This window comes from Myxococcales bacterium (assembly GCA_016712525.1).
Taxonomy (GTDB): domain Bacteria; phylum Myxococcota_A; class Polyangia; order Polyangiales; family Polyangiaceae; genus JAAFHV01.
The window spans coordinates 685,733-742,975 of record JADJQX010000007.1 but is presented as its reverse complement, the minus strand read 5'-3'; the positions used below and the strand labels follow the sequence as shown (position 1 = coordinate 742,975).

Here is a 57,243-nt window from a genome sequence, read left to right as displayed (position 1 = left end):
GGGCTCCCTCCTCGATTGCGCCGATATCCTCGACTTTCCCGGCGGAAGGGCGCTGAAGGGCATCAACGGCTTCGGGCCCGACGAGCTCAACACGGGCCGCCTCGAGCACGCGATCGAGGTGTACAAACGTGGGAAGCTCACCTTCCTCTTCGAGCAGTACGCGCACGACCGCGAGATCACGGCGCTCGTGCTCTGCTCGCCCGGCCCCACGAAGCCCGAGGCCATCCAGCTCCAGAGCCAGGTCGAGCGTTGGCTCGAGATTCGATACGGCGCGCCCACGCCCACGTCCGCGACGGAGATCGAGTCCCCGAGCCTCTTCTTGGCGCTCACCAAGTTCGACATGTCGCTCGGCGCGCTCCGGAGCGACAACGCCAAGGACCGCTGGGACTCACGCGTGCAGGAGGCCTGCATGGACTTCTGGTCCCGCGGGCAGTCGTCGTGGGTGCACGCCTTCGGCCAAAAGGGCCGCGCGTTCGACAACCTCTATTGGATCCGGAACCCGTACGCGGATCAGATGCTGACGCTGAAACCCGGAGATCCCGACTACGAGGTGGTGAAGGACGGCTACTTCGCCTCGCGGGCGGTCTCGAGGTTCATCCGCGACCCGGAGGAGAAGTGGAACGCGGTCGAGGGCTCCGACCCGCAGAGCGGGATGCCGAAGAGCGGCGTACCCTTGCTCGCCGCCCGCATGCGCCAGAAGCTCACCGACGACGTGAAGAAGCGCGAGCTCCTCGAGGAGGCCGAGAGCCTGAAGAACGAGCTCCGAAGCGTGCTCGTGTCGCTCACCCCCTCCCGCGACGAGGAAGAGGCACGCGCGCGCCTACGCGAAGAGGCCAAGGTGCTCGTCGCGGCCATCGAGCGCGAGATGGGCAAACGCTGCAGCGGCGCGGTGTTCGGCGAGCTCTTGGCCCTCTTGACGGTGCCCATCGGCGACCTGGAGCGCGAGGTGCGTGCGGTCGTCTCCGAGGTCTCCGCCATGAGCATCAAGGCGAGCGACAAGGTCAAGAAGGTGCTCGTCCACGTCCTCAAGTTCTGGCAAAGGCGCGCGAGCGAGAGCCTCCGAACGACCCGCCTCGAGCTCCCCCAGGCGCAGCTCGAGACGTTCCTCCGCCAAGTGTTCACGTCGAGGCTGCTCCTTCCCATCCTCGGGACGGCCATTTTTCCCTATTTTTCTCGCACGCAGGTCGACACCGCGCTGGTCGCGGCGATCGTCGAGGTGAAGGTCTGCGACTTCTTGCTCACCCTCGGGGTCGAGCGCCCGCGGACGACGCCGGAGCTCCCGGTGAAGCTCTCGTTCGCGGAAGAGGCGACCCGAGAGACCGCCGAGACGATCGACTGGGGCGACGTCGACTTCGACGACGCGCCCAAGACCGAGCGCGCCGGGAGCGTCGCGATCGTCTTCGCCGGCCGAAAGTATTTCGACACCTGGGCCACCGGTCTGGGCGAGTTCTACCTCCGCTCGGGCGGGGCGAAGAGCAGCACCGACGTCGACGGCGCCGATACGGCGGCCCTCGTACGCATCCTGAAGACCGTGGAAGGCACGAATGTCCACGAAGCCGGACGCTGAGGTCGAGACCGGCACGAGCGACGAGGACGAGGACGAGCTCCTCGACCTCTCGCGCGCCACGGTGGAGGCGCTCTCGTCCGCGGGCGACGTCGAAGGCCTCGTCGCGCTCGCCCGAGCCGCGCGCGCGGGCTCCCACGGACGAACGAAGGACATGAAGGTGGCGTTCGAGGCGTACCGCGCGGCGGGCGACGCCGGGCACGCGGAGTCCGACTTCGCCGCAGCGCTCTTCTGCATGACCGGCACCGGCACCACGAAAGACCTCAAAGAGGCCGCGTCACGCCTCCGACGCGCGGCCGACGCGGGGCACGTCGATGCCAAGGTAACTCTCGGTAACTTCTACGATTTGGGTCTCCACTTCGCCAAAGACGGGGAGAAGGCCGACGTGTGGTACCGGAGCGCGGCGAGGGCCGCGAAGATCGAGCACTCGATGGGCTCGACCGAGGCGACACGGGCCCTCGCCGCGCTCGGTTCGACCCGCCACACCGAGCTCCTCGCGGCGGTACCGAGCGCCGATCCGGACGAGCTCACCGCGGCGAGGAAACGCGCGCGCCTGCGCGGAGGGAGCCTGCAAAGCCCACAGGAGGCCGCTGCGCCGCGAAGCCCGACACAGGGCGCCGCGAAGCCCGAGGACACGTCCGCACCGCTCGGAGCGCCGCGGCCCGCGAGCGAGGACGACGCCACGAAGGCGAAGCTCGCGACCCTCGAGAAGGACGCGAAGCTCCCGTCCAAGGTCACGGCGCGCGCAGGCGCAGGCGCCTTCCTCTACGCCTTGCTCTTCACCGCGACGGCGTTCGGCGCGGCGTTCGCAGCCGAAGCGGGGGCCCGCGAGCTCGTCGCCCACGGCAAGCCCATCCCCGTCGTGGGCGCCCGTATCGAGCTCGTGTTCCCCATTCTCTTCGGGGCGATCTCGCTGCTCCCGCAGCTCCTCGTGTACAAGGCCGTGACGGTCGTGCGCAGCGCGGTCGTTGCGGCGCTCGGCTTCGGCGCCGGCTGGGTGCTCTACGGGACCGGCAAGCTCGCCATCGGCGATGCTCGGCTCTCCCAAGCCATCGCGTTCGCCGGCGCGGCCTTCCTCACGAGCCTGCTCCTTCAGGGGCTCCTGGGCGGAGCCAAAGGTGGCGATCCGATCGTGTCGAAGGTGCCTCGGCGCCAGGGGAAGTAGCCGCCCGAAGGCTCACTTCGAGCTGCTTCCGCCGGAGCCGAGGGAGTCGCTCTTGACGTCGTCCGAGGGGAAGCCACCCTTGGGCGAGGCCCCCTTCTTCCCGAAGGGCGCCGACGGCTTCTGCACGTTGCTCGGCCCGAACGAGCCCGAGGGGGCCGGGGGGGGCGGCGTCGGGACGGCCGTCGGATCTCCCTTCGCCTTGGTCGGCGGCGCCATCTTGGAGGTCGGCACGGGCTCCGGCACGGGCGGCGGCGCGAGCTTGTCCTCCGCGGCCTTCCGCGCACGCTGAACGGCCTCGGAGAGATCGCCCTTCGGGTCGAGCCCCTTCGCCTCGTCGAGCAGGTCGAGGCACGGCCGCAGCTCTCCTGCGTCGCACTTCTCGAACGCCTCGCGGCGCTTCTGCTCGGCCACTTCCTGCGGGAGCGGCGCGCGCACGCTCGGCGCGGGGGGCACGTCTTTGGCGATGTCGTCCTTCTTGCGCCCCAGCGCGTAGAGGGCGAGCAACGCGGCGACGATCCCGAGCGCCACGAGCGCGGCCGTCTGCCCCGACCATCGCTCGCGGAAGTACTCGCGGAGGCGGCTCACCCGCTTCCTCACGCGCGGCGCGGGGACGTTCGACTCCTCGGCGATGGTCTCGAGCGTCTCTCCGTCCGCCTCGCGAAGCATCCATTGCAGCGTCTCTTCGGCGTTCTCGCCGGCCGGGAGCTCCCGCTTCGCCCAACGGAGGAGGTCGAGCTCGTCGTAGGCGGGCTTTTCGCGGTCGTCGGCCACGTCGGGGAGCTCGTCGGCCATGCGTCGACGGCGCCGAAAGTGGTCGACCACCTTGTGCCGCGCCACCCCCCACACCCACCGACGGAGGCCGTCCGGGTCGTCGGCGCTCTTGCCGGACGCGAACGCCTCCGCGATGGCCGACTGGACGATGTCCTCGGCGTCGCTCTCGGGGACACGCCTTCGGACCATGCGCGCGAGGGCCTCCCGAAACCGCGAGTCCTCGAGGGGATGACGGGAGCGGTCTTTCGAGGCGGCATCCATGGGGCTCGGGGAGAGCATCGCACGCATTCGCATCGGTGGGTCGTCGCGCGTACGCCGGAGAGTGTGACCACACGTGTGTCGATTTCTCTATTCCTCAGTACTTTCGGGAACATAGATACCCCTCTTGAGGCGCACGTAGCCCGCCCCGGCCGCCCCGAGCGGCAGCACCCCGACCACCCGAAACCGGGTCCGGACGAGCTCGGAGCCGAGCAGCCGAGCCTCGACCCCCCGAACCCCGGGCAGCGTCTCGACCCTCGCCCCTTCGGGCGGGGACGCCGCGAGCGACGTCGTGTAGACGAGCAGCTCGTCGACGTCCCGATCGAGGAGCACTCGAGGAGCAACCGCCTTCGACGTGTGCCCGCCGCGGAGGGCCGCGATCTCCGGGTCCGTGAGGCCAGCGAGGTCGACGATGGGCGCCTCGGTGGCCGCGGACACCCAGCCGATGTCGAGCGCCGCGATCGCCTTCGTGGCACGCAGCGCCGGACGTGCCGCCTCGACCAGCGCGAGGCGGTCGTGCATGACCTGGCGGCCGGTCGGACCGCGGGCGACGAACATGGCGACGCCGAGGGCCGCGGCGAAGAGGATGCGGAGCGCACCGCCGCGGGAAGAGCCTCCGAGCTCGGCCGCGGCGACGAGCGCGACAGGGACGATCGGGACGAAGAGGCGAGCGTACGGCATCCAGTCCCCACCGACCGCGACGATCACGACGAGGTGGACGAAGACCGCGATACCCGACGCCGCGGCGAGCCGTCGTTCTTTCGAGGTCGATCCTAGCCCGCGGACGATCGCGACGGGAGCGAGCACGGCGAGCGGACCGACCGACACCACGAGCCCCGCGCCGAGGTACACGAGACCGTGCGTAGCGTCGCTCGGCTTGGCGGAGACCGAGAGGGGAACGAAGCTCCCGAACACGAGGGCCCGGGCCGCGGCACACAACACGAACGGGGTGGCCGCGAGGAGCATCGCGACGGCATCCTCGTAACGACGCCCCGGCGCCGCTCGAAAGCCGAGCGCGGCCAAGACGAGCACGAACGGCAAAAGCTCGGGTCGGAGGGAGGCCGCGAGCCCCAAGAGCGCCGCGGACGGGAGCCGTGTGGACCGCGTGGCGCCCAACGTCACGAGCAGCGTGGCGAGCGCCGTCTCCATGCCGCTCACGGTGTGCGCGGCCAAAGGGAGCGACGCCGCGAGGCCGACGAGCGCGAGCGCCTTGGTGCTCCGAGAGCCTCCACCCCGGCCGATCGCAGCCCCCGCGGCCGCACCGCCGAGCGCGCCGCAGGCGAGGCCGAGCGCCTTGGCACGTACGAGCACGTCCCACGCGGGCACGTGCCGAGCGAGCGCCGCGAGGACGAAGGGCCACGGGAGCGGCGTGACCCCGTCGGTCGCAGGGCCACGTGCGTCGAACCGGTAGGCGCCGAGGTCGGCGAGGTGCCGCGCGTAGCGCACGGAGATGAGCGCGTCGTCGACCGTGAAACCCCACATGACCGACGCGGCAAAGGCCACGAAAATGCCGCCAAAAACCGCAAAAACGGCCGTGTGGCGGGCCGCTATCAGCGCGCCCGCGGCTTGTCCAATCCTCGTCATCCTGCGCCGAAAACTACGTCCATCGATGCCCCTCTTCCTACCATGGGCCCCGTCGTTCCCCCCCGCTACCTGCGCCCTCTCGTGGAGAGCCGAACCGAGCATGAAAAGCTTCGAGATCTTCGTCGACACGACCCCAAGGTCCCCCGCCATGGTCGGGATCGAGCCCGAGCCCTCGCGCGACGCCGCGAAGAGGCGCTCCGAGGCGCGCGTTCCGCCGCGTGAGGTGCTCGACATCTTCATCCAAGGGACGAACGTCACGGCGACCGTCGACGAACGCCACGCGACGTGTGTGCTCCGCGACCTGGGCTCCGCGCTCGCGACCCTCCTCGGCGGCCCGCGCGGCAAGGCCATCGTCCGATTCTACGACGAGTCGTGGGAGCTCGCCGTCGAGCGGTTCGGGAAGACGGCGCTCCTCTCGGTGTACCGTGCCGGGAGCGAGCCGAAGGTGCTGGTGCACGAGCGTCCCGTCGTGTTCGACGAGGTGAGGCAGAGCGTCGTCGAGGCGCTCGCGAGGTCCGCCTCGAGCCCCACCGCGCAGCCGTCGCGGCGCGCCGAGCTCGCGACGGTGAGCACGCTCCTCGAGGGCGCCGAGGACCGTGGCGCTGGGGTCGAGATCGCCCTTCCGCGAACGGAGAACGTCGTCGTCGAGCTCGACAAGGACGCGCCGATCTCCTTCTCCGCCGAGTTCTTCCTGCGCGCCCAGGACCGCGACGCGGCTCCTCGGGGTGGCGGACGGGGCGACGGTTCGAGCACGAGCGAGTCGCGTGTCGAGCGCGCCGACCTCCACGCTCTCCTCTTCCGCGGACGCATGCGCGCCGAGATTCGAGGGCGCGCGGTCGAGCTCGGGGACGCCGCGCCCTTCCTCGTGGCGGAGCGCCTGCTCGAGCTCGCGAAGGGGGCCCTTTCGGCCCGCGAACGCGGTCAGGACTTCCACGTGCGTTCGGCCGCCGGCGGCCTCCTCCTCGGCGTGCGCGTCGAGGGAGCCGTCACCGAGAACGAGAACGTCGCGCTCGTCATGGGCTCGTCGAAGCTCGAGCGCGCGGGAGAACGTGCACTCTACACATTTCCGTCGCTCGGCCTCGTCGACGTCGTCGAGGCGACGCTCGCGTTCGGTCGCTCGCTCGTCCGCGCCCTCCTGCGCCGCGATCGCTCCCAGGGCGAGAATTTGCGGCTCTCCGCGTTCCGCAGGCAGCTGCGCGAGACCGAAGAGACTCTCCACGAGGCGAAGAAGGCCGACTCCTTCGTGAACCCTTCGCCCGAGTCGTACCGTGCCTTCGCCGTCGGCGCCCTCACGACGCGCCCCGAGCCGCAGCCCCCTTCGAGGCTCCGCTACACGCCCAAGTGGCGGGCGGTGGTCCCCGGCATCGACCTCCGCGCGACCTTCTTGTGCGGAGACCGCATGATCGTCGCGTCGGCGCTGGAGATGGCGTGCCTCGACCGCGCCACGGGAGAAATCCTCTGGAAGACGGCCGCGGGCCGCGCGACCTCCGTCGTCACCCCGGCGGGCATCGCGCGCGTCGCCCCCGACGGTGAGGTCAGCGTCCACGATTTCGGCAACGGCGAGGTCTCCCTTCGCACGTGGGTCGCGCCGCGCACCTCGGGGCCGCAAGCGGGCTGCGTCGTCAGCGCCCCGGGGCTCCCGCGGCTCCTCGTCGTGACCGAGGGCGAGCGGCACCTCGTCGCGCTCGATCTCCTCTCGGGCGAGCCGCGTTGGCGCTACGCCTGGGGCAAGAACGCCGGCACCCTCCGCCTGAAGCGCTCGGGGAAGCTCCTCTACGTCGCGACCGGGGACACGGCGCTGACGGCGCTCGACGTCGCGACGGGCGCGGTCGTGTGGCGGCGGAGAGACCGCCTGCGCTTCCGGACCGCCCCCACGATCGACACCCACGATCTCTACGCGGTGTCGGGCGCCGCCCATGGCGCGGGCGTCCTGTCGATCGTGTGTCCGTTCTCGGGCGAGGTCCGCGCGCAGCGCACGCTGAGCGGCGCGGTGACGGTCGAGGGCGGTCCGCTCGTGACGAACACGAGCGTCGTCCTCGCCCTCCGCGAACGCGACGGGCTCCGCTTGCTCGGGCTCGATCGCCAAACCGCCGAGGTGATGTTCGACACCCGGACCGCGGTCGCCCCGGTGGGGACCTCCTGGCTCGCGGTGGACGATCTCCTCGTCGGCAACACCCCAGAAGGAGAGCTCCTCGGCGTCGCCGGCGACACGGGGGAGGTGCGCTACCGCCACGCGCTCGGTCGCACCCACGAGTCGGACACCCCTCGCCGCCTCGAGCCCGTGCTCCGCTCGGGCGCCCTCTTCGTCCCCCACGTCGACGTGCACGTGTTCCGGCCGCAAGACGGGCACAAGCTCGGGGTCGTGGGCCCCTGCGACGCCATTCCGGACCTCCTCCGCGTGGACGAGAAGTGCGACGTCTACGTGGCCGAAGAGAGCGGGCACCTCGCCGCGTTCTCCGCGGGCGCTCGGCTCTCCCTCGTGCGGTGAGAGCCTAAAACCTCATCGAAAATCCCTAGTATCCTCCAACGGTTACGCAAGATGCGCACCTTAGGGTGAATGGTGGGTGACCGCGTCCGTCCCATGGTCGCATGGTTCGTCGCTCGCCCACCCTCCTCGCTCCCTTGATGCTCGTCGCGACGGCGGGGCTCGTCGCCTGCACGAGCCTACGCGAGGGCTCGCTCTCCGACGATCCGGGCCCCTCGCCCAGCGCATCGACGACGACCGGCTCCCCCACCCCATCGCCTTCTCCCTCGCTCCCCATCTCGCCCGAGGGCGGCAACGCCGTCACCACGCCGGGGCCGACCTACGGGGCGGGACCGTTCGGAGCCCTCCCGAACGGCTACTGCTGCGCGGACGCGAAAGACTGCCGCTCGCGGCGCTGCGAGAGCGGCATGTGCATCGACACCTGCGGCGACGACGACGGCTGCCTCGACACGGCCGGAGAGTTCTCCTGCCAAGGCCCGCCCCGCGAGAAGGTCTGCGTGCCCAAGGGAGCCCTCACGTGCGTCCCCGCGGCCGACTTTCGCCGCGGCGACAAGAAGCTCGGCGCGTGCTGCACGGCCACGCACGACGCGCGCGCCGGCCTCGAGTGCGAGGGTGGCCGGTGCGACGCGTTCGGCCCCCCCTCGAACCCGTACATTTGCGGCCAGGCCTGCGAGCGCCCGTCGGACTGCCCGGGCGCGTTCGCGTGCATGCCCGGGCCCTACGGGTTCCGGATCTGCATCCCCGAATCGACCGAGGCGTACACGTGCAAGTAGCCGCGAGGCCTATCGGGTCGGCTCGGTGTACGTGATGGCGATCACCGTCACCTCGACGGGCCCCTTCGGCCGCACGACCGTGGTGCTGTCCCCCACGGTCTTCCCGAGCAGCGCCTTGGCGACGGGGGAGGCGACGCTGATGTGGCGCTTCGCGAGGTCGATCTCGTCGGCGCCGACGATCCTGTAGGTCGCCTCGATCCCGTCCTCGTCCTCGATGGTCACCCAAGCGCCGAAGTACACCTTGCCCGCTTGCTCCGGGCTCGGCTCGACGATCTTCAAAATGTCGAGTCGTTTCGAGAGGAAACGGATCCTTCGGTCGATCTCGCGGAGCCGCTTCTTCCCGTAGATGTACTCGGCGTTCTCGGACCTGTCCCCCTGCGCCGCCGCCGCCTGGACGTCCGCCGTGACCTTGGGGCGCTCCCCGTGCCAGAGCGCCTCGAGCTCGGCGCGGAGGCGCTCGTAACCGGCGCGCGTGACGTACTGAGGCCCCTTCGGGCGAGCCTCCTCCGCCTCGAGCTCATCGTCGTCGTCGCCGTCGCTCTCTTTCGTGAACGCCTTCGACACGGCTACTTCACTTCGTGCATGAGCTTCTTCAGCGGCTGCATGAAGAGGAGCACCAGCACGATGCCTCCGATGCTCGTCCCCACGAAGATCGTGAAGTAGGCCGACGGAGCGATCTGCCCCCACGACTCGCCGATCGAGCCACCCACGTACTGGGCCACCGAGCTCGAGAGGAGCCACACGCCCATGAAGAGCGACGCGAAGCGCGCGGGGGCGAGCTTCGTCACCATCGAGAGCCCCACGGGCGAGAGGCAGAGCTCCCCGAGCGTGGCGAAGAGGTAGCTCAAGAAGAGCCACGTCCCCGACACGCGGGCCTTCCGGCTCGCCTTCTCGAGCTCACGGAGCGCCTTCTTCCATTCGGGCTCGAGCGCGGCCTCGAGGATCGCCGTCTTGGCTTGAGCCTCGAGCCCGACGGTCGCGTGGAGGGCGAGCTTCGGCTTCTGGCCCTCGGGCGACGTGAGGGTGAGGGTGAGCTTCTCGCCCTTCCAGGTCGTCGTCGCGCCCGTCGTGACCGGAGCGGCGAGCCCGAGCTCCTTCAGGTCGGAGGCCTCGGTCGTGAACACGAAGCGCTCGACCTCGAGCTCCTTGTCGACGGGCGCCGAAGCGGTCGCCTTGTCCGAGGCGTCGCCGAAGGCCTTGAGCCCCTCGAGGACCTTCGGGTCCGACGTCTTCTCGATGACGTCACGCGCAGCAAAGTCGGGCATGACCCCGCGCATCGTCAGCTCGTGCTTCGACGCGTCGTACCCGAGCCGGCCAGCGGCCATCGTCGACAGATCGATCGCGGGAGCCTTCGCGAGCGGAACCCTCGACTCCGTCGCGCTCTCGGACGCCGAACCGACGACCATGACGACGAACGAGACCACCATCATCACCATCGCGAAGAACATCTTGCCCGGCGTCGACGGCTCTTTTCCCCGCTTCGCGAGCGCGCTCCACATGAGCGCGAAGAGCGGCGCCAAGACGAAGATCATGAGCGCGTTCGCCGACTGCCACCAGCCGGCCGGGTACTCCCACCCGCCGAGCACGCGGTCGGTGTGGTCGACCGCCCAGAGGTTCAGCGCGTTTCCCGCCTGCTCGAAGGCCATCCAAAAGAGCACCGGGAAGAGGAACATGATGAAGATCGAGACGCTCTTGTCCTTCTGAGCGCCACGCAGCCTCATGAGGAGGAGGCCCATCGCGATGAAGATCGCGCCGAAAGCGATGGGCATGATGAGCACGATCGGCTTCGCTTCGCCGCGTAGCACCTTGAGCACGTACACCGTGACGATCGTCGGCCCCGCGCCAAGCATGACGAACGGGTAGATCTTGCCGACGAGCGCCGCGATGCCCGTGGCCCCCGGTTTTTCGGCGTCGCCCTGCTCGGGCTCTTCCTTCGCGCTCTCTCGGTAGCCGGTCTCACCCTCCTTGGGCTCGGCCTCTTTCGCCTTCTTGTCCCTGGCGGTGCCGGTCGTGTTGCCCACCGCCTCGACGTCCGCGACGACCCGCTTCTGCCCGAACGCGAACACGAGCAACCCGACGAGCATGCCGATGCCGGCCGCGCCGAACCCGTAGTGGAAGCCGACCTTCTCTTGGAGCAGCGGGCACACGATGCTCGACAAAAAGGCGCCGATGTTGATGCCCATGTAGAAGATCGTGAACGCGCGATCGCGGCGCTCGTCGTCGGGCGTGTACATCTTGCCGACCATCGTCGAGATGTTCGGCTTGAAGAAGCCGTTGCCGAAGATGAGGAACCCGAGCGCGAGGAAAAAGAGCGTGTGCGACGGGAACGCCATCAAGAAGTGGCCGATCGCCATGAGCACGGCGCCGATGAGCACCGCGTTGCGGAGACCGAGGAACCGGTCGGCGACGAGCCCTCCCGCGAGCGGCGCGAGGTACACGAGGCTCGTGTACCACTTGTACACACCCGAGGCCTCTTTGGGCTGGTAGCCGAAGGCCGCCGAGACCATGTAGGGCACGAGCAACGCGCGCATGCCGTAGTAGCTGAAGCGCTCCCACATCTCGGTGAAGAAGAGGATGTAGAGGCCGCGCGGATGCCCCGCCGTCTTGGTCGCCATGGGCGCGAGAGACGAATCGTTTAGGGCCGTGATGTCAAGGCGCTTTCCGCCAATGTTGGCCGAAGGCCGCGCGTGTCACGGCGTGGGGGGCACGGCCTCGACGAGGGCGGCGGCCCCTTGCGCGGGCGCCTTCCCGAAGACGAGCTTCGACTCGGACAGGCCGAGCTTCGCGCGGGTGGCCTCGACGAACGCTTGGGATGGCTTCTCGCCGCCGCGCAAGCTCACGCGCAGGGCGCAGCCCTCGAACGCGAAGGCCGTTGCCTCGAGCTTCTTCTGGAAGGTCGCCTCGTCGAACCCCTTCTCGGCCTCGCGGCGCACGACGATCGGGGCCTTCTTGGCGCGCGCGCACTCGAGGCGCTCTTGGGCCGGAGGTGTGGACTTCGCGAGCTCCGCGACGATCTTCGGCTCGACGATGTCCCACGTGGGAGGAGTCGCGACGAGCCCTGCTTCGCCGAAGACCTCGACCACGGTGGACGCGAGGGCGGAGAGCGGACCGCGGCGCCCCTCCTTCGCCGGAAGCCCGAAGTACCGAGACTCGTCGCCGAGCGACACCTTGGAGAGGCGCCCGAGATGGTCGACCACGGTGGGAAGGTCGGCGCCCCCCTCGGAGGCGGCGGAGAACACGACCCCCTCCTTGCCCACCACCCGCCGCGCGGCGAGCCCTGCGTCGGCGTAGACGCGCTGGAGCGCGAGGAGCCACCCGTCGGCGAACGCGCGCGCCGCGGGCTCCTTCGTCGAGAGGAAGCCTCGCGTCGCCACGGCCACGTACGGCACGAGCCCAGGAGCCTCGACCGTCGACAAGAGCGCTTCGCCGTCGACTCGCTCGAAGAACGTATTCGCCAAATACGCAGGACTCTTTGGTTTTTCGTCACTCTCGACGACACGCACCTTGCCGTGGGCGACGCCGACGGCCTCGAGGCCGAAGAGCGCGACGAACGCCCGCGATGCGCGACGATCTCCCGGGGGAAGCACGAGGGTCACGTCGGCGCCGGCCGGGGGAACCCGTGGTGTCCCCGCGAGCGGGACGACGCGCTCGGTGCCTTGGGAGAAACCGACGACGAGGAACGCCTGGGGCTCGAGCGCGCGGAGGCGCTCGGAGGACGCCACGAGGTCCGGGAGCGAGAGGATCACCACGTCGGCCCCGTCGGCGTCGGCGCCCCCGTGAATGAGGCGAGCCTCGAGCTTCTGCGGCGTCGTCACCGTGGTGAGCTCGAGCTCGAGCGACGGGCGCGTATCTCCCCCCGCGTCCCGCGCGCCGTCCGTTGCCTCTTTGAACACGGTGGCCGGCGCGGCGAGCACGTTCCCGAGCGTCGTGACACGCAGCGGTCGGTCGAGCACCCTCAGCGCCGCCGGCGGGGGAGCCGCGTCGCCCGCATCGCTCGCGACGGCCACGACGGACGCGTCGACGACGGGGCCGCTCGCATCCGACGAAGGAGCCGCGTCGGCCGCCGCGTCGGCTTTGCCTTCGTCCTGGATCACGACGAGCGGTGCCTCGTGCCCAGGCTTCGATCGAGCGATCGTGAGGGCCACGAGGCCGATGAGCGAGCCACCGAGGAGGAGCGGGACGGCGCGACGCATCACGGGGTGCCTTTCGGGGCGGCAGCGTCCGCCGACGAGCCGCTCGACGGGGCGGCGGGCGGGACGAGCGAGCGCTCTTCACGGAACGTCGGGGTGACGCCTCCGAGATAGTAAGCGACCTTCGCGAAGGTGACCGAACCGGCCCGGGTCTGGCGATCGCCCTCGGCCACGAGGAGCTTCGGGAACGCGCCGACGAACACCCACGCGAGCACCATCCAGAACGCCGCGGTCACGTCGAGCACGACGCCGAGCTTGTCGCTCGGGCCCTTCATTTTCGCGAGGATTTTGTCGGCGACGAACAACGGGACGCCCACGACCACGACGAGGGCGACGACGGCGCGGAGCGCGAGGATGTCGGTCACGACGCCCATGGCCGCCGACAGGCCGAGCACCGACAGCAAGAGGCCCGACGCGAGGGTCACGACGCGCACCCACCCGACGAGCTTGGCCACGCCGTCGCCCTTCTTCGGGGCAGCGAGGGGCGGCTTCGGCGCGTTCGGCTTCTTCGCGGGGGCTTTTTCGTCGGCCACGCCGCGAATAAAGCGACATTGTCGGAAAGTTGCCACCTCTTTCGGCCGGGCCCGTACGCTCTCGAGCATGTCCGAGGGGCCAGGCGGCACGCCCTCCGAGGGAACGACCGACGACGCCGAGCTCGCGAAGCTCGGATACGGGCAGGAGCTGCTCCGCGCCATGGGCGGTTTCTCCACGTTCGCCCTGTCGTTTTCGATCATCAGCATCCTCACGGGGATCCTGACGACCTTCGGTGACGCCTTGGGTCCCGGCGGTCCGCGGGGGCTCGGGCTCGGATGGCCGCTCGCCTCGGTCGGCACGTTGATCGTGGCCCTCGCGCTCGCCGAGCTCTCGAGCGCGTTCCCGACGGCCGGCGCGCTCTACCACTGGGCCTCGCTCCTCGGGGGGCCGTTCCCGGGCTTCCTCACGGCGCAGATGAACCTCGTGGGGCAGTTCGCGATCGTCGCGGCCATCGACCTCGGCTTCGCGCGTGAGCTCGGCGCGCTCCTCGGGCTCCCTCCCCTGCCCCTCTTCGTCGCCACGCTCGCCCTCCACGCGGCGATCAACGTCGCTTCGACGCGCGCGGTCGCCAAGCTGAACGACCTCTCGGCCGTGGTCCACATCGCGGGCGCGGTCCTGATCGTCGGCGCGCTCTTCGCCTTCGCCGAGCTGCGGCCGGTCTCGTTCCTCCTTGAGGGCGGCACGAACCGAGACGACGGAAACGAGCCCACAGGCTTCGCCAACGCGCTCATCCTGAGCTTCTTCACATTCACCGGCTACGACGCGTCCGCCCACGTCGCCGAGGAGACGCACGACCCCGCGCGCCGCTCCCCGCTCGGGATCCTGTCCGCCGTGATCGTGAGCGCCGTCTTCGGCTACCTCTTGGCCGCGACCCTCACGCTCTCCATCCGGGATCTGCCCGGCGCGCGCGCCGACGATCACGCCGCCCTCTTCGTGCTGCGGGGCGCGCTCGGGCCTTCCGGAGGGGCGCTCGGGATGGGGGTCGCCCTCGTCGCCATGTGGTTCTGCGGGCTCTCGAGCCTCACGAGCGCGTCGCGCACCCTCTACGCCTTCGCGAGGGACGGCGGAGTACCATTTTCATCATTCATTTCGAAGGTTTCCGCACGAATGACGCCCATCGGGGCGATCGTGACCTCGGCAGGCGTCTCCCTCCTGTTCGTGCTCGTCTCGTCCGCGCTTCATACCCGCGTGTTCGCGTTCTCGGTGCAGGTGGCCACGATGGGGCTCTACGTGAGCTACGGGCTCCCCGTCGCCCTCTCGGGTTACGCACGCGCCCGCGGAGCGCTCACGAAGCGTGGGCCGTTCCACCTCGGCCGAGCGAGCGTGCCCATCGCGTTCGGGGCAAGCGTCTACTGCGCCTTCGTGATCGTGGTGGCGTCGCTCCCGCCGAACGTGACCGCGGGCGGCGTGCTGCTCGCGGTCGCGGCGCTCTTGACCGCGGTCTGGCTCGTGCGCGTGCGGCACACCTTCCGCGGACCGAAGGTGCGCCTCGCGGACCTCGAGCCCCCTCGGGCCTGATCGGAGCCGCGCTCACCTCCCGGGCGGCGGCTTGGCGAAGCGCGGATCCGAGGCGGGGAACGGGTTCGCGGTGTCGCGGAGTCGGGTGTCGCGATCGTCGGAGAACGAGTCCCCGCGCTCCGAGAAGAACGCCACGCCGATGACCCCGACGTTGCGGGCGGTCCCGGTCTGGGCGGCGTACGAGTCGGCGACGCGCCCGAAGCGGAAGGTCGCGACCTGCGTCGCGCTCTGTCGAAACCCTTCGATTTCCAGGGTCGCATGCGGGTTGAGCACGTACCCACGATGGTCGAGCGAGCCCGGCTGGCCGTTCACGACGTCGAGCCCGTCCACCGTCCCGACCGCCTCGAACCGGTGACCCGTGCGGTTCTGGAGCACGATCGTGTAGCGCTCCCCGGCCTGGCCGATGACGTAGGTTCGCTCGCCGAACCGCACCGCCTCGAGGGGATCCCCGGACCCGTCGCGGATGGACACCGAGATCATGCCGTTGCCCGCGGGGACCTCGCGGAAGGTGCGCCCACGGCGCTCGTCGAGCGAGATGAGCGCGTCGACACCGGCGCGGTCGTTGTAGTGAATGGTCGCGAGGGCGAACGGGCGGGACGCATCGGAGCGGACGAAGGCGACGTCGCGCACCTCGGACCTTCGCGCCTCTCCCCACTCGGTGCCGAGGCCGGGGCGGCTCTGGGGCGACGGCTGCGACGGGCGGTCCGCCGAAGCGCGTGCGCCACCGAATTCGGCGGGCGCGGGGGGCGCGGAGGGAGCGGCGCCGGAGGGACCGTCGGCCGAGGCCTCCGCGGCGTACGAGGGAGACTTCGCGCTCGAGGGGGCCTCGCTCGGGGGGCGTGAGCCGTAGCCCGCGCCGCCGCCACAGCCCGTCAACATCGTCAGAATCGCAAGAACCCAGGCGCTGTGCTTCCGCATCGTCATCCTCCGTGGTGATGGCCGAACGGCGGCGGAGCCCCAGCCTTACACGGGCCGCCGCTTTTTTTCGGGGCGCCCACCACGGGCCCGATTTCCGATTGTTTTCGGAGACTTGGGAGGCGCCGTTTTCACGGCCTCGCCCGGGCGCGCGAGCGTGACGAGCATGGCCTTCATGTTGGGCTCGGCCCCGGGCTCGGGCGGGTGATCGCTCCCGTGCGGGAGGTCTTTGATCTGCGCGACGGGCCGCGCGGCCGCTTCTGCCGCGGCGAACAGCATGCGCCGGAGCTTGGCCCGTGAGATCCCACGATGGTTCGTCGACGCGAAGAGCCTGCCCCCCGGAGCGAGCACCGAGAGCGCCTTCTCCGCGAGCTCTCCGTAGTGTTGCTCCGCGACGAAGCGGCGCTTCTTCGACGTCGAGTAGCTCGGTGGGTCGAGCACGACCACGTCGAAGACCTCCCCTCGCTTCTTCGCCCGCTCGAGGTAGGAGAACGCGTCGTCCCCGACGAGCTTGTGCTGCCCCTCAGGTGGGGCGGACGCGAGACGGAGACCTTCGCGCCCCCGCTCGAGCGCGGCGAGGGACGCATCGACGCTCACGGTCTCCTTGGCGCCGCCGAGCGCCGCCGCGATGCTGAACCCGCACGTGTACGAGAAGAGGTTCAGCACACGAGCGCCCTCGGCGGTCGCGCGGAGGAGGCGGCGATTCCTGCGCTGATCGAGGAAGATGCCCGTCGAGAGCCCGTCGCCGAGCCGCACGGCGAACGGCACTCCCTCCTCGAGCACGACGAGCGGATCCGCGGCGTCGGCGCCCCGCGAGGCTACCTTGGGGGCGAGCTCGTCGCGACGGGTGTCGACGAGCACGTTCGCTTGGCGGGGTCGGTTCTTCAGGTAGACGCCGGCGAAGCCCATCTGGCTCACGGCGTCGAGCACGCGATCGACGCGGCTCCGCTCCTCCCATAGGCCCTCGCCGTCGTCGTAGAGCTGGACGACGGCGTGCTCGCCGTACACGTCGACGGCGAGGTGCGGGAGCGCGTCGCCCCCCTCGTTGACCAGGCGAAAGCACGTGGTCGACTCGCTCCGACCGAGCGAAAATCGAAGGTTTTTCGCCACCTCGAGCGCGTCCGCCAAGGCCTCGCCGTCGTCGTAGACGGCGCGCCCCATGTGCCCTCGCCGAAGCCAGCGCTCGAACGCGCGCGGGAGGGGCGCCGAGAACCGGAGGGGAGCTGCGCCCGGGAGGGGCAAGACGAGCGTCGCAGCGTGGAGCATGAGCCGGGGCGCCAAGGGCCCTGCGTAGAGCCGGTCCCCGGCGATGGGGGCCCGGGCGTGGGCCAGCTGAGCCCTCGCCTGGTGAGTCCTCCCCGTCTCGAGCCGTAGGTCGTAGCGCGCGCGCCCAGCGGCCCCCTGTTTCTCGTTCACGTGGGTGACGGCGAGCTTTCCGCGCCCGCGCCCGACCACGATCATCGTGCCGCCTTCCCCCTTGTCGAGCTCGTCGGAGAGCGTGCGCTTGCCGAGACCCGCGCGCGCGAGCGCCACGTACGCCTTCTCGACGCCGCGACCCTCGAAGAGGCGCGAGAGCTCGGCGTTCGCCTCCTTGCGCCTCGTGAGCACCATGACGCCGCTCGTGTCCCGATCGAGGCGCTGGTGGACGCCGAGGTAGGTGCCGAGGCCGCGCTCGTCGAGGTATCTCCCGAGCCGAACCACGAGGTCGTCGGGCTCGTCGGGGCTCGGGGCCTGCGTCGGAACGCCCGGGGGCTTGTCGACGACGACGAGGTCGTCCGAAAGGTGCAGAATCCACCTATCGTCGAAATCGGGAAAAACCTTGGGGTTCGACACGGGCGCGGACGCTAGCCGAGCCTGGGCCGATCGCGTACTGCTTTCACCTCACGCTTCGAGGGGCGCGAAGTCCTCGTCGGCTCGCTCCACGCGGTCGAGCCCCCGCTTGTGGACGACGAGCACCGTCTCTTCGACGGTGGTGCGCGCCCCGCACGTCACGCGCACCTCGAAAGGCAAGCGGTAGGCCTTCGGGGCGTCGATGAAGCGCACCTTGCGGGTCTCGGGGCAGAGCACCGGCACGGGTTTGGTCGCGTCGTCGAGGCGGCCGAAGAACGGCGACAGGTCGTAGCGGAACACGTGCTTCACCCGGCGCACGCCGGACGACAAGAGCTCGCGCTGAGGACGCACGGTGCCTCGGCTCTTGTAGACGATGACCGAGAACGGCACGCTCGCGCCGCTCTCGGGGTTCAGCGGATCGGGCAGCCGCTCTGTCGACTGCTTGAAACACTCGCTCGCCGAGACGATCACGTCGCGCCCGCGGAGCCGCCTCGACGGAGCGCGGAACCGGGTGAGGCGCTGGACGTCGTAGACGTCGTTGAGCTTCTTCGCGAGGAAGTTCCGGCCGACCTCTTTGAGGCGATCCTTCGTGGCGTAGATGAGGCCCGCCACGAGCGCCACCGTGGTGAGACCCGACCCGAAGCGCGCCTTCGCCGAGAGGCCCTGGTCGAGCAGGGCGAGCTGCCAGCCGAACGCCCACGTGGAGGCGAGCACGGCGACCAAGGCGGCCGCGAGGTGCGACAGCCGATCGACGACGTGCACCGTCTCGGCGTCGAGGAAGAGCACCTCTTGGAAGTGTTTTTTCAGCTGGCTCGTGCGGTGGAGGTACGTCTCGAGCGCCTTCGGCTTCGACGGATCGGCCTTCACGTAGCCACGCTCGGCGCGGTGCTCGAACTCGGCGGCCGTGGCCTGGCCGAGGCGTGCTTCGGCCGCAGCGACGACGGGGGCGAGCTCGGGGGCGTGCGGCGAACGCGACGACGACAGCACCCCGAGGGAGCGCTCCGCGGCCCCGAGCATCTCGAGCAGGCGCACGCTCAGGTACTCGTCGACGAGCCGACGCTCGCGGGCCACCTCGTCGGCCTCGCCGGCTTGGGGCCTCGTGAGGCGCTCCCTGGCGTCGTCGACGGCCTGCACCGCGGCGTCCACCGAGGACGTGAGCTGGCCGTCGAGCTCGGTCGTCCTCGCGGTGGCAAAGAGCGCGCTGGCGAGCCGGCAGTGCCGAGAGAAGGCGTCGCTCTCGCGCGAGACGCGGCTCGCCGAGGCCAGCACGTTCCGCCGAAGCTCGTCGATCGAGCACACGTCACCGACGAGCGCCGCCTGCGGGCCGTCGAGCCTCGTGTAGTGCTGCAGCTGCTTCCACGGCGCGTGCTCGACGAAGGCGTTCTCGGGCACCTTGAGGCGAACCTCGATCGCGAACTTCACGGGCCGGCGATCGGTAGGGAGCGGGAGAGACACGCTCCACTCCACGCGCGAGGCGTCGTGCACGCCGACCCGGAGCGGAGAAGGCTCGCTCGCGAGGGCCTCGGGCGCGACTGCGCTCTCGGACGTGAGGTTCAAGGTCGCCATCGTTTCGTCACACGCCTGTCACTTTCATGGAATGCGCGACCTTTGGCCATTTCGCAACGAGTTTCCAGGGGTTCCGACGCATTTTTCGCGCCGCGGGGGGCGGCGGGGGCGCGGGACCTCGCCGGCGACACGCTGTGCTGCTCGCAGGTGGCGCGGCGCCGGAGCCAGGGACATCGACCCCCTCGCGGGCCGCTCGTGGGCCTTGCTTCCCGGAGCGCGCGAGGGCACATCCCCTCCCATGGACGTTCAAGCGCACATCGCGAGCCTCATCGCCCAGCACAAGGTCCTTCTGTTCATGAAGGGCTCGAAATCGTTTCCTCAGTGCGGCTTCTCGAGCCGGGTCGTCGACGTGCTCAAGCGCGAGGGCGTGCCGTTCGAGACCGTCAACGTGCTCGCCGACCCGGTCATCCGCCAAGGCATCAAGGAGTTCTCGAACTGGCCCACGATCCCGCAGCTCTACGTGGGTGGGAAGTTCCTCGGCGGGTGCGACATCGTGACGGAGATGCACGCCTCCGGAGAGCTCGCCAAGGAGCTCGCCCCGTACAAAACCGCGAGCTAGTCACGCCGAAACGACGAACCGCCGCGAGGGCTCTCCCGCGGCGGTTTGCTCGTGGCCCGGTGATCGGGGAAGGCTCAGCGAGGCGGCGGCGGCGGCGGCAGATCGCCCACGCACACGCCGACCTCGAGCAGGATGTAGAGGAGGGCCTTTTCCTGCGCGATGAGGCCCGAGCCCGAGTCCCCCTCGCAGTGGTACGAGCTCATGAGCACGCGCCCGCACTTTTGCTCGAAGCTCACCGTGGCCGGGTACGTCTGGCCCCCCACCTGGGACGACATCCACACCTTCGGCGTGATGGTGATGGGCTTTCCCGTCGGGTCGACGCCCGGCTGCGGGGTCACCTTCTGGATACGCGACCAGCTCGCCTCGAGGGTGACGTTGCCGTTGCCGATCGCGGTCATCCAGTCTTTGAGGCCCTGATCTCCGATGACGCCGGGTGTGTCCTCGGCGCCGCCGCGGCAGGCCGTGCCGAGCCCCGTGCTGTTGTCGGGGAGCGGGCGCATTCCTGCGTCGAACCAGGTGATGAAGCCCGGCCAGGTCTGGCGCACGGCCTCGTAGGAGAAGTCGGTCACGTAGAGCTTGCCTCCGCCGTCGACGTACGACTTGAGCGCCGTCTTCTGGCCGGAGGTGGGGCCACCGCAGGTGAAGCCGCCGCTCGTCTCGTTACGGGTGTACCCGAAGGACGCGCACGGGAGCAGGACGATGTGGTTCGCCGACAGCTCGCCGGCCGACCCCATGAGGTCGTTCGCGCTCTTGCCCGTCTTGATGCCGGGGCCGCTCGGGAGCGGGATGGGGAAGCCCGGAGGCGTGTCGCCGTAGCGGTAAAACTCCTCGATCCCGAGCTTCTTCATGGTCTCGTCGATGCGGTCGGCGCCGCCCACGACCATGGCGATCTTGGGGATGGTGTCGCCCGCGGCCGCGTCGTTCTTCGAGGGGAGGCGCGTGACGTTCACGTCGACGCGTTGGTCTCCGGCGAGCACGTTGATCTCGCGCACGCGACGGAACTGGCCCTTCTGCACGACGATGTACTGCTTGCCCGTCTTGTAGGCGGGGACCTCGAACGAGCCGTCAGGCTTGGTGTAGCCGTAGCCCTCGAGCGCCGTGAGCTTCACGCACGTGTCGCAGTAGGCCTTCTCGGGGATCGGGTCCGGCACACGATCCGTGAGGTAGACGAGCGCTTGGCTGATGGGCACGGTGCCCTCGGGCGCGGTGACCTTGCCGAGCAAATAGCCCGCAGCCACCGGTTTGCCCGCCTCGTTCCCCGCGTCCGTCGGGTCGAAGGTGCCCGACGCGTCCCCGGTCGGGAGGATTCCGCCACCCCCGCCGTCGTCGTCGAACACCTGGCGACCATCGGACCCACACGCGAACACGACGGCGCCGGCGAGCAGGGCCGCGGCGCCGATCGAAGCTACGGAGAGGAGGGACTTCATCGAGACGCGTTCTACCCCGAGCCTCCGCGCGCGCAACAAGATTGCCCCGCCGAAGTGCCGAGAACGACGCCAAATAAGGCCGATGTAGCCCCTACCTCGCCGTACGTACCCTCACATCGACAGGCCGCCGTCCACGTCGATCGTGCGGCCGTTGAAGTAGTCGCACTCGAGCACGAACTTCACGGCGAGCCAGAGATCCTCGGGGACGCCGATGCGGCCCACGGGGATCGCGGCGACCAGCGCGTCGCGGGCCTTCTGGTTCATGCCCTGCGTCATCGGGGTCTCGACCATGCCCGGGGCGACCGCGCCGACCCGGATGCCGTAGGGCGCGAACTCGCGCGCCCAGGTGACGGTGTTCGCGGCGAGGGCGGCCTTGGCCGCCGTGTAGTTCGACTGGCCACGGTTGCCGTGGCGCGCGACGCTCGACATGTTGACGATGACGCCGGGCTTCGTGCCGGTCTCGACCATCTTGGCCACGAAGTCGCGCGTGAGGAGCGTCGCCCCCGTGAGGTTCACGCCGATGACCGCGTCCCACTGCTCTTTCGAGAGCTTCTTGATGGCGCCGGTCTCCTTGTCTTTGCGCACGAGGAGGCCGTCACGGAGGATGCCCGCGTTGTTGATGAGGCCGTTGAGGCCGCCCATCTCCTTGAACGCGAACTCGACGAGGGCCGCGTTCTCGGCTTCGTCCGCCACGTTGGTCTTCTTGGCGAAGAGCTTGCCGCGCTTACCGGCGGCCGCCTCTTTCGTCTCGGTGAGGCCCGCTTCGTTCACGTCGCAGATGACCACGCTCGCCCCGGCCTCGACGAGCGCGAGCGCGAACGTGCGCCCCATACCCTGAGCGCCGCCGGTGACGATGACCTTGAGATCTTCGAGCTTCATAGAGAGCCTTCTCCTCGGTAGAGGCCGCGCCCCTCGGGCCCGGCCGAACACGTTCGAGCGGAACCTAGTGCAGCGCCTCGGAGATGGCATCAAGATCCGAGGCGGCGCGCCGTCGAGCCCGCGCAAGCGTGCGTACGTGGGCCGGCCGAGACTTATCACCTCATCACGGAGTGACGCGCCTCACGGGGGACGTACTTTCGGGCGTTTCACGGTGAAAACCGCCGCGTTGTGCGCTAAGCAGCGCTCCCATCATGCGTTTGGTCGTTTTCGGGGCGGGGTACGTGGGTCTCGTCACGGGCACCGGCTTGAGCGACCTCGGTCACGAGGTCCTCTTGGTGGACATCGACCCCGAGCGTGTCGCCATGCTCGAGCAGGGTCGGATTCCGATCTACGAGCCGAGGCTCGCCGACCTCGTGCGCCGAAATCAGCGCTCGAAGCGCCTCGCGTTCGCCACCGAGGTCCGCGCCCCGTTCGACGAGGCCGACGCGTACTTCATCGCCGTGGGCACCCCTTCGCGGCCCGACGGTGCGGCCGACGTGAGCGCCGTGTTCGCCGCCGCCGACACGATCGCGAAGCTTGCCAAACGCGCGGCCCTCGTCGTGGTGAAGAGCACCGTGCCCGTGGGCACCTGCGACGCCCTCCAAGGTCACGTGGCGAACGCCCACGCCGACCTCGAGGTCGTGTCGAACCCCGAGTTTCTCAAAGAGGGCGACGCGGTCGCCGACTTCTTCAAGCCCGACCGCATCGTGCTCGGCGCGAGGAGCGAGAACGCCCGGCAGATCCTCCGCGATCTCTACGCGCCCCTCCAGCTCTCGGGGGAGCGGGTGGTCGTCACCGACCCCCGGTCGAGCGAGCTCGTGAAGTATGCATCGAACGCCATGCTCGCGATGCGCGTGTCGTTCATGAACGAGCTGTCCCGGCTCTGCCATGCGACGGGCGCCGACGTGCACGCCGTGCGGCTCGGGGTGGGCACCGACGCCCGCATCGGGAAGAAGTACCTCTACGCGGGGCCCGGCTACGGCGGGTCGTGTTTCCCGAAGGACGTGCAGGCCCTCGCCGCGCTCGGCAAGGCCAACGGGGTCCCGATGCGTCTCGCCGAGGCCACCCACCTCGCGAACGAAGAGCAGGCCGCGTTCATCGCGGGCCTCGTCCGCCGCGTGCTCGGCACCTTCAAAGGCAAGACCATCGCCCTCTGGGGTCTGTCGTTCAAACCCGAGACCGACGACGTGCGCGAGTCGCCCTCGGTGAAGCTCGCCAACGTGCTCCTCGCCGAAGGCGCCAACGTGGTCGGGCACGATCCCGAGGGCAACGCGAACTTCCTCGCCGCCATGGGCGACCGCGTCACCGTGAAGGACAGCGACTACGACGCGCTCGACGGCGCGCACGCGCTCGTCCTGCTCACCGAGTGGCGGAGCTACCGCGCACCGAACTTCAAAGAGGTGAAGCGCCGCATGGCCCAGGGCACACCCGACGCGCCGCCGGTGCTCGTCGACGCGCGCAACATCTGGCGCCCCCACGAGGTCGCGCGAGCGGGCCTCCGTTACCAAGGGGTCGGCGTGTCGCACAGCCCCGTGCGCACCGCCGACCGCCCGTCGCACCGCTGACCATGGGCCGCGTCGTCGTCACAGGAGGCGTTGGCTTCATCGGGTACCACGTGTCGCGCGCCCTCCTCGCGCGCGGAGACGACGTGCTCGTGCTCGACGACTTCAGCGACGCTCCGTATCCGGAGGCGCAGAAGCGCGAGAATGCACGAGACCTCGCGTCCGCCTTCGGCGAAAAGGTCACGATCCACGAGGGCACCGTCACCTCGCGAGCGACGGTCGACGCCGCCCTCGAAGGAGCAGAGGCCATCGTGCACCTCGCGGGGCTCGCCGGCGTTCGTCCGAGCTTCGCCGACCCCGCCCGCTACGTCGCCGTCAACGTCGAGGGTACGGCGAACGTGCTCGAGGCGGCCCACGCGCGGGGCATCGTCCGCGTCTCGGCGGCGTCGAGCTCGTCGGTCTACGGGAACGACACTCCCCTCCCGGCTCGCGAAGAGGCCGCGTGCGTCGAGCCCGCCTCCCCGTACGCCGCGAGCAAACGCGCGATGGAGCTCGTGGCGCTCGCGTGCAGCCACAAGATGCCGGAGCTGACGTTCAACGCCCTCCGCTTCTTCACCGTCTACGGGCCGAGGCAGCGCCCGGAGATGGCCATCACGAAGTTCGCGCGAGCGTTGCTCGCGGGCGACACGATCCCCCTCTTCGGGGACGGCTCCATGCGCCGGGACTTCACCCACGTCGACGACATCGTGCGCGGTGTACTTGCCGCAAATGCTCGTACTTCCAAGGGATTTCGGGCCTTTAACCTCGGCTCCGGAGCTCCCGTGACGCTGACGACGCTCGTGACGGCGCTCGAGACGGCCTCGGGCGCGCGGGCGAGCCTCGTTCACGAAGCGCGCCCCCTCGGAGACGTCGACGCCACCTTCGCGGACATCTCGCGCGCGCGGGACGAGCTCGGCTGGGCACCGCGCATCACGCTCGCCGACGGGCTCGCCACGGTGTTCGCGTGGCTCCGCGGGCGCGAGGGCTGACCTCGGCGCGGGTCACTCCGCGAAGCGGGTCCCGAGGAACGTGAGGAAAAGCCCGGGGTTGTCGTCGAAGAAGCGGCGGACCTCGGCGCTCTCGATCGCGAAGAGCTTCACGTCGGTCGCCGCGACGGCCGAGCCCGCGGCGGCCCCACCTCGGCGCATGGCGTCGACCTCCCCGACGAACGCCGCGTGCCGCAAGACGACGGGATCGGAGCCCGGGGTCTCGAGGCGCACCTCGCCTTCGACCACGAGGTAGGCCCGCTCGGGCGCGACGCCGCGCTGCCAGAGCACGGTCCCGCGCTTCGCCTCGATGGGATCGAGGGCGCTCTGGAGTTGGGTCTTCTGGCTGCTCGTGAGCCCGGAGAGGACGGTGTTCTGCGCGATGAGCTCCCACGCGCCCACGTCGCGCACACGCACGAGCCTCTCGAGCCGCTTCAGCATCTCACTGCCGCGGAGGAGGGGCAGAAAGTCGTCCCGATCGATGACGATGAGATCCACGTCGGTGCTCGCGACGACGTCGGCCATCCGGGGCTCGTCGAGGATGAGCGCGCGCTCCCCGAAGTAGTCTCCGGCTTGGTAGGCCTTGAGCTTCTGCCCGTCCCTCACGACGTCGACGTGGCCGTTGACGACGATGTAGAAGGCGTCGCCGCGCGTCCCTTGTTTGACGATCCGCTCGCCCGCGGGGAGGACGAGCCGGCGCGCCACTTGGAGGAGCTGGCGTGCCCGTGAGAGCGGCAGATCGCGGAGGAAGTCGACCATCGCCACCGCGTCGAGCAAGGCGATGGCCTCACCGTGCTCGGGCGCGGCCACGTCGACGCGGAGCGTGTGCTCGAGGCCGACCTTGGCGGGGCGAAGGCCCACGTCGCGAGGCACGTCCTTCTCGGCGATGTGCACGAGGAAGAGCCGCCGTTTCACCTCGGGCGGAAGCTCGGCGAGCGCGGTCGCAGGAGTGTGGAGTGGCGGGATCCCGGCCTCGTGCAAGATGAGGTTGTGGTGGCCGCGGAAGGAGTAGAGATCGCGGAAGCGCTGCCGCCCGAGCACGCCCTTCTCGAACATCTCGTGCACGCGCGTCGGGTCGTAGAGCGTGTCTCCCGAGATGGCGACGCTCTTGCCGCCGTAGAAGGCCTCGACGCCGAGCGCGGGGATCGAGTGAAGCGTGTACCGGAACCAGAGCTCTCCGCCACGGACGTGCACCGGCGCCCCGATGCGGACGGGATGGAAGACGAACGTGCGTCGCAGCACCTCCTCGGAGAAGCCCGAAAGCGCCGAGTATTTTCGAAGGAACGAGGCGAGCACGTGGGGCGTCGTGTAGACGCTCACCTTCGTCTCCTCGAGGATCTTCTGGAAGGTGCCCGCGTCGTGGTCGGCGTGGCAATGCGTGAGGATGACCCCGTCGATCGTCTTCGGGGCGACGCCCCTCGCCCGCAGGTACTCGGTCGCGTCGGTCGGAGGATCGACCACGAGCGCGCGCCCGCCCATCCAGAGCAAGAACCCGGTCGTCTTGCCCGAGGGGTCGAACCCGTGGCTCGCGCCGAGCACCGTGACTCCGAACTCGGGGGGCTGAAACTGGCCTATCGCCGACTCGACCGTCGAGTGCGCGCGCGGGGGGAGCTCCACCTCGGCGGGGACCTCGGCCACGATCTCGCCCCCGTCGCGCACGACGTACGTGCGCGCGCTGCGCTCGATCGTGACACTTTCCCCGAAGCGCGCGAGCCCGTCGGGGCCGAAGTGGAGGAACTCGACGAGGTCGTCGACCTCGAGCCTGCCTCTACCCGGAACATTGCGGAAGTATTCGGCTTCTCCGTGAAAGTCGGGCCGAGCGTCGGCGGGGATCCCGGAGGCGAACTCGGACTCGTCGGGCACCCCCACGGGGCCGAAGAGGGTCTCCTGGAAGATGGCGCGGATGCGCCCTTCGACCTCGCGCGACTCGACGAGGAGCCGGGCTTTCCGCTTCAGCAAGAAAAAGCTGTAGTATGCAGGAAATTCGAACTCGGCCACGGAGAGGCCGCGCTTCTGGTCGAAGAGCTTGCGTGGCACGACGTAGAGCTCGGGCAAGGCGAGCTTCTGCGCCATCACGTCTTTGATGGTCTCCGGGGGGATCCCCACCTGCACGGCGCCCGCGGACGTGGGCACGTACGTGCCACCGCGCGGAAGCACGAACCACTCGTCCTTCGGGCTCACTCCCAAACGATATGCGAAATCGTGTAGCGCCTGGGGGCGAATTCGCGAACGCGCACCTTTCCGTGCCAAGCCCGCGAGATCCGATAGACTCCGGGCATGCGTAAGACCTCGCACCGTGTGGCCGCCGCGCTCGCGAGCCTCGCCTTCGTCGCTTCGGCCGTGTGTGCGTGCAAGACGGCCGAGCTCGTGCCGGCGGGCGGCGAGTGCGCGCTCGCGACCGACTGCCAACCTGGTCTCGTGTGCCTCGGCAAACCCGACGGGACCCGCACGTGCGAGAGCGATCTCTCGGGTGTGACGAACCCCGTGCCCCCGAATGCGCGCGACGGCGGCGGAGACGCCACACCCCCTGCGGACGGCGCCGCCCCCGACGCCCCGCCTGCCCCGAACGACGCGACCATCGACACCTCGCGGCCGGACACGTCGGTACCCGACACGTCGGTGCCCGACGCCGCCGACGCCGCAACCGGCTGACTCGGCCTCCGAAATTCGCGTACGCTCGCCGCCATGAAGAAGTCGATCGGCGTGCTGGGCTCGGGGACGGTGGGCGAAGTGTTGGCGAACGGGTTTTTGAAGCACGGGCACGCGGTGATCCGCGGCTCGCGAGATCCGGCGAAGCTCGAGGGGTGGAAATCGAAGGCCTCGGGGGATGCGCGTGTCGGGACGTTCGCCGAAGCGGCGGCCGCGGACGTGGTGGTGCTCGCCGTGAAGGGCTCGGGGGCGCAAGAAGCGATCGCCCTCGCCGGCGCCGCGCTCGACGGCAAGATCGTGCTCGACGCGACGAACCCCATCGCCGACGCGCCTCCCGTCGACGGGGTGCTCACGTTCTTCACGGGGCCGAACGAGTCCCTCATGGAGCGCCTGCAGGCCCAAGCGCCCGCGGCCCGCTTCGTGAAGGCGTTCTCGTGCGTCGGAAATGCACAAATGGTGAACCCCGACTTCGGCGGCGTGCGCCCGTCGATGTTCGTGTGCGGGAACGACGAGGCCGCGAAGGCCGAGGTGCGGACCCTCCTCGACGCGTTCGGCTGGGACACCGAGGACATGGGGACGGCCGTCGCGGCTCGCGCGATCGAGCCGCTCTGCATCTTGTGGTGCATCTCGGGCTTCCGCCAGAACCGGTGGACGCACGCCTTCAAGGTGCTGACGCGCTGAGCGGGTCGGAGAGAGGCTGACGGGTTCGTCGGCGGCCTCTTACGCGCGCGAGGGCTCGGGTACGAATCGTGCGGTGCGCTGTGGTATCGTAGGACCATGAAACGAACCGTGATCGTGCCCGCGCTCGTCGCGGCCCTCCTCGCGGGGGCCACCGCCGTAGGCTGCGACGAAGCAGAGAAGGTGCTCGGCGGCGAGGGGGCCGCGTGCGAGAGCATCCTCGATTGCCAGGCCGAGCTCTCGTGCGTCGCCACCTCCGCCTCCGCGCGCACGTGCAAGCGGGTGGCATCCCCCTCCCCTCCGCTGCCCGCCGAGGACGCCGCGGCCGACGCCGAGAACGATGGCGACACCGACGCGGAGGTCGACGCGTCCCCCCCCGACGCCGAGCCGGCGGACGCCGCCGAGACCGGAACCCCCGACGCGAGCGACGCCGGAGACGCGGCCGACGGTCGCGGGTAACCCCTCGAATCCTCTAGCGAATCCGGGACTCGAGGCGCGCCGGAGTCGCCCACGCTGGACGGCCTCAAAGGCCTACCTTCGCGCGCGGTTCCCCTGTAGGGTACGGCGCCCATGGCAACCCAGGTCAGCGCGCACATCACCGGAACCGTCTGGAAAATCGAGGTCAAGGAGGGAGAGTCCGTCTCCGAAGGGCAGACGCTCGTGATCCTCGAGTCGATGAAGATGGAGATGCCCGTCGAGGCCCCGTCGGACGGCAAGGTCGAGAAGATCGCCTGCACCGAGGGCCAGGCAGTGAACGAAGGTGACGTGCTGGTCGTGCTCGCCTGAGCACGGCCCAAGGATCCGACCTTCGCGCGGGTCTCGAGAGAATCGTTCGAGAGACCCGCCCGGGCCGCTCGGCGCGATTGCAGACCCTCCCGAGTTTCGCTACCGTTTTTCCGTAAGTCGGAGGGGCCCTACGGCTCCCGGCTCCGAGCCCCGCGCGGCTCTCTCCGCTCCCGTCCTGCCCGTCGTCCTCTAGCCCTGCGAGTTTGCTCATGGCTGAACAGAAAGAAAGCTCGGTCCTCTTCTCCCTCAAAGAGCTCATGAACCTGGAGGAGGATCGTATTCGCCAGGAGGAGGACGATCGGCAAAAGAAGGCCGACGCCGAGATGCAGGCACGTCTCGACGCCGAGCGCCGCGCGCGTGAGGCCGAAGAGGCCCGCCTCCGCGACGAGGACAACCGCAAGCGCGCCGAGGAGCAGCGGGCCCGCGAAGAGCAGGCGCGCCTCGAGGCGATGCGTCAGGCCGAGGTCGAGCGCGCGCGCGTCGAGGCCGAGAACGTCGCCCGGATGCAGGCGATGCAGGCCCAGCAGGAGCACGAGCGCCAGCTCACGGCCATCAAAGAGAGCCAGGGCAAGAAGAAGATCACCTACATCGCGGCGGGCATCGGCGCGGTCGCGTTGCTCGGCCTCATCGGTGGTGGCTTCGCGCTGAAGTCGCAGTCCGACAAGCAAGCGGCTGCCGAGGCGGCGCACAAGGTGGAAATGGCCGAGTACGAGGCCAAGCTCCAGAAGGCCCAGAAGGACCTCGAAGCGCAGAACGAGGCGGTCAAGGGCCTCGAGGGCGCCGTCGCCAACGCCAAGACGGACGCCGAGAAGAAGGCCGCCGAGGCCGCGCTCCTCGCCGCGAAAGAAGAGCAGAAGAAGAAGGCCGGCCAGGTGTCGTCGTTCAAGCCGCCGGTCGGTGGCGGTGGTGGCGCCTCGAAGCCTGCCAAACCCTGCAACTGCCAGCCGGGCGATCCGCTCTGCTCCTGCCTGTGAGCTACCCTGGAGATCGCTCCCGCCGCGACGGCGCGCCGGGAGACGCCAACGAGAGGGCCGCGTTTCCTCGCACGAGGCGCGCGGCTCCGCCGTTTCGAAAGCCGAAGGCCCCCGAGGGTCCTCCTCCGGAAGGGCGGCTCGTGTGTGGGCTCCAGCCCGTGCGCGAGGTCATTCGGGCCCATGGAAGCCGTACGCTTCGCGTGATCGTCGAGCACGGCGACTCGCCCACGCTGGATGCCGTCGCCCGCTTCGCGACCGATCACGCCATTCCCGTCGAGCGGGCCTCGCGAGCCGAGCTCGAGCGCCTCGCTTCGGGGGCGCGTCATCAGGGCGTCGTGGCGTTCGCGCCCGACCTGGTCGTCCACTCGAGCACGGCCGCGATCGGCCTCGAGGGAGCGCCGCTCTTTCTCTGCCTCGACGAGCTCGAAGATCCGCAAAATTTCGGTGCGATCGTGCGGTCGGCGGTTGCCTTTTCGGCAAGCGCCATCGTGTGGCCCGCGCACCACTCGGCGCCGCTCAGCGCGGCCACCTTCCGAGCGTCGGCGGGGGCCATCGAGCACGCGACGCTCGTGCGCGTGCCGGCGCTTCCGACCGAGCTCGCGACGTTGAAAGAGCGCGGGGTCGAGGTGATCGGACTCGACGCGGACGCGAAGCACGCCCTCGCCGACCTCGAGCTCCACGGTCCCCTCGCCATCGTGGTCGGCTCCGAGGGTAAGGGGCTGCGTAAGCCGGTAAAACAAGCGTGTACGCGCCTCGCGAGGCTCCCCATGAGCCGCTCGATAGGCTCCCTCAACGCGTCGGTCGCGGCGGCGATCGCTCTCTACGAGGTCACGCGTCAACGGCGGCCGAGCGAGGCCTGATCGGAGGCCTCGGCCTCGAAGAACGAGAGCAGCGCGCGGCCTGCTTCGGGGGCTGCGCGCCGCGTGCCCACCGTGCGAGCCGCCCCCACGAGCGACGGGGGCAGACCTAGGGCCGCGCAGAACGCGTCGAGCGCGGGCGTGAACGCGCGCTCCTCCGCGGCGTCGAGCGGGCCCTTCGTGACGACCTCGCCGGTCTCCCTGCCGCGCGAACGGCGGACCGCCATCTTGAGCTTCATCAAGAGAGAAGCCAGCGCGAACACCGGCGAGCCGTTCGTGTCGGCGCCGACGGCGAGCACATCATCCTCGAAGCGCGCGTCGTGGGCCGCAAGGAGGCCACCGAGCCCGCCCTCGAGGGCGAGGTCGAGGCGCCGGAAGAAGCCGAGCTGTCCACGATGATGGAGAGGCTCGAAGTAGAGCGCGAGGTGATCGAGGTCGTGGGCGACGAACGCGAGCGGCGTCGAGTAGGGGCCCAGGGCTTCGCCCGAGGAGAGCATCGACACGCAGCGGCGTCCCCGCGCTTGCAGCGAGATCACCTCGCGGGCCGTGAAGGTGCGGCGGGCCACCTCGGAGACGTGGGTCCCCACGGCGAGCCCCACCGCGGCGCGCCGTGCGCCCTCCGACACCCCACGCACGCCCACCGTCGCGAGGCGTCGCGCCGCACAGAGCCCCGTCGCGTCGAGCCCTTCGGGCCACACGTCCGGGCGGCGCCCCACGAGCGCGCGAGCCCCGAAGGCCCGCTCGGCCTCTTCGAGGACGAAGCGCGCGACCTCTTCGCCGGCGATGCTACCTTCGTTGGGCGTCATGAGCGTGATCGTCGAAAACAGCGGCCCCGTCCGCACCATCGTGATCGAACGTCCCGGCGTCAAGAACGCCATCGACAGGGCCACGGCCGAAGCCCTCGCGGAGGCGTTCCGAGCCTTCGAGAGCGACGCCTCGGCCCACGTCCTCGTCTTGACGGGGAGCCACGGGACGTTCTCGGCGGGCGCCGATCTGAAGGCCGTTGCGGCCGGTGAGCCGAACCGCGTGGCCGACGACGGAGACGGCCCGCTCGGCCCGACCCGGATGTTCCTCTCGAAGCCGTCGATCGCGGCCATCGAGGGGTACGCCGTGGCGGGGGGCCTCGAGCTCGCGCTCCTGTGCGATCTGCGCGTGTGCGCCGAGGACGCCGTTTTCGGTGTATTTTGCAGGCGATTCGGCGTGCCCCTGATCGACGGGGGGACCGTGCGCCTCCCGCGGCTCATCGGGCTCTCGCGCGCGCTCGATCTCGTGCTGACGGGCAGGCCCGTGCGCGCCCAAGAGGCCCTGGCGATGGGGCTCGCCAACCGCGTCGTGCCGAAGGGCGAGGCGCGCGCCCACGCCGAAGAGCTCGCCGCCACGATCGCGAGCTTCCCCGTGGCCTGCATGCGAAACGACCGGCTCTCCCTCCACGAGCAGCACGACCTGCCCATCGCGGAGGCCCTCCACAACGAGCTCCGCCACGGCCTACGGTCGCTCGAGGCGGGCGACGCGTTGGCCCTCGCCGCCGCGTTCTCCGAGGGGCATCTTGGCCGTCACGGCAGCTTCGAGGTGCCGCCCTCGCCTCGCAAGGGCTCGAGCTGACGCTTCACGGTGTCCGAGAGGGCCTGAGCCCGCTCACGCCCGAGCAGCGACTCGGCCTGGAACAGCGCGAAGCTCACGTAGTCGTCCATGAGCGACACGAGCCACGTGTCGGGGTCGTCCCCGGCGAGGGCGGCGAGGTTCCGCGCGAGCCTGTCGCCCGCGAGCGAGCCGTCTTGGGCCGGGCCCGCGCCCATGAAGAGCGGATCGTACACGCCGGCGCCCGTCGCGAACCTGCCGAGCCCGTCGCGGAGCTCTGCGCCGCGGCCCGCGTGATCGGCGCTCTCGTGGATCGCGAGGAGCGCGGGGTTGTACACGTCGACGATCGCCTCGGCCCCTTGCGGCTTGGCCGCCGCGAGCGTGACGTAGCCCCCGTTCGTGAGCTGGAACACGTCCCGGGTCACCTCGAACTCGAGCCGCCCGGTGAGGCGCCCGAGCTCGGCCACGCTGGCCTTCCCGTCGCACCGCTCGAACACGGCGGCGAGCTCTTCGGGAGGCACTTTCCCCTGTACTTTCATGGGGATATACGAGTCGTTCGGGATCTTCTCGCGGAAGTACCGCATCTCGTCGACCCGGCGCGCGCCCTCCATGAGCAGCGCCGAGGCGTTGAGGCTCTGGCGGTGCTGGATCGATTTTTCGTCGAAGCGGTCGAAGAAGTAGAAGCTCCCGAGCTTCACCTGGAGGGCCCCGTAGAAGACCTCTTCGACCTGCCGCGCCATCATCGGGTAGAGCGTGCTCGCGTCGACGAACGACTGCTCGATGGCCGACTCTCCGAAGCGCTTGCCGGTGCGGCTCGACGCCGTGAGCAACGTGTCGAGCTGCTCGCGCGTGAGCACGCCGAAGCGGTAGAGGATCTCGCCGAGGCGCTCCTCGGCGACGCTCGTGACGGCGCCGACGATGGCGCCCCGGTCGAAATAGATGTGGCGGACGCCGGCCTCTTCGTGGACGCAGAGCTCGCCCTTCCACTGGGACTGGGCGAGGAGCGCCACCACGTCGTAGAGGACGCCCGGCTTCCGGATCTCGCCGGCGAGCTTCACCACCGCCTCGCCCGCCCTGAGAAGCAGGACGTTCGAGGGGCTCGGTAGGAGAGCATAGTCTCCGGTACGGGCACGGAGCTCCTGGCTCGCCACCTTCCCTACCGGGTGGAGCGTGCCGGCCGCGTCCACCCGCACGAGCGCGTCCTTTTCGTCCATGCCTACGACGACTTTACCAGGGTGCGCCAAAGAAGCGTAAATAGCTCACACCGAATCCCGCCCACATCGGCCCCACGGGCGGCACGCTGCCCCGAGAACGCACCGCCATGCACGCCCTCCACAGCCCCGAGGCGCTCTCCGAGCGGCTCTCCGAGACGTACGTCGCCGACGACCGGACGTCCCTCCTCGCTTTTCTGGCCCTGTCGCTCGGGAAGCCCCTTCTGTGCGAGGGGCCGGCGGGGGTCGGCAAGACCGAGCTCGCCCACGCCCTCGCGCGGGCCCTAGGGCGCCCCATCCTCCGCCTTCAATGTTACGAGGGGCTCGACGAGGGCAAGGCCCTCTACGAGTGGGACTACGGCAAACAGCTCCTCTACACGCAGCTCCTCCGGGACGCCGTGGGCGCGCGCGTGCCGACCGGAGCCAACATCGGCGACGCCGTCACGAGCCTCGCCGGCGAGGCGAGCGCGTTCTACGGCGAGGCGTTCCTCGTCGCGCGGCCCCTCTTGGCAGCCGTGCGCTCTCCCGAGCCCGTCGTGCTCCTCGTCGACGAGGTCGACCGGGCCGACCCCGAGTTCGAAGCCCTCCTCCTCGAGGTCCTGGCCGAAAACCAGATCACAGTGCCCGAGCTCGGCACGTTCCGCGCGCAGCACCCCCCGCTCGTCGTGCTCACCACGAACGGCGCGCGCGACATGAGCGACGCCCTCCGCCGGCGCTGCGTGCACGCCTACCTCGACTACCCGAGCCCGTCCCGCGAGGTAAAAATCCTCGAAAAACGCGTGCCGGGGCTCGGCCGAGCGCTCGCCGAGAGGCTCGTCGGGTTCGTCTCGGAGCTCCGCAAGCTCGAGCTACGAAAGGCGCCCTCGATCTCCGAGAGCATCGACTGGGCGCGCGCGCTCGTCCTGCTCGGAAAGAGCTCGCTCGACCGCGACCTCGTCGAGGAGACGCTCGGCCTCCTCCTCAAGTACGAGGAGGATCGCGAGCGCGCGGAGGCCAAGCTCGGCAAGCTGCTCGAGGCCTCGCCCGATCAGGCGCCGCGGCAGGTGAAATAGAGCCACGGATCCCCCGGCTCGCCGCCGAGATCGACGCGTCGGCCCGTGCGACCGGAGTAGGCGACGACGTCGGAGAAGCCCGCCTCGTGGAGCTGCCTGACCTGCTCTCCGAGGCGCACGTGGTACGTCACGGCGCGAAACACGAACGAGCCGTCGTTCACCATGGCGTGGGGCGCCTTCGCGAAGGAAGCGTGCTCGGGGTTCGTGGCGCGGAGCCGCGCGCGACGGACGGCGCCGAGGACGGCCGCAAAGAGACCGTGGGAGCGCTCCCATCGGAACGGCATGTCGTCACGAGCCAGGTTGTGGGTCGAGAAGACGAAGAGGCCACCGCGACGGGTCACGCGCCGTAGCTCGGCGAAGATGGCGACGCGGTCGCCGTGCTCCACGTAGTCGATGCCGTTGTACGAAAAGAGGGTGAAGTCGAAGGTGCCGTCGGCGTGGTCGAGGTGGCGGGCGTCGGCGTGGTGGAGGCGGTCGGCGAAGGCCGGGTGCTTGCGCCTCACCTCGCGGATCATGGCCTCGGAATAGTCGACGCCGAGGTACGCCCGAACCTTCGGACCGAAGTACGCCGTAGTGCGACCTCCCCCTACCCCGACGTCGAGCATGGACGCGGCGCGGAGCTCTTCGTCGTGCTCGCGCGCGATGACCTCTTCGGCGGGCTGGAGCCCCTCCGCGCGGGCGTAGTGGGCGGCGACGCCGGCCTCTTCGTAGATGCGCCGGTTCTTCTCGAAATGGCTCACGCTCGACCTCGTCTCGGCTACCGGAGCTCGGCGACCTGCTCGCCGAAGATGCGCTCGAGGCCGGAGAGCACGGTGTCTCCGACCTCGACGCGGAAACGTTTTCCGCACGCCAAGACGGCCTCGGCCCCGTCGTGGAGCTGAAGGATCACGCTGACGGGCGTATCTCCGGGGGATCCGGAGAGCACGTCGGCCATGCGCGTGAGCTCACGCTCTCCGGCGCGGCCCTCCTTCACGCGGATCTGCACGAGGCGCGTATCTTTGCGGACGACGTCCGAGAGGGGGACGGCCTCGTTGAAGAAGAGCGTCGCCTCGCGCGGGGCGTCGTCGTCGTCGGGGGCGTCGTCGTCCTTGCGAGGGAAGCTCACCTTCCCGCTCACCACGATGGGCTCGCCGGACGTGATGACGTGCGCGTACGTGTCGATGGCGCTCGAGCGGAGCTTCACGTTGACCCGGCCGCTCAGGTCCTCGAGCTCGAAGAACGCGATCTTGCCGCCGCCGTCGCGGAGGATCTTCTCGCGGTACCCCTCGACCATCCCGACCACCTTCACGACGGCCCAGTCCTTCATGCCCGAGAGCTCCGAGAGCGGGACGCACTCGAGTTTGGCGAGCGCGTTTCCTCCGCGCAGGTAGCGCTCGAGCGGGTGACCCGACACGTAGAACCCGAGCGACTGGCGCTCGCGCACGAGCGCCTCGCGCCGATCCCAGGCGTCGCACATGGCGTAGTCCCCCTGGGACGACGACCCCTTGCCGCCCGAGCCCGCGTCGAACAGGCCGAACATGTTGGTCTGGCCACGCTCACGATCGCGGGAGGCCGCGCGGCTCCGCTCGAGGGCCGTCTCGATCGAGGCGAACGCCCGGGCCCTGTGCACGGTCTGCTTCGCGAGCACGGTGTCGAACGCGCCACACTGGACGAGGGCCTCGAACACCCCTTTGTTGATGCGCTTCGCGTCGACGCGCGAGCCGAAGTCGAAGAGGTCCGCGAACGGTCCGCCCGCCGCGCGCGCCTCGAGCAGCGCCTCGAGCGCCGCGCCCCCCAAACCGCGCACGGCGCCGAGCCCGAAGCGGATCTGCGGGCCGCATGGGTCCTTCACACGCTCGCTCGGCCGCACGCGGCGCCCACCCTGGGGGTGCGTGTAGACGACCTTGAAGTCGATGTCGCTCTCGTTCACGTCGGGCGGGAGCACCGTCACGCCCATGGCGCGCGCGTCGGCGATGGTGCGCACGACCTTGTCGATGCGCTCCTTGTCGCTCGTGAGGATGCCGCAGAGGAGCTCCACCGGGTAGTGCGCCTTGAGGTAGGCGGTCTGGTAGGTGATGAGCGCGTACGCGGCCGAGTGGCTCTTGTTGAAGCCGTAGCCCGCGAAGTACTCGAGGAGGCCGAAGATGTGCTCCGCGTCGGCCTCGGTCACCTCTTGGGCCTTCGCGCCGTCGACGAAGATGCTCTTCTGCTTGGCCATCTCCTCGGGCTTCTTCTTGCCCATCGCGCGACGGAGGAGGTCGGCGCCGCCGAGCGAGTAGCCCGCGAGCGCCTGCGCGATCTGCATGACCTGCTCTTGGTAGACGATGACGCCGTACGTCGGCTCCAAGATGTGGTCGACCTTCGGGTGCATCTTGGAGACGGCCTTGCGCCCGTTCTTGCAGTCGACGAAGTCCTTCACCATGCCCGTGCCGAGAGGGCCCGGGCGGTAGAGCGCCACGGCGGCGACGATGTCCTCGAAGCAGTCGGCGCGCAGGTCCTTGAAGAGCTGCTGCATGCCGCTCGACTCGAGCTGGAAGACGCCCTTGGTCTCGCCCGAGCCGAGGAGCTGGTAAGTCGCCTTGTCATCCATCGGTATCGTATCGATATCGAAGGGTTTTCCGGCGGCGATCACGTCCGGCCGGGCGTTGATGAGGCGCACCGCGATGTCGACCACGGTGAGCGTCTTCAGGCCGAGGAAGTCGAACTTGACGAGCCCCGCCTGCTCGACGTCGTCCTTGTGGTACTGCGTGACGTAGGCGCCGCTCTTCTCGTCGCGGAAGACGGGGACGTGATCCCAGAGCGCGCCCTCGGCGATGACGATGCCGGCCGCGTGTTTGCCGGCGTGGCGCGTGAGGCCCTCGAGCTTCTGCGCCTGCGTGAGCAGCTCGCGCGTGAGCGGCTCGGTCTCGAACCGTGCCTTCAGCTTGGGCTCGAGCTCGAGGCTCTCGGCGATCGTGTACGTCTCGGCGGGGTTCTTCTGCGGGATGAGGTTCGCGATCGCCTGCGCGTCGATCGGCGGGATCGAGAGCCCGCGCGCCACGTCCTTGATGACGCTCTTCGCCTTGAGCTCGGCGAACGTGGCGATCTGGCCCACGCTCTCCTCGCCGTATTTTCGCTGGACGTAGGCGATCACCTGGTCGCGCCGGTCCATGCAGAAGTCGACGTCGAAGTCGGGCATGGAGACGCGCTCGGGGTTCAAGAAGCGCTCGAAGAGGAGGTTGTACGGGATGGGATCGAGGTCCGTGATGCGCATCGCGTACGCGACGAGGGAGCCTGCGCCGGAGCCACGGCCCGGACCGACCGGGATCCCGTTCTCTTTTCCGTACCGGATGAAGTCCCACACGATGAGGAAGTACCCCGGGAACTTCATCTTGCAGATGACGTCGGCCTCCCAGTCGAGGCGCTTCACGTAGGCCTCGCGGTCGACCTTCTTCCCTACCCGCTCGAACTCGGTGAACCTCCGCTCGAGGCCCTCGCGGGCGACGTGGCGGAAGTAGCCCTCTTCGTCGAAGCCCTCGGGGATCGGGAACTTCGGGAGCATCGGCACGCCGAGCTTCAGCTTGAGCTCTTTGCACTTCTCCGCGATCGCGAGCGTGTTCTTGACGGCCTCGGGGTGCGCCGAGAAGAGCTGCGCCATCTCGGCCGGGCTCTTCAGGTACATCTCGCTCGAGCCGTGGTGGCGGTCCTTCGAGTCTTGGTAGGACCGCCCCGTCTTGATGCACGAGAGGTAGAGGTGCGCCTCGGCGTCGTCTTTGGCGGCGTAGTGGACGTCGTTCGTGGCGACGAGCGGGAGATCCATCCGCTTCGCGAGATCGACGAGGATGCCGTTCAAGATCGGCTGCTCGGGCAGGCCGTGATCTTGAAGCTCGACGTAGAGCGAGCCCTTCTCGAAGAGCTCCGAGAGTCGACCGAGCGCGCGGTACCCGGCCTCGACGCCCTGCTCGAGCACGGCCTGCGCGATGACACCACCCATGCAGCCCGTCGTGCCCACGATGCCCTTCGTGCGGCCCTCGAGCGCCTCGAACGCGATCGTGGGCGAGCCCGCGGGCCCCGACGGATCGGGGGCGACGTGCCCGCGCGACACGAGCCACGTGAGGTTCTTGTAGCCGTCGTTCGTCGCGGCGAGCATGGGCAGGTGGTGCGAGTGCCCGTGCGCCGCGATCTCGAGCTCGCAGCCCAAGATGGCCTGGACGTTCGCGTCCTTGGCCGCCTTGTAGAACGAGATGGCCCCGAACATGTTGCCGTGGTCCGTCACCGCGACCGCGCTCATGCCGGCGGAAGCGACCTTCTTCACGAGGTTCTTCACCTTGATCGCGCCGTCGAGCATCGAATACTGCGTGTGCACGTGCAGGTGGACGAACTCGGACATGGGGCAGACCTTCGGGGCGAGAGGCGCGAGGGCACGGCTCTAGCAAGCCTTCCGACGGGGCGGTAGGCCAACGGGCGCACGGCCGGGAAACCCCGAGGATCGTGTGACGGAGGTCGCTCGGTCGCAGCGCCGCGCGGGGCCGGGCGCGTCTCATTCGCACCACGGACACCGTTCGACCCGGCGTGTCACGGTCGCATGACGTAGACCCCACGTCGCCGCGTGCGGCCGTGTCTCAAGGCCCAGCCTTGGCGCGAACAGTCAGTCCCGACTAACGCCTCGCGTCAGAGCGCAGCGCCACGATTCCGCTACTCTCATGCGAGCGGGAAGCTGCGCACCCGGGGTGAAACGCCGATCGAATGCTTGATAACCGAAATGTCAGAAGGCTAATGTCATGAGGCGATGCGGAGGCTCGGGCCACGTCCCTAGCCTCGCATGCGGCGCCGCAGAACGTCCGAGCATGGTGGTGCTCGGATCACGCGGCGGCGCAAGCCGACCGAAGCTCCCGTGAGGCCGACCCCCGTGGCCGCACGTCCCGCCCGTAACGTCGTTCTCGAGGAGGCTGTTAGATCATGAAGCTTTACACTGGATTGGCCCTTTGCGGCCTTGGGCTCACCACGGCACTTTTGCTCGGCGCTCCGGGCTGCAGCAGCGACACGACCGAAGCCGACGGCGGCGCGAGCTCGCTCAAGAAGCCGCCGGCCAAAGAGGGCTCGGCGACCAGCTCGACCGAGTCGAAGTTCTACGCGCTCCGCACGCTCCAGCTCGGCGACACCGATCGCGCCGGAGCTCCGAGCACGACCGCGTGGAAGAAGTACGGCTACGACATCGACAACCTCGTCTCGACCGACAAGTCGACCGATCACTGCAAGCTCAAGTCGGGCGCCCCCAACAAGGTCAAGACCGACGGCGACGAGGGCATCGACAACTCGTTCGGCGCCAACATCCTCCCGATCATCACGACGGCCGCTCCGGACGCCGCGAAGCAGATCAACGACAACCTCAACACGGGCGCTTTCAGCGTCATCATCGAGGTCAAGGGCTTCGACCCCGCCGCCGATCAGACCAACTCGGGCCTCTCGGGCCAGCTCTTCGCGGGCGCGCCGATGCCGACGCCGCCCAAGTGGGACGGCAACGACGAGTGGTCGGTGTCGCCGGCGCTCCTCGCCGACGGTCAGTCGATCGCGGGCGGCTCGAAGGTGAAGTTCGCCGACTCGTACGTGAACAAGGGCCTCTTCGTGAGCGGGTCGAACGCGACGGTCACGCTGAGCCTCTCGATCGGCGGCGCGGCGCTCGACCTCACCATCCAGAAGGCCACGATTTCGTTCAAGAAACCGGCCTCGGGTGTGCAGGCGACCGAGGGCACGATCTCGGGCGTTCTCGGCACCGAGCAGCTCATCAGCGAGCTCAAGAAGGTCGCCGGACGTGTGTCGACGACCCTCTGTGAGGGCGGCACGTTCGAGAACATCGCGAGCCAGATCCGTCAGGCATCGGACATCAACTCGGACGGGACGAACACCTCGGGTGGCGAGTGCACCGGCATCTCGATCGGCGTCGGCTTCACCGCCACGCAGGTGAAGACGCCCACCAAGGTCGCCCCGGCGGCCGCCCCGAGCCCCGACCCCTGCACGACGCCGGCCGACGCGGGCGCGGGCGGCTGAAGCTCCGACGGAGGTCACGCATCTCGGGAGAGGGCCTCGCGGCGACGCGGGGCCTTCGCCTTTTCGAACGCTTGCGGCCAAGGCCGATCCTCGGCCACTCTCCGGCCATGCACGTCTTCGGCCTCACGGGAGGCATCGCCTCGGGGAAGAGCACGGTCGGGAAGCGGTTTCGCGAGCGAGGTGTGCCCGTCGTGGACGCCGACGCCCTCGCCCGCGACGTCGTCGCCAAGGGAACGGAGGGGCTCGCCGCCATCGTCGCCGCCTTCGGAGATGGAGTCCTCCTGCCCGACGGCTCCCTCGATCGAACGAAGCTCGGCGCCCTCGTGTTCGCCTCTCCCGAACGGCGGGCCGAGCTCAACGGCATCGTGCACCCGCTCATCGCTCGAGCGAGCCGAGACGCGCTGGCGAGGCTCGCCGCGGAGGGGGCGGAGCTCGCCTGTTACGAGGCCGCGCTCCTCGTGGAGAACGGGCTCGCCGACGCGTTCCGGCCGCTCGTCGTCGTCGCGGCCCCCGAAGAGGTCCAGGTCGCCCGCATGCGCGAGCGCGACGGGCTCGGCGAGGCCGAAGCGAGGGCTCGGATCGCGGCCCAAAAACCTCTCCACGAGAAGACCGCCGTCGCCGACCACGTCATCACGAACGACGCGGACCGCGACGAGCTCACGAACGCGGCCGACGCCGTCCTCGACGCCATCCGGGCGAGCCTCGCGCTCTCTCGCCCTGCCTGACGGCGACGGCCGAGCCGTTGCCGGCATGGGCCATATTCCACAATACATTCGGATATTTGTGACGCCACCATGCGCCGTTCGTTCGGGCTCGCCGCAACCTCGCGCGGCTCGCAGCTCGGCGAAAATCGTCGGTCATCGAACGGCGTGGTGCTCTAGTCTGGAGGCGTGGTGGTGGTGACGAAACAGCACACGGGCGTGTCCTCGCCGTACGACGAGGAGGGCCTCTCCGCGCCGCGGGACACCCGCGCGGCGCCGCGGCCCGGGCTCGTGCTCCTCTACGCGCCGAACTTCGAGCAGCTCCACCCCGCGTACCCGTTCGGGCCGAGCGACATCACCATCGGCCGCGACCCGATCCACGCCATCTGCATCCCCGAGCAGGCGGTGAGCCGCCTCCACGCGCGCATCCAACGCCACACGAGCCCGGGCGGCGACGTGTTCGTCTTGACCGACCTCGGGAGCCGAAACGGCACCATCGTCGACGGAAGACACGTGCACGAGGTGACCCTCGAGCCGCTCTCCGAGGTGCGCGTCGGGGACGCGATCTTCAAGTTCGTCGAAGAGGGCGCCGACATCGCCGCGGCCTACCGTATCGATGGCGTGGTGGCCGGGCAGCGGCGATCGCGCGGCTTCGACGAGCTCGTCGGCGGCGCCAAAATGGACGCCATCGCGGCCGACATCGAGCGCATCGCCCCCACCGAGCTGTCGTGCGTCGTGCTCGGAGAGACCGGGACCGGCAAGGAGGTCGTCGCGCGAGGGATCCACAGGCTCTCGGGCCGGCGGGGCTCCTTCCAGGCCATCAACTGCGCCGCTATCCCGCAGAACCTCCTCGAGAGCGAGCTCTTCGGCTACCGGCGCGGCGCGTTCTCGGGAGCCGACCGCGACAAACCCGGCCTCATCAAGCTCGCCGACGGCGGCACGCTCTTCCTCGACGAGATCGGCGACATGCCCATCGACGCGCAGGCGAAGCTCCTCCGGGTGCTCCAGTCGCGCGAGGTCTTTCCGCTCGGCGCCACCATGCCGGAGCGCGTCGACATCCGGGTCGTCTGCGCCACGCACCGCGACCTCTACGGCCACGTTCGCGAGGGGCGCTTCCGAGGCGACCTCCTCGCGCGCCTCAACGAGCACACGGTGAGGCTCCCGCCGCTCCGCGAGCGCAAGGAAGACGTGCTGCAGCTCGTCCGCAGCTTCTTCGCCCGGTACGGCCACACGAGCGCGTCGTTCACGTTTTCGTTCATGGTGGCGCTCCTCCACTACGACTGGCCCTTCAACGTTCGTGAGCTCGAGAGCTGCGTGAAGCGCGGCCTCGCGATCGCCCCCGACGGGGTGCTCGACACGGCGCACCTCCCCGACGCCATCGCCGAGATCATGCGCGGGTACGGGGGACGCGCCCCTAGGGAGCCTCAGCCGAGCGTCTACCCGTCGAGCCGCCCCCCCGACGTCGTCGTTCCCTCGATGCCCGGGGTGCCCTCGATGCCGTCGTCGGCCTCGCCCTCGGCACCCGGCCGAGGCCCGACGGAGCCCGAGCTCCGCGCGCTTCTGTCACGGCACAAGGGCAACGTGGCCGCCGTGGGGCGTGAGCTCGGCAAGGAGCGCATGCAGATCCACAGGTGGTTGAAAAAGTTCGGTATTTCGCTCGACGACTACAGGTCTTGAGCCGTCACCCCGGGTCTTCGGCGACGCCCGCGATGCGCAGCTCGCCCTCTTCGCGGCGGACGAGGAGCACGAGCACCTCGCCGAAGAGCGGGTCGCCGCCGACACGCGAGACGAGCACGGGCACCCGCACGAGCACGTCGCCCTCCTGCATCTCGGCGGGCTTCGAGAACGGGACGACGTCGTCCGAGCCGTAGCGCTCGATTTTGTCGAAGCGAGCGACCTCGAGACCGGCAATGCGTTGGTACTCGTAGGTGCGCATGCGGGCCCGGAACGACTCGACGACGTTGGCCCCCGGGCGGCGCAGAAGGACCGCGTCTTGCGCGAGCAGCCTACCGAGGCCGTCGGCGTCCTCGCGCTCGAACGCGCGGAAGTAGGCCCGCACGAGGCCCACGAGCGCCGCGGTCTCGTAGCGCTCCCGCAGAGTGACGATCGACGACGAGGCACGCCCGCGCTCGACGGACTCGGGCACGGTGAGCGGCTGTTCGAGCGCGACGCCGTCGGGACGGCGAGGCTCCTTCGGGAACGAGGTGACCGTGTCGAACGAGCGCGAGCAACCCGCCGAGATCACCGCGGAGACGATCGCGAGGGCGCGCGCGAGGCGTTCAGAACGGCTCGATGTCGGGGAGACTTCCACGGGTGAGCACCAGCGTCGCACGATCCGGGACCATCTTCCAGCGCGGCTCGGCGATCGGGCTCGAGGCCGCCATGGACCACTCCTCGTCGAAGTCGCTCGCGAGCAGCACGAAGTGGATCTGCCCGAGCTCGGGGACCTTTCGGCGTAGGTTCGCGTCGTCACCGACGAGCATCTCGCCGTCGTGTTTTCCCGCGAGCACGCGGTAGGCCATCGGCTGGCCGGCGTGCAGCACGATCGCGCGCTCGCCCGTCGTGACGACGGCGTTGACCTTGGCTTGTGGCGCGCCGACCTCCGCGCCGGTCACGTCGACCAAGGAGAGGGTGGCCCGGAGCGCCTCGCGGACGACCTGCGGGGAGGCCTGACCGTCGAGCGCGCCGCGATCGTGGAGGAACGACAGGAACACGTGGAAGAAGATCTCCGCGTCGGTCTCGCCGCGGATCTGGGCGCGCAGGAAATCGGGGATGCCCGAGAGCAGACGCTCACGGATCACGTCGAACTCGGGCAGCGTCCCCGTCTGCGCGAAGAGATACTGACGGTATCGGAAGGGGTGGGTGTTCTCCGTACGGAGGGCGCCCACCGTGGCGGAGCGGACGTGGCCGAGCAGGAGATCGGTCCGTACGTCGCCCGCGGCCGCCGCCAGATCGACGACGTCGCGATCGTCGACCGGACGACGCCGCATGAGCACCTCGTCCCCTTGGTAGAAGCCGAGGCCCCACCCGAGCGGTTGCCCGGCGCGCACCCTCACCACGAGGGCGTCGTGCTCGGAGGCGAGCACGCGCGAGGAGAGCTCTGTGCGGTTGCCTACGAGGGCGATCAGTCGTGCCATGACGTTCTCCTCACGCCCGAGACCTCGGGCGTCGTGTTGTCTTTGGTACGGCTCGCGCGGACCCGTGACAAGAACCGCTCGGTCGACTCGCGCTTCTTCCTCTTCAGGGACTCGGCGAAGAGCTTCGCTACGAACGGCGCCGACGCGGCGACGGCCAGAGCCACCCCCCACGGGGGAAACGAGAACGAACGCATCTTCGAGTATGTGATGACACATCCTCGACGGAAACGCGAAGCCTTCGCGCGGGACGGGCCACGCGGAGGTGCCGCGCGTGCGTCATTTTTGCGGCGGAACGATGAACGGCACGACGTGCTCGCGCCCTTCGAAGCCCGCGCGATACTGCGCCGCGGCGTGCTGGGACGAGAACGGCCCGATACGCACGCGGAACCACGTGCCGCGACCGGCCACGTGCGCCTCGGTGACGTACGCTTTGTGGCTCCGTGCGCGGAGCTGAGCCGCGAAGGCCTCGGCCTCTTCGCGCGTTCGGAACGAGCTCACCTGGAGCTGGTAGCCGCCCTCTTTGCCCTGGGGCGCGGACGGACCTTCGGGCAGCGAGCGAATCTGCGCGTTGTCGCTCGCGACCTTCGTGAGCGAGTCGCGAGGACGTGTCACGACGGGCGTCGCCTCGAGCAAATTCGCGGCGGGGAGCGGTACGACGGGGAGCCTGTCGGCGGCGGGCGGCGGGCCGTCGGGGACCCGCGCGGAAGCGATCGCGCCGGCGTTGTCCTTGTTGCCTTTGACCGCGGCGAGCGCCGTAGGTGGGGCGCTGTCGTCGCTCAAGATCCCCGGGAAGGTGACGTCCTTCGTCGAGAGATCGGTCGCCTTCGGGCCGCCTTGGGCCTTGTCCGACTTCGACTTCTGCACGACGAGCTCGCCGAGCGGGTCGGTGCGCTTCGCGTCGGCGTGGGTCCCCCGCCCCGAGATCGCCAGCGAGGCGAAGAGGACGCACGCGCCCCCGAGAGCGACGAACGCGAGCGTCGTGCCCTTGCCCGGGCGACCGTCGGCATCGGTCTCTTGGATCTGCTCGAGGTTCTTCACGCCTTGTTCCATGATGTGCTCGCCTCGGTTCCGTTGGGGTCGCCGGACGACGACTCGCCCGCGCCCTCCTTCGGGTACAAAAGGCTGCCACGTGCGGCCAAGTTTCCGGCGCCCCTGCCCCGACTTTGCTAAGCGGGCCCCATGCAGAAGCTGCCGCTCACGCTGCTCGTGCTGCTCGCCTGCGCGAGCCCGAGCGAAGGCCTCGTGTCCCTCGACACGGGCCTCGAGACGGACGTGCTCGGGCGCGAGCCCCGTGTCGACAGCCTCGTGGTCGAGGCGATCGACACCTCCGGCAACGCGACGGAGATCGCGCGACGACGCCTCCCGGCCGACGTCGTCGACCTCGGCGAGCTCCCGAAGGTCGACACGGCGAGCCTCCGCGTGCGCGGGCTGGATGCCCAAGGGGCCGAGCGCGTCCGAGGCGAGTCGCTCTACGCCGCGTATGGGGATCTCGAGCGGGCCACGCTGCGCATATTCCTTCAACGAACCGGCGAAAGCGCTCGATTTCCTTCACCTTTTTCGACACCTTACCCTTCGTCCGATAGGGTCGACGTGATCGCCGGGCGGTACGTGGCGGTCGCGGACGGCGCGCGCCTCGTCGCGTACGACGTGGCGAACCTCGCGCCGATCGCCGATCGCACCTTGCCGGTGGAGCCGAAGACCGTCGCCGCGTTCGACACCCGCCTCCTCCTCGTCTCGGACGCCGCGCAAGCCGTCGTCGTCGACCTCGCGACGAGGGACGAGACGAAGCTCGACGCTCCTCCCGGAGGCTCGTTCGCCGAGGTCGCGGGGGGACGTGTCGTGAGGGCCGGCGCACAGGGCACGTACGTGGTCGGCGCGACGCGCACGTCGAACCCGACGGCCAAGGTGCTGCGCGTCGCAAAGGACGGCGCGCTCTCCTTCGTGGAGCTGTCCTCCGCGAGGGCGGGCGCCGGGGCGAGCTGGGTCGAGGGGGCGAGGCCTCGTGGTCGTCGGCGGGAGCCCATCGGCCGCCGGGGTAGAGGTCGTCGCGGTCGGCTCGTCCCGTGGGGCCCCGCTCGCCTTCCCCCCCGACGCCACGGTCGGGCTCGCGGTAGCGCCGCTCGACGGCTCGTCCGTCGCCGTGGTGGGTGGGCCTTCGCTGCGTGTCGTCGACCTCGGGTGCGCGGCGAGCTGTGCCCCACGGACCATCCCGTCCGGTGACGGCGAGCCGCTCTCGTCGCCCGACGCGACGCCGCTCGACAAGGCCGCCCTCGTGTCGGGCACGGCTCCCGGAGGGCGCGCGAGGCTCTACCTCGTCGAAGGATCTGGCGCGCGCGCGGTCCCGCTGCGAGAGCCGCGCTCCCAGGTTCGGCTCGTCCCGCTCCCCACGGGCAACGTGGCGATCGTGGGGGGCGGCCCCTTGACGCTCGAGTCTTTCCGGCCATAGGCCGACACGTCCCCGCGATCACGGGCAGAATGCCGTCTTTTCGCCCCGCGTGCAGGTCGCGGGAACTTCGGCGCGGGCCCGTGGTCTCGGGCCTCGCCCTCCAACGAAAGCACGCATGAACCGACCTCCCTTTCTCGCCTATCCCCTCGCCGTCGTCGTCGCGTGTGCCGCAACCGGATGCGCGGGCGCAAGCCCCGCCAAGAGCGCCTCGGGGGACGTGCCCATTCTCCCCTTGAAGAGCGTCCGTCTCTACGAGGCGGGCGTCGGGTACTTCGAACGCGAGGGCACGACGGGCGGGCGCACCTCGCTGCCCGTGCCCCCCGGGCACCTCGACGACGCCCTGAAGACCCTCGTGGTGATCTCGAAGGGCGGCAAAGCCGAGGTCACGGGCGTCGCTTTTCCGAGCAGCGTGACGAAGGGCATGGCCCGCGCGCTCGCCGGCCTGCCCGCCAACGAAGAGGGGCCTCTCAGCTTTCGCTCCCTCCTCAACACGATGCGAGGGGCGCACGTCGTCGTTCGCACGAAGTCGGGCGCCGAGACCAAAGGACGGCTCGTCGACGTGGTCGACGGACCGGCCCCACCCCACGAAAAACACTCAGGCAAAGACGACAAGAAGGACGAGAAGGAGAGCGACGCGCGCCCGCTCGTCGCGATCGTCTTGGCCGACTCCGGCGAGGTCATGAGCTTCGCCGAGGAGCTCATCGCGGGCGTACGGCCGACGGACCCCGCGTTCTTCGCGAGGCTCGGCACGGCCCTCGACGCCGTCTCCACCCAGGGCACACGCAACCCGAGGCTCGTCGAGGTGCTCGGGAGCGCAAAGGAGCCCGTCACCCTCGGCTATCTGGCCGAGACGCCGATCTGGAGAACGACGTACCGCGTGGTCCTCGGAGACGACGACCGCGCGTTTTTGCAGGGATGGGCGCTCCTCCACAACGACACCGACGAACACTGGCAAGGCGTCCGCGTCGAGCTCGTGAACGGCCAACCCGACTCGTTCCTGTTCCCCATCGCGGCGCCTCGTTACGCGCGCCGCGAGCTCCGAACGCCGGACAACGTCGCGTCGACGGTCCCCCAGCTGCTCGACAACTCCGCGGACCGCATGTGGGGCGACCACGCCGAAGACTCGTTCGGCGCGGGGGGCCTCGGGCTCTCCGGCGTCGGCGAGGGGGGCGGCGGGCGCGGCGAAGGTGTCGGTCTCGGCAGCGTGAGCTCCTTCGGACGCGGCGCGGGCACGGGCTCGGGGCAAGGCTACGGCTCGGGCAGCGGGTCCTTCGGCGGCGCCGGCGCGAGCTCCCTCCTCGACGTGGGCAACCTCGCGAAAATCGCTCAAGCCGACGCCATCGAGGGGGGTGCGCTCTTTCGGTACGTCCTCCCACGTGGCCTCGACCTCGGGCCTCGCAGCTCGGCGCTCGTGCCTTTCGTGTCGACGCCGCTCACGCCGACCCGCATCACGTACGTCGACGGCACGAGCGCACGAGCGGGCGTGCGTTTTCTCAACCAGTCGAAGCAGACGTTGCCCCCCGGAGTCGTCGCGTTCTTCGCCGACGGGGGCTTCGCCGGAGAGACGGCCCTCCCGAGGCTAAGGCCGGGCGAAGGGCAGTTCGTCACGTTCGCCGACGACCTCGACGTCGAGGTGACGATGAAGAACACGAAGACGAGCGACGCGACCCAGCGGGTCGTGTTCCACGGGTCGACGCTCGAGGAGCACTACCTCCGCGCGACCACCTCCGACTACGTCGTCAAGAACGACGCCGGGCGACCCCGCCACATCGCCATCGTAGTGCGTATGTCGAACAACGGGCGCATCGAAGGCGCCGACCGGGTCGAGTACGACGAGGCCCGCCACGTGCCCCTCGCGGTCATCGACATGCCGCCCAAGAAGGCCGTGTCGCGGGCCATCGCGACACGCGAGGGGCTCGTGCGCCGGCACGCGCTCGAGTCCCTCGACGCGAGCCACCTCGAGAAGCTCGCGCGCGAAACGGCCATCTCGGCGTTCGAGAAGCAGGTGCTGACCGAAGCCGCAGGGAAAGCGAAGCCCGTCGAGGCCGCCAAGGCCGCCGAGAAGCGCGCGAAGGAAGACCTCACGAAGGCCGAGGGCGACCTCGCGAAGCTCCGCGAGAACCTGAAGACCCTCACGACCGAGAAGGACAAGACGCACCCCTTCGTGGTGCGTGTGGTGGCGGCGGAGGACTCCGTCGGAAAGCTACGAACCGCCCACGAGACCCTCGCGAAAGAGCGCGTTCGGCTCGAGGGCGAGCTCACGAAGACGCTCGAAAAGATGAGCAAAAACTAGATCTTACAGACAGAAAGGATCACCAGGGCGACCAGTCGCGGGATGGCGCCCTGACGGTCCCGGGCCCGGCCGCGACGGCGCCGCGCACCTCGCGGGTCACCGCTGTCTCGGGCCACACGACGGCATCGACCACGTCGGCACGCACGTCCGCCCCACGACCGACGATGGAACGTTCGACACGCACGCCCGGAGCGACGCGCGCCTCTTCGTGAACGAAGGCCGTGAGGCCACGCCGCGCGAGCCACGCCGCGTTGGCCGCGAGGTACGCCTCGACGGACCCCACGTCCAGGAACCCCGACGTGTGCGCGTGGGTCGCGAGCCTGCGGCCCGCGCGGAGAGCCGGCAGGTACACGTCGCCGACCATGCACCCTTCGGTCGGCAACGACGCCCGGAGCTCCTCCCCTACGACGTGGATCCCGACGAAGTCGCCACCTTCGGCCTCCTCCCCGAAGGTCTCCCCCCGCAAGCGAACGACCCGCCCGTCGTGCCCGACGCCGACCGTGCCCTCGCCGCGTGCGCGCGGTGCGACGACCAAGGTGGCCGCGCCTCCCGAAGCTTCGTGCGCTCGGACGACGGCCTGGCTGTCGACCTCGGCGAGAATATCGGCGTTCCAGACGAGCACGGTTCCCGCTCCGAGCGCCGACGCCGCGTTCGCGAGCCCCCCCGCCGTCCCGAGGAGGCGCGGCTCCTCGAGGACGTGCACGCCACGCAGGCGACCATGGCTCACGACCGCCTTCGCGAGGTGGTGTGCGTTGACGACCAAAGGCCCGTGCCCGACGAGGCACGCGAGCACCGCGTCGAGGGCCGTAGCGTCACCGATCGGCACGAGCGGCTTCGGTACGTGCGACGTGAGCGGGCGGAGCCGCGTCCCGAGGCCGGCCGCGAGCACGAAGGCGGGGGTCATGGGGCCCCGATAGCAAAAGGGCGTGTGGACGGGAAAGTCCCGCGGCCCACGCTCCGCGCTCTCGGGGAGCCATCGCCTGCCGCTATTTTGGGCTTTTCGGGGCGCCCGTAGTACGCACGGCACATGGCCATGCGCGGCAAATCGATCCTCGCCCTCCTGTCCTTCCTGGTCCTCGCGGCCTCCGCGCCGGCGTGCGGGACCGACGCGGTCGGAGTCGAGGCGTGCCGCGAGATCGAGAACGCCCGCTGCAACCGCACGGTCGAGTGTGGGATTTCTCTCGAGCAGCCGAGGCCCGCAGGCGACGCGGTCGAGGCGTGCCGGCGCTTCTACCTCGACGCCTGCCTCCACGGGATCCAATCGGCGAAGGATCCCACGGTCGCGGAGAAGAAGGCGTGTGTCGACGCCATCACGGCCGGAAGCTGCGACGTCGTGCGTGAGCCCCAGCGCGCCCCGGCGTGCGCCTTCATCGTCCCCCCGGACACTCCCGCCGACGCGGGCGCCGACACGAGCGCGACGGACGCCAAAGAGCCGGCCCCGCCGGTCGCGCAGCCCGACGCGGCGAAGTAGCGCGCCTCAGGTCGCCTCGTCGTCGCCCGGCTCGTCGCTCGCATCGAGACTTGCGACCGAGTCTCCCGCGACGGCGAGGCCACCGGTGTAGACGCGCTCGCCGTGCACACGCTCCCCGAGCTCGATCCGCCAGTACGACGGGCCGTCACCGGAGCGGCAGCCGAGCGTGAACGACGGCGCCGCGAAGATCCGAAACCTCGCCCCGGCGGGCTTACGCTCTTCGCTCACGTGGCGATGCCCATGAAGGACGGCCGTCACCCCGACCTCGTCGAAGAGGCGCGCGGCCGACTCGGCGTCGTCGAGGCGCATCCCGATCTCGCTCGGCGCGCGCCGGCCCACGCCATGGGGGAGAGGGACGACGTGGTGGTGAAGGAGCACGAGCCTGTGCCGCGCGGCGCGGTACTCCGGCGTCTCGGAGACCGCACGCACGAAGGCCGATTGCTCGGCTCCGATGGCGCCGTTGTGACGGAAAAAACGGCGTTGGGGACGCACGCACGAGTCGAGCCCGACGAGGACGCACGAGGCCTCGGGCACGTGCCGCACGTACGCGCCGCTCGGGTGGAGGCCGAGCCCGAGGGCCGACGCGAAGGCGCGCCACCCCGCCCGCTTCGACTCGGGTGTAGGGCGAGGCCGACCGCTCCCCGAAAACGGAAACATGTAGAGGTCGTGATTGCCGGGCACGGCGTAGAGCCTGCCCTGCGCCCGAAAGCGAGCGAACGCGGCGAGCACCACCTCGTACCCTGCGCCATCGTCGGTGAGATCTCCCGTGATCGCGACCGCGTCGACGTCCTCCCCGATGGCGCTCGCGGCCTGGAGGAGCCTCACGTTGGTGTTCTTGGGCGTCCCCTCCGCGAGCAGGGCGAGGCGCGCCGCCGACGGAGGGCTCTCTGCGAGCACGGCGCTACGACGCGCGTCGAGCCGGCTCGCGAGCCAGGCCGCGCGCACGACGGGATCGGGGTCGTCGACCTGCTTGCGAGAGGGTACGCGGTGGGAGTACCCGCTCGGGTCCAAGAGCTGGATATCTTTGGATTTTTTACCGACCCTACGCAGCACTTGCCAACCGGCGCCGCGCCACACGGGCTCCCAGCGGGAAGGGTCGGAGTCCGCGAGGTTCTTCGAGCGGGCGACGACCCGGAGGCGGTCGTGGAAGGTGTCTCCGAACGTCGACACGTGCAGGTCGGAGACGTGCGCGAGGACGAACGGGCGCACGCTCACATGCCCGAGAGGATGCGGAACGTCTCGCCCTCTTTGACGAGCTCGAGGCGATTCTCGGCGACCGTGTGCCGCCACTCCTCTTGTTTCACGCCGGGGATGCGGTAGCTCGCCGCATACGTGTAGTCGACGAGCACGTGATCGTTCTCGGCGAACGAGATGCGGCGGTAGCGCACCTCGTACCGGATCGTCTGCGTCTTCATGAACGTGCCCGTGAGGTAGTCCTTGAGACCGGCGAAGTCGATGTCGTCCTCGGCGTTCGCGTTGCCGCCGTCCTCGAAGTACCGGGGGCTCGCGAGCTTGAGCAAGAGGCCGACGTTCTTCTCCTCGACGCCGTGCCGGTACTCTTCGCAGAAGCTCACGACCTTGCGGTTCTCGGAGGAGTCCTCGACGTCCGTGTTGGGGATCATGCTCTTCGAGCAGCCGACCGAGCCCATCACGAGCGCGGCGAGCGCGGCGACCACGGGCCCCGAAAGCCTCGCGCCGCGACGGGCGTGCGCCTCGTCTCGACCGGGGGTGAGTTCGACGGACGTCGGGAGCAAGGGAGCGGAAGAGCGCATGGCGAAGGACGAAACCTCGGGGCAAGGGTTCCCATTCCCGGGAACCGGCAAAACTACGGGACCATCGGCCGAAGCCGCACTTTAGCAAAGACGCCCCAAGATGGGCCCACCTCGAGCACCTCGGGGGCCATTTCGGCCGTCAGCGGGACGAGGGCCTCGTGGGCGGGCCGCAGCGGCACGTCGATGTCGCCCGTGCCGTGGCCCACGGACACCTCCCCCTCGCCCCAGCGCGCGTAGCCCGAGCCTCGGACCTCGGCCGAGACGAGGAGCGCGACCGCGCCGCTCGACCCTTCGACGAGGCGCGCCGAGGCGGGGCCCACGTCGTCGATCGCGACCACGACCACCGCGTCGATGAGCCTATGGCGGACGAGGTCGGCGGCCGCCGAGAGCGCCTCGAGGCCCCCGGCCGCGCCGAGCCCGACGGCGAACCCAGGCCCGGTGAGGCGGTAGGCGATCGAGCATTCGCCGCACGGCGCGTTGGGCGAGGTGAACGGGAACCTCCGAGGCTCGGCGAGGCGGGCCCCGCGCCGCCGTGCGCTCGCCCAGAAGAGCGCGTTGGTCTCGTGGGTGGCGAGACCGTGGCCGACCACGATGCCCGCGCCGTCGAGAGGCCCCTGCTCGTCCCGAAGGGCGCCCACCGCGCCGAGGGCGAAGCGCGAGAGGCGGTCGGTCCGCGAGAGCTTGTCGCGGTGGACGCCCGTCATCCCCTCGAGCACGTCCAGCGTGGGCTCGGACGTGACGTGCACCGCGCGCGACACGAAGACCGGGCGCTCGAGCGAGCCCGGGGCACGGCGCTTCGGATCGCGGCCCAGCACGAGGGCCGCGTTGGCGCCACCGAAGGCCGCCGAGAGCTTCAGGGCGCGCCCGGCGTCACCGACGACGCTCTCGCCGAGGGTACGGGCGAGGTCGGCATCGGTCGACGAAGCGCCTCCACCCGCCGTCGCCGGCAGCAAACCGCGCTCGAGAGCGTCGAGCGCCGCCAGCGTCTCGAGCACGCCGGCGGCGCCGAGCGTGTGCCCCACCTGAGGCTTGAAGGCATGGACGACGACGTCGCTCGCCCGCGGGATCCCGAGGGCCTGTGCGATCGCGCGCGACTCGGCGGCGTCGTTGAAGTCGGTCGCGGTCGCGTGGGCGCTGACGAGCCCCACCGCCGGACCTTCACCCGCCGCGTCGATGGCCGCGCGGGCGGCGCGCGACAGGCCTTGCCCCGTGCGGTCGGGCGCCGTGAGGTGCACGGCGTCGGAGGAGGCCCCGAACCCGTGAACGTAGCCGAGCGCGCCGGGCCGAGGCTCCCTCACGAGGGCGACCAGCGCCGCCCCCTCCCCGAGCACGAGGCCGTCGCGCGTCGCGCAGAACGGCCGCATGATCCCTTCCTTGGAGGTGGCCCTGATGGCCTCGAACCCCGCCGCCACGAACACCCCCACGGCGTCGTAGCCGCCGGCAAGCACGAGGTCGCAGCGGTCGTCGTCGAGCCACGCCGAGCCGAGCCCGATGGCGAGCGTGCTCGACGCGCAGGCCCCGAGCACGAGCGACGCGCGCGACGGGGGCAGGCCGAGCTCGGCGACGATCGCCGACATACCCCTGAAGTACGTGAATTCACACAGCTTTTCCCGCCCTGCGTCGACGACACCGGCGGCGAGATCGTCGAAGTACGACGCGGCGCTACGGAGCCCCCCGCTCGAGGTCCCGATGCAGAGACCGACCCGGCGCGAACGCCACCCGGGCAGCACACGGTCGAGGTCCTCTGCGCACGCACGCGCGGCCCCGACGACGAGGCGGATCGAGCGCTCCGACGGCGATGACGGAGCTCCTTCCGAGAGCGCGACACGCGCGGCGAAAGGGCGCGTGAGGTCGGCCGCGACGAGCTCGGCGTCTCGACCGACGGCGACGCGCGGCGCCTCGCCGAGCCCGGCGACGCGGAAGGCCTCACGCCCTTCGCCGAGGGCGGAGAGCGCGCCGAACGCGACGATGCACGTCACGGCACGGGCTCCTCGAACGCCGCGAGGTCGGGAGCTTCGTCCCCGACCGACTCGACACGCACCCGCGCGACGAGCCCAGGGACGCGTCGCGCAGCGGCCCCGGAGAACGACGCTCGGTAGAGCGCCACGTCGCCCGCCCCGGGCCGAACGCCGCGCGCGGTGACCGAGAGCTCCTCGACCGCGAGCTTCCCCTTCTCGACGCGCTCGGCCTCGACGTGGCCCCCGTGAGCGGCGCGGAACATCTCGATGGTCGCCTCGCCGTCGCGCAAGACGAAGTACGTCCCTTCGCGCGTAGGCTTCGCGAAGAGCAGGCGCCCGTCGAGCTGCGACAAGAACCAGAAGCGGAAGAAGCCGACGGGAAGCCCCGCGGCCTCCGGGCCGTCGATCGTGCCTCGTTTGTGCACGTCGACCGCCGGTACGTCGAACCGGAAGCGCTCGCGGGAGAGCCATGCGTCGAGCGCGGTGCTGCCCCCGGGACCGAGGAGCTGCAGCCTCACGGCGCGGCCAGGGAGCACGGCGAGGCCCCCGCGTGCCGTGAAGGTCCGCCCCGTGTACGGTTCGATCATGTCGACCGCGACGATGAGGGTGTAGGGCTCCTTCGGGAGCTCGGCGCGCGCCGACGCGAGCGCTGCGCGACCCTTGTCCCACTCGCGCTGAGACACCCGGGGGAGCTTGGCGAACGGCGCGGCCTCCGCGCAGCCCGAGAGCACGAGCGCCGCGACCAAGGCGACCGCGGTGCGCCCCACGTTCGTCACCCGAGCACCACGGCGTAGGCGTTCCCTTGAGTCTCGGCGACCACCGCGACGCGCTCGCGCACCTTGGACGCGACGAGCCCCGCCGCCGCCGAGAGGAAGATCGCGCCGGCGGACTCGTGGGCCCCGGTCGCGACCTCCCCCGCGAGCACCTCGCACGAAGCCCACGCGGTGCCCGCGAGCAGGCGCGCCGCGGTGGCCTCGTCCCTCGCGATGACGAGCGAGCGACCCGCGCCCGGCTCGGGAGGCTCGAGGTCCACGGGCGAGCCGGTTCGATAGGCCCGGGCGGAGAGGACCCGCGCGAGCACGGGGAGCCCCTTCTCGCGCGCGAGCTCGGCGGACGCGAGCACCGTGGCGCCGGCTCCCTCGGCGCGAACGGGCCGCGCTTCACGAGGGCCTACGAAGACCCGTGACAACACGTTCTCGACGATGTCGCTCTCTTCTTCGACCCCCCCGACACACATCGCGCGGACCTCGCCCGAGGCGACCATCTCGACACCTTGGAGGAAAGCAGCCTCGCCGCTCGCCGCGAAATCGACGATCGCGAACGACGGACCGGACAGGCCGAGGTAGATGCTGATGTGCCCGACCGGGGACGACGGCACGAGGTTCGGAAAGTCGGCCGGGCTCGCGAGGCGCGGCCCCTTCTCGAACACGCGCCGCATGAACGCCGCGGACGCGTCGAGGTTGCCCCACGCGTTGCCAAGCAAGAGACCTATCCGATCCCCGTACGGGACCTCACCGCCCCCGCCGGCGAGCGTCGCGCCCGATAGCGCCCTCTCGACCACGAGCGCGCCGAGGCGGGAGAGCCTGTCGAGGCGACGGGCACGCGCAGGATCGAACGCCGATGCGTCGAGCGTGATCTTCGGCGTGCCGGGGAGCGGATGCGCAAGGACCTCGTGCGTGTCGGGTCCGGCCGCGAGGCCCCACGGGGTGAGCGCCGCCGCGCCGACGACCACGACCTCGTGCCGTTCGGCCATGGCCCCCCGCGCGAGCCCGGGCTTCGCCAGCACGATCACCGAGTCCATGCCACCGAAGCCGAACGAGCTCGACGCGGCGACCCGCAGCTCACGACGCTCGGTGTGGGGCACGTGCCTCACCGCGCACTTCGGATCGGGCTGCTCGAGCCCCACCGTGGGCGGGACCACGCCGTCGCGCAGGGCGAGGGTCGTGAGCACGGCCTCGATGGCGCCGGCCGCAGCCAAGGTGTGCCCGAGCTGCCCCTTCGAGCTCGACACGGGCACACGCGAGGCCTCCGCACCGAGCGCCGCCACGATCCCCGCCGACTCCATGGCGTCGTTGAGCGGCGTCGCCGTACCATGTGCGTTGATGTAGTCGAGCTCGGTCGGGCCGAGGCCGGCGCGCTCGAGGGCACGTGTGAGGAGCCGGGCCGGGGTCTTCCCGGAGGCGTCGGGGTTCGTGATGTGGTGGGCCTCGGAGCCGATGCCCCAGCCCCCGAGCTCGCAGGCGACGACAACGCCACGCGCGCGGGCGGTCTCGGCCCGCTCGAGCACCACGAAGCCCGCGCCTTCCCCCAGGTTGAGCCCACGACGGCGCTCGTCGAAGGGGCGGCACGGCTCGGGGTCGCACGCGGACAGCGCGCCGAAGCCCGCTTGCGTGAGCCTGCACAGACCGTCGGCGCCCCCGGCGAGCACGATGTCGCACTCGTCGAGCAAGAGCCAGCTCGCCGCCACCACGATGGCGTTCGCCCCGCTCGAGCACGCGCTCGACAAGGTGCGCGTGCGGGAGAACGGGCCGAGCTCGGCGTCGATCCAGTGCGTCGTCGAGCTTATCGGGTTCGAGAGGAGCTTTCGCCACGCCTCGTCCTTGGTCGTCTCGCGCTCCCGTGGGTCGGCGAGCACACCGAGGAGGGTCTCGGTCTCGAACATGCCGCCCGTCGTCGCGCCGACCACGAGCCCGACGCGGAGCCCTCGCGCCCTCGCCTCGGCGATCTTCCCGCGCTCGCAGGCCTCACGCGCCGCCACGAGCCCCATCTCGGCGGTGCGCGACCAGGTGTCGCTCGCCACCTCGCGGAGGCCGCTCACCTCGGCGCCGATCGCCGATTTGTAGCCCGACGCGTCGAACAGGGTGAGCGCGCGGATGCCACGCTCCTCGCCGACGATGCGTCGCCACGTCGACTCGACGTCGTTCCCGAGCGCCGACACGAGCCCGACGCCGGTGACGACCAAATGGGAGGGCGCGCTCGCGGGGGTCACGACGGCGTGGTCGTGCGGGCGCGGTCGATGTGCTCCGCGATGCCGGTGACCGAGCGGAAGATGGTCCGGGCCTCGTCGCCCTCGGGGATTCGAACGCCGAA

49 protein-coding genes (2 of these 49 only partly in view) are annotated in these 57,243 nt (G+C 70.1%); 22 read left to right on the top strand and 27 right to left on the bottom strand.

The features are described 5' to 3' along the window. Positions 1-1,567: the 3' portion of a hypothetical protein gene (locus tag IPK71_20295; protein ID MBK8216076.1), read on the top strand. It extends 953 nt beyond the left edge of the window; the window shows 1,567 of its 2,520 coding nt (coding positions 954-2,520); the start codon falls outside the window, past its left edge; its stop codon occupies positions 1,565-1,567. Then, a complete protein-coding gene (locus IPK71_20290; protein MBK8216075.1) occupies positions 1,545-2,729 on the top strand; it encodes a sel1 repeat family protein in 1,185 nt (394 codons plus the stop codon). The genes IPK71_20295 and IPK71_20290 overlap by 23 nt, the downstream gene beginning before the upstream one ends. A gap of 12 nt (positions 2,730-2,741) precedes the next feature. Here the strand turns inward: IPK71_20290 and IPK71_20285 are convergent, their stop codons facing one another. Together IPK71_20285 and IPK71_20280 are read right to left on the bottom strand one after the other, a co-directional pair. Beyond that, a complete protein-coding gene (locus tag IPK71_20285) occupies positions 2,742-3,761 on the bottom strand; it encodes a sigma-70 family RNA polymerase sigma factor (protein ID MBK8216074.1) in 1,020 nt (339 codons plus the stop codon). Positions 3,762-3,848: 87 nt separating this feature from the next. Then, positions 3,849-5,261, bottom strand: coding sequence for a hypothetical protein (locus tag IPK71_20280; protein MBK8216073.1), 1,413 nt, complete (start codon positions 5,259-5,261; stop codon positions 3,849-3,851). 181 nt (positions 5,262-5,442) lie between these two features. Here IPK71_20280 and IPK71_20275 point away from each other — a divergent pair, with 181 nt between their 5' ends. Together IPK71_20275 and IPK71_20270 are read left to right on the top strand one after the other, a co-directional pair. Next, the gene (locus IPK71_20275) at positions 5,443-7,830 is read left to right on the top strand and encodes a PQQ-binding-like beta-propeller repeat protein (GenBank protein ID MBK8216072.1); all 2,388 of its coding nucleotides are present in this window, start codon (positions 5,443-5,445) and stop codon (positions 7,828-7,830) included. 101 nt (positions 7,831-7,931) lie between these two features. Then, positions 7,932-8,600: a hypothetical protein gene (locus IPK71_20270; protein ID MBK8216071.1), complete on the top strand. Its 669-nt coding sequence runs from the start codon at positions 7,932-7,934 to the stop codon at positions 8,598-8,600. 9 nt (positions 8,601-8,609) lie between these two features. On the opposite strand, the gene greB is transcribed toward IPK71_20270, so the two are convergent. The 4 genes from greB to IPK71_20250 all read right to left on the bottom strand — a co-directional run bounded on the left by greB (position 8,610) and on the right by IPK71_20250 (position 13,323). After that, positions 8,610-9,164: a transcription elongation factor GreB gene (gene greB, locus IPK71_20265; protein ID MBK8216070.1), complete on the bottom strand. Its 555-nt coding sequence runs from the start codon at positions 9,162-9,164 to the stop codon at positions 8,610-8,612. Between the two features lie 2 nt (positions 9,165-9,166). After that, positions 9,167-10,048, bottom strand: a complete 882-nt coding sequence (locus IPK71_20260) for a hypothetical protein (GenBank protein MBK8216069.1) — start codon at positions 10,046-10,048, stop codon at positions 9,167-9,169. Between the two features lie 1,242 nt (positions 10,049-11,290). Next, on the bottom strand, positions 11,291-12,793 hold the full coding sequence (locus IPK71_20255) for a hypothetical protein (protein MBK8216068.1): 1,503 nt from the start codon (positions 12,791-12,793) through the stop codon (positions 11,291-11,293). Further along, complete coding sequence (locus tag IPK71_20250) at positions 12,793-13,323, bottom strand: hypothetical protein (protein MBK8216067.1); 531 nt, start codon at positions 13,321-13,323, stop codon at positions 12,793-12,795. Before IPK71_20250 ends, IPK71_20255 begins: the two co-directional genes overlap by 1 nt. 67 nt (positions 13,324-13,390) lie before the next feature. Between IPK71_20250 and IPK71_20245 the strand changes: the two genes are divergently transcribed. Continuing rightward, on the top strand, positions 13,391-14,842 hold the full coding sequence (locus IPK71_20245; protein ID MBK8216066.1) for an amino acid permease: 1,452 nt from the start codon (positions 13,391-13,393) through the stop codon (positions 14,840-14,842). A gap of 12 nt (positions 14,843-14,854) precedes the next feature. Here the strand turns inward: IPK71_20245 and IPK71_20240 are convergent, their stop codons facing one another. The 3 genes from IPK71_20240 to IPK71_20230 are packed head-to-tail and all read right to left on the bottom strand — an operon-like array spanning position 14,855 to position 19,153. After that, on the bottom strand, positions 14,855-15,760 hold the full coding sequence (locus IPK71_20240; protein ID MBK8216065.1) for a hypothetical protein: 906 nt from the start codon (positions 15,758-15,760) through the stop codon (positions 14,855-14,857). Positions 15,761-15,805: 45 nt separating this feature from the next. Beyond that, positions 15,806-17,590, bottom strand: coding sequence for a class I SAM-dependent methyltransferase (locus IPK71_20235; GenBank protein MBK8216064.1), 1,785 nt, complete (start codon positions 17,588-17,590; stop codon positions 15,806-15,808). Between the two features lie 48 nt (positions 17,591-17,638). After that, the gene (locus IPK71_20230; protein MBK8216063.1) at positions 17,639-19,153 is read right to left on the bottom strand and encodes a hypothetical protein; all 1,515 of its coding nucleotides are present in this window, start codon (positions 19,151-19,153) and stop codon (positions 17,639-17,641) included. Positions 19,154-19,391: 238 nt separating this feature from the next. Here IPK71_20230 and grxD point away from each other — a divergent pair, with 238 nt between their 5' ends. Next, positions 19,392-19,712: a Grx4 family monothiol glutaredoxin gene (grxD, locus tag IPK71_20225; GenBank protein MBK8216062.1), complete on the top strand. Its 321-nt coding sequence runs from the start codon at positions 19,392-19,394 to the stop codon at positions 19,710-19,712. 74 nt (positions 19,713-19,786) lie between these two features. On the opposite strand, the gene IPK71_20220 is transcribed toward grxD, so the two are convergent. Continuing rightward, complete coding sequence (locus tag IPK71_20220; GenBank protein MBK8216061.1) at positions 19,787-21,139, bottom strand: hypothetical protein; 1,353 nt, start codon at positions 21,137-21,139, stop codon at positions 19,787-19,789. 111 nt (positions 21,140-21,250) lie between these two features. Beyond that, complete coding sequence (locus tag IPK71_20215) at positions 21,251-22,018, bottom strand: SDR family oxidoreductase (GenBank protein MBK8216060.1); 768 nt, start codon at positions 22,016-22,018, stop codon at positions 21,251-21,253. Positions 22,019-22,269: 251 nt separating this feature from the next. Here IPK71_20215 and IPK71_20210 point away from each other — a divergent pair, with 251 nt between their 5' ends. Together IPK71_20210 and IPK71_20205 are read left to right on the top strand one after the other, a co-directional pair. After that, complete coding sequence (locus IPK71_20210; protein ID MBK8216059.1) at positions 22,270-23,622, top strand: UDP-glucose/GDP-mannose dehydrogenase family protein; 1,353 nt, start codon at positions 22,270-22,272, stop codon at positions 23,620-23,622. 2 nt (positions 23,623-23,624) lie between these two features. Further along, on the top strand, positions 23,625-24,587 hold the full coding sequence (locus tag IPK71_20205; GenBank protein ID MBK8216058.1) for an NAD-dependent epimerase/dehydratase family protein: 963 nt from the start codon (positions 23,625-23,627) through the stop codon (positions 24,585-24,587). Between the two features lie 12 nt (positions 24,588-24,599). On the opposite strand, the gene IPK71_20200 is transcribed toward IPK71_20205, so the two are convergent. Beyond that, complete coding sequence (locus tag IPK71_20200) at positions 24,600-26,765, bottom strand: cyclic nucleotide-binding domain-containing protein (GenBank protein ID MBK8216057.1); 2,166 nt, start codon at positions 26,763-26,765, stop codon at positions 24,600-24,602. Between the two features lie 96 nt (positions 26,766-26,861). Between IPK71_20200 and IPK71_20195 the strand changes: the two genes are divergently transcribed. The 6 genes from IPK71_20195 to rlmB all read left to right on the top strand — a co-directional run bounded on the left by IPK71_20195 (position 26,862) and on the right by rlmB (position 30,531). Further along, a complete protein-coding gene (locus IPK71_20195) occupies positions 26,862-27,236 on the top strand; it encodes a hypothetical protein (protein MBK8216056.1) in 375 nt (124 codons plus the stop codon). 33 nt (positions 27,237-27,269) lie between these two features. Further along, complete coding sequence (locus tag IPK71_20190; protein ID MBK8216055.1) at positions 27,270-27,914, top strand: NAD(P)-binding domain-containing protein; 645 nt, start codon at positions 27,270-27,272, stop codon at positions 27,912-27,914. Between the two features lie 96 nt (positions 27,915-28,010). After that, positions 28,011-28,370 (top strand): hypothetical protein, encoded by a 360-nt coding sequence (locus tag IPK71_20185; GenBank protein ID MBK8216054.1) that lies wholly within the window; start codon positions 28,011-28,013, stop codon positions 28,368-28,370. 111 nt (positions 28,371-28,481) lie between these two features. After that, positions 28,482-28,697 carry a biotin/lipoyl-binding carrier protein gene (locus IPK71_20180; protein ID MBK8216053.1) on the top strand — a complete coding sequence of 72 codons (216 nt, stop codon included), beginning with the start codon at positions 28,482-28,484 and terminating at the stop codon, positions 28,695-28,697. A 209-nt stretch (positions 28,698-28,906) separates the two neighbouring features. Next, entirely contained in the window at positions 28,907-29,671 is a 765-nt protein-coding gene (locus IPK71_20175) for a hypothetical protein (protein ID MBK8216052.1), read from the top strand. Between the two features lie 140 nt (positions 29,672-29,811). Continuing rightward, positions 29,812-30,531 (top strand): 23S rRNA (guanosine(2251)-2'-O)-methyltransferase RlmB, encoded by a 720-nt coding sequence (gene rlmB / locus IPK71_20170; GenBank protein ID MBK8216051.1) that lies wholly within the window; start codon positions 29,812-29,814, stop codon positions 30,529-30,531. Here the strand turns inward: rlmB and IPK71_20165 are convergent. Next, positions 30,507-31,334 (bottom strand): hypothetical protein, encoded by an 828-nt coding sequence (locus IPK71_20165; protein MBK8216050.1) that lies wholly within the window; start codon positions 31,332-31,334, stop codon positions 30,507-30,509. The genes rlmB and IPK71_20165 overlap by 25 nt on opposite strands. On the opposite strand from IPK71_20165, the gene IPK71_20160 reads away from it, so the two are divergent. After that, positions 31,333-32,130, top strand: a complete 798-nt coding sequence (locus tag IPK71_20160; protein MBK8216049.1) for a crotonase/enoyl-CoA hydratase family protein — start codon at positions 31,333-31,335, stop codon at positions 32,128-32,130. The two genes, IPK71_20165 and IPK71_20160, sit on opposite strands and share 2 nt — an antisense overlap. On the opposite strand, the gene IPK71_20155 is transcribed toward IPK71_20160, so the two are convergent. After that, positions 32,082-33,320, bottom strand: a complete 1,239-nt coding sequence (locus IPK71_20155) for a DUF4388 domain-containing protein (GenBank protein MBK8216048.1) — start codon at positions 33,318-33,320, stop codon at positions 32,082-32,084. The genes IPK71_20160 and IPK71_20155 overlap by 49 nt on opposite strands. A 107-nt stretch (positions 33,321-33,427) precedes the next feature. Here IPK71_20155 and IPK71_20150 point away from each other — a divergent pair, with 107 nt between their 5' ends. Continuing rightward, a complete protein-coding gene (locus IPK71_20150) occupies positions 33,428-34,369 on the top strand; it encodes a MoxR family ATPase (protein MBK8216047.1) in 942 nt (313 codons plus the stop codon). Here the strand turns inward: IPK71_20150 and IPK71_20145 are convergent. Together IPK71_20145 and dnaE are read right to left on the bottom strand one after the other, a co-directional pair. Beyond that, positions 34,345-35,109: a class I SAM-dependent methyltransferase gene (locus IPK71_20145; GenBank protein MBK8216046.1), complete on the bottom strand. Its 765-nt coding sequence runs from the start codon at positions 35,107-35,109 to the stop codon at positions 34,345-34,347. The genes IPK71_20150 and IPK71_20145 overlap by 25 nt on opposite strands. A gap of 17 nt (positions 35,110-35,126) precedes the next feature. Further along, the gene (gene dnaE, locus IPK71_20140; protein ID MBK8216045.1) at positions 35,127-38,717 is read right to left on the bottom strand and encodes a DNA polymerase III subunit alpha; all 3,591 of its coding nucleotides are present in this window, start codon (positions 38,715-38,717) and stop codon (positions 35,127-35,129) included. A 569-nt stretch (positions 38,718-39,286) separates the two neighbouring features. Between dnaE and IPK71_20135 the strand changes: the two genes are divergently transcribed. The 3 genes from IPK71_20135 (at position 39,287) to IPK71_20125 (ending at position 42,753) form a co-directional block, all read left to right on the top strand. Continuing rightward, positions 39,287-40,375, top strand: coding sequence for a hypothetical protein (locus tag IPK71_20135; protein ID MBK8216044.1), 1,089 nt, complete (start codon positions 39,287-39,289; stop codon positions 40,373-40,375). Between the two features lie 107 nt (positions 40,376-40,482). Next, entirely contained in the window at positions 40,483-41,100 is a 618-nt protein-coding gene (locus IPK71_20130) for a dephospho-CoA kinase (GenBank protein MBK8216043.1), read from the top strand. A gap of 195 nt (positions 41,101-41,295) precedes the next feature. Beyond that, positions 41,296-42,753 carry a sigma 54-interacting transcriptional regulator gene (locus IPK71_20125; protein ID MBK8216042.1) on the top strand — a complete coding sequence of 486 codons (1,458 nt, stop codon included), beginning with the start codon at positions 41,296-41,298 and terminating at the stop codon, positions 42,751-42,753. A gap of 4 nt (positions 42,754-42,757) precedes the next feature. Here IPK71_20125 and IPK71_20120 read toward each other — a convergent pair whose 3' ends face one another. The 4 genes from IPK71_20120 to IPK71_20105 all read right to left on the bottom strand — a co-directional run bounded on the left by IPK71_20120 (position 42,758) and on the right by IPK71_20105 (position 45,263). After that, positions 42,758-43,321 carry a hypothetical protein gene (locus tag IPK71_20120; protein MBK8216041.1) on the bottom strand — a complete coding sequence of 188 codons (564 nt, stop codon included), beginning with the start codon at positions 43,319-43,321 and terminating at the stop codon, positions 42,758-42,760. 34 nt (positions 43,322-43,355) lie between these two features. After that, positions 43,356-44,213 (bottom strand): class II glutamine amidotransferase, encoded by an 858-nt coding sequence (locus IPK71_20115; GenBank protein ID MBK8216040.1) that lies wholly within the window; start codon positions 44,211-44,213, stop codon positions 43,356-43,358. Next, positions 44,201-44,407, bottom strand: a complete 207-nt coding sequence (locus IPK71_20110) for a hypothetical protein (GenBank protein ID MBK8216039.1) — start codon at positions 44,405-44,407, stop codon at positions 44,201-44,203. The genes IPK71_20115 and IPK71_20110 overlap by 13 nt, the downstream gene beginning before the upstream one ends. A gap of 82 nt (positions 44,408-44,489) precedes the next feature. Beyond that, positions 44,490-45,263, bottom strand: a complete 774-nt coding sequence (locus IPK71_20105) for an SPOR domain-containing protein (protein ID MBK8216038.1) — start codon at positions 45,261-45,263, stop codon at positions 44,490-44,492. 129 nt (positions 45,264-45,392) lie between these two features. Here IPK71_20105 and IPK71_20100 point away from each other — a divergent pair, with 129 nt between their 5' ends. Continuing rightward, entirely contained in the window at positions 45,393-46,433 is a 1,041-nt protein-coding gene (locus IPK71_20100; protein MBK8216037.1) for a hypothetical protein, read from the top strand. A gap of 341 nt (positions 46,434-46,774) precedes the next feature. Continuing rightward, on the top strand, positions 46,775-48,952 hold the full coding sequence (locus tag IPK71_20095) for a hypothetical protein (GenBank protein MBK8216036.1): 2,178 nt from the start codon (positions 46,775-46,777) through the stop codon (positions 48,950-48,952). Positions 48,953-48,971: 19 nt separating this feature from the next. Here IPK71_20095 and IPK71_20090 read toward each other — a convergent pair whose 3' ends face one another. Continuing rightward, entirely contained in the window at positions 48,972-49,856 is an 885-nt protein-coding gene (locus tag IPK71_20090) for an NTP transferase domain-containing protein (protein MBK8216035.1), read from the bottom strand. Positions 49,857-49,979: 123 nt separating this feature from the next. Between IPK71_20090 and IPK71_20085 the strand changes: the two genes are divergently transcribed. Then, entirely contained in the window at positions 49,980-50,423 is a 444-nt protein-coding gene (locus IPK71_20085; GenBank protein MBK8216034.1) for a hypothetical protein, read from the top strand. A 6-nt stretch (positions 50,424-50,429) separates the two neighbouring features. On the opposite strand, the gene IPK71_20080 is transcribed toward IPK71_20085, so the two are convergent. From IPK71_20080 to IPK71_20055, 6 genes are all read right to left on the bottom strand, one after another. Beyond that, positions 50,430-51,638, bottom strand: a complete 1,209-nt coding sequence (locus IPK71_20080) for a metallophosphoesterase (protein MBK8216033.1) — start codon at positions 51,636-51,638, stop codon at positions 50,430-50,432. Beyond that, entirely contained in the window at positions 51,635-52,072 is a 438-nt protein-coding gene (locus IPK71_20075) for a hypothetical protein (protein MBK8216032.1), read from the bottom strand. Before IPK71_20075 ends, IPK71_20080 begins: the two co-directional genes overlap by 4 nt. A 176-nt stretch (positions 52,073-52,248) precedes the next feature. Further along, entirely contained in the window at positions 52,249-54,174 is a 1,926-nt protein-coding gene (locus IPK71_20070) for a 3-oxoacyl-ACP synthase (protein ID MBK8216031.1), read from the bottom strand. Then, positions 54,171-54,929, bottom strand: coding sequence for a hypothetical protein (locus IPK71_20065; GenBank protein MBK8216030.1), 759 nt, complete (start codon positions 54,927-54,929; stop codon positions 54,171-54,173). The genes IPK71_20070 and IPK71_20065 overlap by 4 nt, the downstream gene beginning before the upstream one ends. Then, positions 54,926-57,142: a 3-oxoacyl-ACP synthase gene (locus IPK71_20060; GenBank protein ID MBK8216029.1), complete on the bottom strand. Its 2,217-nt coding sequence runs from the start codon at positions 57,140-57,142 to the stop codon at positions 54,926-54,928. The genes IPK71_20065 and IPK71_20060 overlap by 4 nt, the downstream gene beginning before the upstream one ends. Next, positions 57,139-57,243: the final stretch of a hypothetical protein gene (locus tag IPK71_20055; GenBank protein MBK8216028.1), read on the bottom strand. Its footprint extends 168 nt past the window's final position; only the last 105 of its 273 coding nucleotides appear in the window; the start codon falls outside the window, past its right edge; it ends in the stop codon at positions 57,139-57,141. The genes IPK71_20060 and IPK71_20055 overlap by 4 nt, the downstream gene beginning before the upstream one ends.

Bases quoted from the DNA above. Each gene is read 5' to 3' on its own strand.
- IPK71_20190 (MBK8216055.1), top strand. From the start codon at position 27,270: ATGAAGAAGTCGATCGGCGTGCTGGGCTCGGGGACGGTGGGCGAAGTG.
- IPK71_20160 (MBK8216049.1), top strand. From the start codon at position 31,333: ATGAGCGTGATCGTCGAAAACAGCGGCCCCGTCCGCACCATCGTGATC.
- IPK71_20100 (MBK8216037.1), top strand. From the start codon at position 45,393: ATGCAGAAGCTGCCGCTCACGCTGCTCGTGCTGCTCGCCTGCGCGAGC.
- IPK71_20285 (MBK8216074.1), bottom strand. From the start codon at position 3,761: ATGGATGCCGCCTCGAAAGACCGCTCCCGTCATCCCCTCGAGGACTCG.
- IPK71_20095 (MBK8216036.1), top strand. From the start codon at position 46,775: ATGAACCGACCTCCCTTTCTCGCCTATCCCCTCGCCGTCGTCGTCGCG.
- IPK71_20270 (MBK8216071.1), top strand. From the start codon at position 7,932: ATGGTTCGTCGCTCGCCCACCCTCCTCGCTCCCTTGATGCTCGTCGCG.
- IPK71_20175 (MBK8216052.1), top strand. From the start codon at position 28,907: ATGGCTGAACAGAAAGAAAGCTCGGTCCTCTTCTCCCTCAAAGAGCTC.
- IPK71_20260 (MBK8216069.1), bottom strand. From the start codon at position 10,048: ATGTTCTTCGCGATGGTGATGATGGTGGTCTCGTTCGTCGTCATGGTC.
- IPK71_20275 (MBK8216072.1), top strand. From the start codon at position 5,443: ATGAAAAGCTTCGAGATCTTCGTCGACACGACCCCAAGGTCCCCCGCC.
- dnaE (MBK8216045.1), bottom strand. From the start codon at position 38,717: ATGTCCGAGTTCGTCCACCTGCACGTGCACACGCAGTATTCGATGCTC.
- IPK71_20105 (MBK8216038.1), bottom strand. From the start codon at position 45,263: ATGGAACAAGGCGTGAAGAACCTCGAGCAGATCCAAGAGACCGATGCC.
- IPK71_20115 (MBK8216040.1), bottom strand. From the start codon at position 44,213: ATGGCACGACTGATCGCCCTCGTAGGCAACCGCACAGAGCTCTCCTCG.
- IPK71_20255 (MBK8216068.1), bottom strand. From the start codon at position 12,793: ATGCGTCGCGCCGTCCCGCTCCTCCTCGGTGGCTCGCTCATCGGCCTC.
- IPK71_20185 (MBK8216054.1), top strand. From the start codon at position 28,011: ATGAAACGAACCGTGATCGTGCCCGCGCTCGTCGCGGCCCTCCTCGCG.
- IPK71_20090 (MBK8216035.1), bottom strand. From the start codon at position 49,856: ATGACCCCCGCCTTCGTGCTCGCGGCCGGCCTCGGGACGCGGCTCCGC.
- IPK71_20230 (MBK8216063.1), bottom strand. From the start codon at position 19,153: ATGGCGACCTTGAACCTCACGTCCGAGAGCGCAGTCGCGCCCGAGGCC.
- IPK71_20195 (MBK8216056.1), top strand. From the start codon at position 26,862: ATGCGTAAGACCTCGCACCGTGTGGCCGCCGCGCTCGCGAGCCTCGCC.
- IPK71_20220 (MBK8216061.1), bottom strand. From the start codon at position 21,139: ATGAAGTCCCTCCTCTCCGTAGCTTCGATCGGCGCCGCGGCCCTGCTC.
- IPK71_20180 (MBK8216053.1), top strand. From the start codon at position 28,482: ATGGCAACCCAGGTCAGCGCGCACATCACCGGAACCGTCTGGAAAATC.
- IPK71_20165 (MBK8216050.1), bottom strand. From the start codon at position 31,334: ATGACGCCCAACGAAGGTAGCATCGCCGGCGAAGAGGTCGCGCGCTTC.
- IPK71_20240 (MBK8216065.1), bottom strand. From the start codon at position 15,760: ATGCGGAAGCACAGCGCCTGGGTTCTTGCGATTCTGACGATGTTGACG.
- IPK71_20135 (MBK8216044.1), top strand. From the start codon at position 39,287: ATGAAGCTTTACACTGGATTGGCCCTTTGCGGCCTTGGGCTCACCACG.
- IPK71_20110 (MBK8216039.1), bottom strand. From the start codon at position 44,407: ATGCGTTCGTTCTCGTTTCCCCCGTGGGGGGTGGCTCTGGCCGTCGCC.
- IPK71_20245 (MBK8216066.1), top strand. From the start codon at position 13,391: ATGTCCGAGGGGCCAGGCGGCACGCCCTCCGAGGGAACGACCGACGAC.
- IPK71_20290 (MBK8216075.1), top strand. From the start codon at position 1,545: ATGTCCACGAAGCCGGACGCTGAGGTCGAGACCGGCACGAGCGACGAG.
- IPK71_20205 (MBK8216058.1), top strand. From the start codon at position 23,625: ATGGGCCGCGTCGTCGTCACAGGAGGCGTTGGCTTCATCGGGTACCAC.
- IPK71_20150 (MBK8216047.1), top strand. From the start codon at position 33,428: ATGCACGCCCTCCACAGCCCCGAGGCGCTCTCCGAGCGGCTCTCCGAG.
- IPK71_20215 (MBK8216060.1), bottom strand. From the start codon at position 22,018: ATGAAGCTCGAAGATCTCAAGGTCATCGTCACCGGCGGCGCTCAGGGT.
- IPK71_20210 (MBK8216059.1), top strand. From the start codon at position 22,270: ATGCGTTTGGTCGTTTTCGGGGCGGGGTACGTGGGTCTCGTCACGGGC.
- IPK71_20085 (MBK8216034.1), top strand. From the start codon at position 49,980: ATGGCCATGCGCGGCAAATCGATCCTCGCCCTCCTGTCCTTCCTGGTC.
- IPK71_20075 (MBK8216032.1), bottom strand. From the start codon at position 52,072: ATGGGCTCGGTCGGCTGCTCGAAGAGCATGATCCCCAACACGGACGTC.
- IPK71_20130 (MBK8216043.1), top strand. From the start codon at position 40,483: ATGCACGTCTTCGGCCTCACGGGAGGCATCGCCTCGGGGAAGAGCACG.
- grxD (MBK8216062.1), top strand. From the start codon at position 19,392: ATGGACGTTCAAGCGCACATCGCGAGCCTCATCGCCCAGCACAAGGTC.
- IPK71_20155 (MBK8216048.1), bottom strand. From the start codon at position 33,320: ATGGACGAAAAGGACGCGCTCGTGCGGGTGGACGCGGCCGGCACGCTC.